Raw genomic sequence first — 57,671 nt, forward strand, 5'->3', positions numbered from 1 at the left:
GATTGTCTGGTGGTATTGTGACGCGAGAAGGCAAAGATCTAATGCGCTATTCAAATACTACAAATTCTCCCTGTACCGTACCGCCCAATTCCAGCATGCTGCTGTCGTTGAATGACATGCCCTTGCTGTTATGGAACGCGAAACGGAACCGGTCTGCGGCAAGCTGCTCGACGTCGAGCGTCCCTTGTATTACGGTATACGTGTCATTGCTGGGGCTGAAGGTTGCGCTGACATAATCGGGCTGATGCTGTTCCCTGTCAAAGTGGTAGGTCCCGGTCAGCGACTGCCCATCATCGGGCTTATTCAGCTGAATGAACAGCGATGGCAGGCCTTCACCCTGGGTGATCATAAATTCGGCGGTGTGAAGTCCCGTAATGGAAGACGTCCCATAGTACAGGTTGCCGCTGTTCATGGTGTAGGTTTCGGTGCCTAAAGTGATCGACGCGTTTAGGATGGGATCGTCGTCGGAGGTACAGGAGGCGGATAGTCCAACGAAGAGGAGCAGTAGGAGTATTTTTTTCATGATGGTAGCTGGCGGTTGGCCCACAGTATTTAGAATTTTCGGAAAAGATAAAAAAAATCCTATTTATAAAAAATACCCTTTAAAGGGTATTGTGCTGCTGATTGTGAAAAAGTACTACACAACAAAGCGCTATAAAACAAACCATTAACCAACCAACGCTATTGTGAAACGAACAGTACATTCCACGGGCGTATCTTTTTTAATCATTTTGTTCCCAGGGCTGTCGGGGGATTTTTGGTGGGAGGGGTGGTTTTTTCGTCACGCCCTACCCCTCTCTATTGCCCCGAAGTGTCGGGACGGAAGTTCGTGTGGTGTTATTGTGACGTGTTGTGAGAAGGTTTGCGGTATGGGGTTCTTGATACGGCTGAAACTTTGCTTCCGCACGCTTCATGCCACTCGAAGGGACGGCAGAATCTACCGTAGGTGTTTAAATAAGTGCAAAGCGGGACGTGTCTTCGCAACATTGGTTCTCGATACGTCGTGGCCCTTTGCTGGCGCACGGTCCACGACACTCGAACTGACGGGAGGGGGAGTTTGTCTGTTGGCGTGGTGACGCGTTGTGGCAAGGTTTGCGGTATGGGGTTCTTGATACGGCGGAAGCTTAGCTTCCGCACGCTTCATCCCGCTCGAAGGGACGAGAGGACATACTCTAGTTTTTAAACACGCTTAAAGGGGAAAGCCTTAGCGCAGCATGTTGCAAGCGTCGTAACGTTGGGTTGCATTTTAGAGCAACTCTTTGTTTTTCCTGTGTTTGCTGCGCTCGTTTTTATTGTCTGCGTGTTCGAAAGCACTTTTACGGACAAGGGCCAATTCCTTTTCCGTGGCGAGCAATTCCTTTTGGATATCGATAAACTTTTCATGGGCGCTGTTCAGCTTTTCACTGTAATGCCCTAGCTGTTCCCTGAATCTGGATTCAGCTGCGCCGATGGATTTATTGTATTTATAAATGCCAATGGTTGCAATCAACGCTACAAATATGGAGACAAACACCATAAAACGGTCGTTGCTGCTCTCTAGTGAACGCATCTTTTCTTCAAGCACTTCAATTTCCTTTTTAGAAATTGCAGCGTCTATCCGCATTTGAACTATTTCATCGTCATCTGCAGCAGGCATGCTATCCGGCTGGATTTGGACATTTGGATTTTTCTTTGCGGCTGGCGGCCGGTCTTTGGCGTGTGCTTTTCCGAAAGCCGTAAAAAGTAAAATCAGGGCACATGCCCAATGTTGAAGTTGTTTGGTAGTTGTAGTCATAAGATCGTAGTTTTAAACTTATCACTGCAACTCACCGTGAGGTATTTACGCGGGGGGATTAGGTTTCACCTTAAAGCCCAAAGAATTGCAGTATAAAAATTGTTCTAATTTGTGCATTTTAATTTTTTTGATAGCCTGCGTAATGTTTGTTAATCCGTAAACAGTCCTGAATCTGGATCCTGAATTACCTACCGTAATATACATTCTTGTTTTGGGTATTAAAAAATTATTCGATGAGTGGCGTTTTTATCCGACATGTTTCATTGTTTCTCTATGGATATTTATAGTCTGCAGCGAAAATATGCCACGTGGAGCGCATTTTTTTTCAGTGGGCGTTATGGAGCAAGGCCTGATGTCTGCAGTTCCTGAGTTAGCCTGAAACTTTGCTAAATTGATTGGCGCGATGCGCCAAATTGCCTTTACAATAGCACGCGCATAGGGGAAAGTGTTTGCGGCATGAGTTCTTTCTCTTACTTATTGATGCGATTCTATTTCAACTAAATTATTGGAGTGCGCGATTTTTCTATATATTACTTTAAGAATCGGTAGCCTGCCATTCGACAATAAGTCCAATTAATGTATTGATAAATTCGCGTTGCTCTTTTGTCACATGAGGAGATTTTCTGGGAGAGGAAAGCCAATTTTGCAAATCGTCGAACTCCCACTCTATATTATCGGGATCATTGTCCGCGATCTCCTGCAGCTTTTCAAATGTTTCCTGCACGCTCATGCTCCAATTATTATTTAACGTCGCATAAACTGCAATGATAAAGTTCGCGTTCACTAAATCATCATGGAGATTATCTTTGATATTTTCGAGATAGTTTTCACATTCCGATAATCTGTTTTCTATTATCAATGCCTCAATCAGGTTTAGATGACTTGTTACATGAGTTTTGTCAATCTTGATTGCTTCCAGATAACATTCAATTGATTTGTCATTTAATTCCTTCTTTGCATACATATTTCCTAAATTGTTCCATACCTCAACATAATCGGGACGCAGCTCCAATGCCTTATTAAAACAATTTGTAGCATCCTCATCAAGGTCCAATTCAGTATAGCTGTATCCTAGATAGTTCCAATTTTCTGCGTCATCCGGAGTTAACGAGATTGCCTTTTTATAGCACCGTACCGCTTCCGCGTAGTTTTGTAACTTTAAATATATCTCCCCTAAGTTTGTCCAGGCATAGGTATCCGTTGGATTAATTTCAATTGCCTTGTTATAGCTTGCCACTGACTCTTCATTGTTGTCCATTTTATCATATACTATCCCAAGTGTATTCCAGGCATCTGCGTATAGGGGCTTGAACTCGAGTGCCCTTTTACAGTACTTTACTGCTTCTTCATAGTTTTCCAGTTCGTCGTAGCAATAAGCCATCTTATAGTAGATGCTTACCAGATTTTCTACATTTATTTCTTTGGGATAAGTATTAATGATTTCATGAAAAGCCACTATTGCGTTAGCATAGTCCGGCTGTAAATATATTTTTAGCGCATTCGCGAGATCCTTTTCATATTCGTTAGAGTTTACATCAGTTCGAACTTCCTCAGCTTTATGTACCAGAATGCTTTTTTGCAATTCGCTCAGGTTGGGCTGTGCCGCTTCTTTGTATAAGCCTGTAATAATTTTTTTGCTTTTTTCTTCGTAGCGTTTCATATTTTCAATACGAGCTGCAGCATCCTTTTCGAGAAGTTCCATTCGCAACTTAGAATCATCAATGAACTGAGTGACTACCCTGTTTGCCTCTTCTTTTAGCTCACCGATGCGCTTGCGGTTTTTTTCGCTCACAATTATTCCGTAAATAGGAATGCCGATGCCGAAAAAAGTAATCATTACACCAAGTATGGTAAGCCATTGGTTTAAAGAATCATTCCGGTATTCCAGATTCTCTTTCCTTATTTCTAATTTTTCTTCCATCACGGCAAACCTATCGTCAAGCTTTTTGTCCGCTTCCTGCTGATAGTCTTTGATCTTATTTTCAATCAGCGCATTTTCAGCGGATGGATCGGCGGCTGAGACAGGCAAGGCGTATGTGCTGCCATAAATGAAGAGCACGCAAATGGATAGTATAATTTTTCTCATTCTTAATTGTTTTTAGGGAACTCGCTTCTTGAAACTTGTGCTGGGCAATTCCGGCTGAAATGTATTAAATCAGTTTTTTGAAAAAAATACCCGCTACAGGGTATTTTTTGGCATTCAACCGAATCGTATATTTCCCACTGATTAATTTCGCTGCTGCATTGTTTTTCCTGCCCCAATGGTTTACTTTTAGCGGTGATTTAATTAAACCAAACCCTAATAATGTCTGAAGAACAAAAAAAGCTCCTTGAAGCACAGCTGTGGAACATCGCGAATATATTGCGTGGCAAGATCAATGCGAACCAATTCCAGGATTATGTGCTCGGGTTCATATTCTACAAATACCTGTCTGAGAAGATGGAGAAATACGCGAACGAGATTCTCCGCCCTGACAATATTGAATACACTACGATTAACGAAGACACGCAAAGCGACTATATCGAGGCCGTGAAACATGCGGCGGTTGAGAAACTTGGGTTTTTCCTGAAGCCTTCGGATTTGTTCAGCAGTCTCGCGACCAAGGGCAATGCGAAGAAAACACAGGAAGAAGATGATGACGAGAGCGAGGAAACCTTTATCCTTGAAGACCTGGAGCGCATCCTGAAGAACATTGAGAAAAGCACGATGGGCTCAGAATCTGAAGAGGATTTTGACAACCTGTTCTATGATATCGATTTGAACTCGACGAAGATCGGGCGTACGGTGGCAGACCGGAACAAGGTCATTGTGAAGATCATTACGGCGCTGAATGCGATTGATTTTGATTTGGACAATACCGAAGGCGACGTGTTGGGTGATGCGTATGAATACCTGATTGGGCAGTTCGCTGCCGGTGCGGGACAAAAGGCGGGCGAGTTTTATACGCCGCAGGCAGTTTCTTCTATATTGGCGAAAATTGTGACGACGGGGAAGAGCAGGCTCAAATCTGTCTATGATCCTACGTGCGGTTCCGGGTCGTTATTGCTGCGTGTTGCCAAAGAAGTTACCGAAGTCGCGCATTTTTACGGACAGGAGCAGAACCGTACGACGTATAACCTTGCCAGGATGAATATGATTTTGCACAATGTGTCCTACCATGACTTTACAATACGGCATGAGGACACGCTGGAGCGTCCGCAGCATTTGGATTATAAGTTTGAGGCGATTGTGGCGAACCCACCATTCTCGGCACAGTGGAGTGCGAACCCGCTGTTTATGAACGACGAGCGTTTCTCACAATATGGAAAGCTTGCACCTAAGAGCAAAGCGGACTTTGCGTTTATTCAGCATATGGTGCACCAACTGGACGACAACGGTATCATGGCGTGTATTGCGCCGCATGGGGTGCTGTTTCGCGGGGCTGCCGAGGGGCATATCCGGAAATACCTGATTGAGGACCGCAACTATGTGGATGCGATCATTGGGCTGCCCGCGAATTTGTTTTATGGTACGAGCATCCCGACCTGTATATTGGTGTTGAAGAAATGCCGGGAGTTCCCGGATGACATATTGTTTATCGATGGCAGCGCGGCATTTGAGAAGGTCAAGAACCAGAACGTACTGCGGGGCGAGCATATCGACAAGATTGCGGACACGTACCGCGACCGTGCGGTGGTAGACAAGTTCTCGGCCCTCGCGACACTTGAAGCCATTAAGGCCAACGACTATAACCTGAATATCCCAAGGTATGTGAATACGTTTGAAGAGGCGGAGACGATTGACATCAATGCCGTTGCGCAGGAATTGAAGGCACTGGACCAGGCGATTGCCGAGACAGACAAAACGATTGCGGCTTTTTGTACCGAATTAGGAATCAATACCCCATTTTGAGTATGGAAAAATTAGTACCGAGGTTGCGGTTTCCGGGGTTTGAGGGGGAGTGGGACCTCAAGAAATTGGGCGATATTACAACTTGGGCTTCAGGAGGAACGCCACCTAAAGACGAAAGTCAATATTGGAATGGAAATATTCCATGGATAAGCGCATCAACTATGCGTGGTCTCGAATATTCTAATTCCCATTTAAAGTTGTCGGAGGCAGGTGTAAAGAAAGGTTCAAAGATAGCGAAAGTTGATTCGTTACTTTTACTTGTTCGAGGCAGCATGCTATTTAATAAGATTCCAATTGGAATTGTTACGAAAGATGTAGCTTTTAATCAAGATGTAAAGTCAATAGTTGTTGATATCGAATCCGCTACTTCAAAATACATTTTATCATGGTTTATTGCTAATGAACCATTGTTACTTGAAATGGTAACCGGTACAGGAATTGGTGCAGGAAAACTCGATTTAACCGAGTTAAAAAATTTAAACATTCTATTACCTTCGATAGACGAGCAAACAAAAATATCGCTATTAATAACTTCCGTTGAAAATAGACTTGAATCCCTCAAGCAAAAGAAAACCCTTTTAGAAAAATATAAAAAAGGGATGATGCAGCAAATCTTTAGTCAGGAGGTACGGTTTAAGGATGATGATGGTGGGGATTTTGGGGAGTGGGAGAACCTAGCTTTGTCGGAAATTGGTTTTACTTACGGTGGACTTTCCGGAAAAAGTGGTGAAGATTTTGGAGAAGGAAAACCTTACATACAATATAAGCAGATTTTTGATGATTCTAAAATTGATTCAAGAAGGTTTGGTTACGTTGCCATTAAAGAAAATGAAAATCAGAATTCAGTGAGGTACGGTGACACTTTCTTTACGACTTCTTCAGAAACAGCTAATGAAGTTGCATATTCGTCCGTACTTTTAGAAAACGTTGATGAACTCTACTTAAACAGCTTTTGTTTTGGCTTCAGACCTAATTCTTTAGAACAATTAAGACCAGAATTTGCGCAATTTCTTTTCAGAAGCAAATCATTTAGAGATGAGGTTATTAAACTAGCACAAGGAAGTACCCGATACAACATTTCAAAAGTGCAATTGTTAAAAACAATTGTTGCTTTGCCGACGGCAAAAGAACAAACCAAAATCGCTAATTTCCTTTCTGCAATTGATGATAAGATTGCGTTGGTTGGGAAGGAGATTGCGGGGGTGGAGATGTGGAAGAAGGGGTTGTTGGGGGAGATGTTTGTGTGAGGGAACGTAAGAAGTTGTAAAAAGCCGTAACAGTATTTAAAAGAATCGCGAAATCTAATTTTATCCAAAGTATGAGCAACATTGATTCATCCATTGTAAATTTTCAAAATTTTAGAGAAAATATCGATCTCTATAAAGGTGAGGACCTAAATGAAAGTGATACTCGTTCCAAACTAATAGATAGTTTGTTAATTAAAGTCCTCGGCTGGGAAGAGTCTAATATAAGGAGAGAGGGAAAGGTCGACTCAGGTTATTTCGATTACCACGTATCAGCCCCAGGTATCAATTTGATTATCGAAGCAAAAAGAACATTTAGTGATATTTTAATTCCGACCAGTCATCACCAAGCGAAGATAAATTCTTTATATAAGAGTAATCAGGAACTTTTCGATCAAATTCGTGGATATTCGGTAGATAAAGGGATTCAATATGGTCTTTTGACTAATGGCAGGCAATTTATTCTTTGCAAGTTATTTAATGTGGATGGAAGCTCTTGGAAGGAAAATCGATGTCTCATTTTTGATGGTCACGATGACATTGAAAGACGGTTCGTAGAATTTTACGAAAACTTATCCCAACACTCTATCTTGTCAAATGGAGGTTTTAAGTACGACTTTCCGAAATCTACTTTGTCATCTCGTACCGTAGTATCTACCCTTATTGACCGTGACAAAGAATTGGTGAGAAATGACCTTAGCGCAGCATTGACACCCTTGATTGAAAGAATATTTGGCGAAATATTTTCCGAAGAAAGTGAAAATGATATGGAATTAATTGAGCGCTGTTTTGTGGAAAATCAGGAGACAAAAAAAAATAGATTAGAAATAGAGAGGCTTTTTGCAGATAAAGCTCCTCAACTTTCTAATGTTGTTCCGGCCGTAAATTATCATAGTATTCGCAAACAGATAAATCATGAAATTAATAGTGATGAAATTAACATCAAAAACCTGATTCCTCCAAAACCAATCGTGATTGTAGGATCTAAAGGTGCAGGAAAATCCACCTTTATAAACCACTTATTTATATCTGATGATTATACAGATAGTGATCACCTTCCAATCTATTTAGATTTGCGAAAATTTTTTAATTCCGGCAATTCCTTAGAGCCTGAAAATGTTTCTAAAGAAATTCTCATTCTTATCAATGATAAATTTCCCGAATTAGAACTATATTCTGCAACAATCTTAAAAAGAGTGTATTTTCGAGAGATAAGGGAAAACGACATGGGGATTTGGCAACATTTCAAAGAGCATAATAATGAAACGTATCAAGAAAAACTCTCTGATTATCTAACCCAAGTCACGGCAAACAAATTAGAACACCTGGTCGCATTGAATAGATACTTCATCAGAGAAAGAAGAAAGCGATTAGTTGTTATAATTGACAATGCAGATCAGTACAATAATCAAATACAAGAAAATGCTTTTCTGTTTGCACATTCTCTCTCTCGGAAATCCTACTGTGGAACTATAATTTCTTTAAGAGAGGGTTACTACTATAAATGGCGTTCATCCCCTCCGTTTGACGCTTATGAAAGTAATGTTTATCACATTACCGCACCGAAATATTCTGAAGTTCTTCAAAGACGAATTGATTATACACTGGAAAAAATTAAAATAACTGGTAACACAATTGCTTATAATGAACAGGGAATGAATGTTACTATTCCTAACCAAGCAGTTATAGAATTTTTATCAGGACTTAAAAATTCATTATTTTCTGAATCTAACTCAACTCTTATTGATTATCTAAATTATACAACTTATCCTAATATAAGAGAAGGTTTAAAAGTTTTTAAGCAATTTTTGATATCAGGCCATACCAATGTTTCTGATCAAATTGTTCGCGAACGATTTCGACTTGTAGGTCAGACCACACAAACTATCCCAATTCACGAGTTTGTAAAAGCGATTGGATTAAATAACAAATTATACTATGATTCTGAGACGAGTTTAGTCAATAACGTTTTTATTCCCTCAACGGATAGCGATGATCATTTTCTATCTCTCTATATATTGAGCGACCTAGTGAATCGGCTAGAAGCTGGAGGTGTAATAAATAAATATCTTTCCTTAAACGAACTTCACGAAAAATTTAAATCCTTTGGTTATAGAAATAATATTATTAATGAATGTATTCACAGGCTTCTGAAGTCTAATCTTATTGATACTGATGAGCAGTTAAGCGATATTGAATGGGATAGCCTTCCCTTTGATTGCAACATCGCCATCACCTCAAAAGGCTACTATTATTACAGAGAACTTTGTGGAAGATTTCATTATCTTGACCTTGTTCTTCAAGACACTCCCGTTTTTGATGTTACATCCTTTGAGAATATAAAGGAAAGTTTTCCCCTCTCTGACACTAACGGGAAGCGCAACTTGCAACACCGTGTTCAAACTGTAAAAAATTTCATTGAATATTTAAAAATGAAAGATACCAGTCAACCAGCTCAAATCACTTTTAATTATGGGAAAATATCAGACTATATACAAAGCATTTTAGCATCAGATCTCGTCAGGATTGAGAGTAGAATTTAATATTGATAACCTTAGGTCTAGAATGGCTTTATAAATATCCTCTTAATGAAAAATATATTCAATGGCAAATAATTTTGTTGACCATAAAGATAGATGGTTACTTATAGCGAACGGCGAGTTTGAATACCCAATACTGTTTATAAAATCTTGGCTGCCGTTTAATGCATGGTATTGCAACAATTATCCTCAACATAGGAATAAAGACCGTCCGATTTTGGAAGAGATGAAAGTTGATAACAATCTTTTCACGACCCGCATTATTTCCTTGTTACAGAATTCGGACGAGGACTCGACAATCTTTCAAAATAACCTAGTTAAACTTTATAGTTTTCTTGAAAGCTACAAAGTGCCAAATGCTATTGATAACATCAGTTTTAGGTCGTTAAACTTCCGAACTAATCCCACCACTTCCTACATAAAGTCTTACCGAGGACATAATTATAAGGTGGAAATTATTAGTCCTGTTCAACCATACAATTATCGCATCAGAGTAGACATTTTAAATCCAAGCGGTGGAAATATATTCTTATACAATCATACTAAGTATGATAAGTCACACCTTATTGCAGATGCTGATTTTATGCAGTTATCACTTACGAACAAAAATATAATCCTTGAGGGATTGGAAAAGGTTAATCCGAAGCTAAAAGAATCGCTACTTGTTGTTAGGAGGAATGAATCTTTGCAAACAATTTCAAATATTCTTTTTACAAATGATACACCCTTGTTGGCCAAGGCAATTATCGAAGTACTCTATAATATTCGCTGTATCCTCTTTCACGGTGAAATACAGCCTAGTAAAGATAACCTCAAAATTTACGAACCCGCTTTTTACATGTTAAAACAACTAATCAAATCCCTTGACTAATGAGCTTAAGCAATAATATCCAAGCAAACGCACGGAAGCTATTTGAAATGCTTCAAAATAAATATATTGTAGATTATTTCCAGCGCGAATATAAATGGGAGTATAAGCACATTGAGCAACTTTTGATTGATTTAGAAGCTTCGTTTCTTTCGAATTATGAAAGCGGTGACTTGATTTCGGATGTCGCCGCAAGATACAATTCGTATTACTTAGGACCAGTTGTAATTTGTGAAAAGGGCAATAACCGTTCTATTGTAGATGGTCAACAAAGATTAACTTCCATCACTCTTTTGCTAATTTATTTAAATAACTTACAGAAGAATTCTATAGACCCTGAGGATATTACTTCATTAATATATTCGAGAAAAAGTGGGCGCCGAAGTTATAATATCGAAGTTCCTGACAGAACAAAAATTTTAGATGCACTATTTAACAATCAAATCTATGATTTAACGGAAGAGTCAGACGAGTCAATAAGAAATATGTATGATCGATATTCCGATATTGAAAACATTTTTTCCGATGAATTAAAATCTGACAAACTCCCATTATTTATAGAATGGTTAAAAGAAAAAGTCGTGTTTGTCGAGATACTTGCATTCACCGACGAGAATGCTTACACTATCTTTGAGACAATGAATGACCGCGGTTTAAATCTTACTCCAACTGAAATGCTTAAAGGTTATTTATTAACACACTTAAAAGAGGCTGATAAAATTGAGGAACTAAATAATATATGGAAGGAGAAAATTTCCAACCTTCATAAGTACTCACCACAGGAAGATTTGGAGTTTATTAGAGCCTGGTTTAGAAGTCAATACGCCGATTCGATAAGAAGTGCTTCTAGAGGGGCGGAGAACGAAGATTTTGAAAAAATAGGAACAAGATTTCATACATGGGTTAAGGACAATCATAAAAGAATAGGACTAACAAATTCAAATGCGTACTATTATTTTATTAAAGGTGATTTTGAATTTTATTCAACAATATATGAGCGTATCAAATATTATGAAAATAATTATACGGACGAACTCGAAACTCTATACCTTACGTCTTACTATGGCATAGCGTCTTCTTTAAGTTATCCTCTACTGATGTCCGCCATTAATAAATTGGATGATGAAGAAACCATCGTATCCAAATTAAAAGCCGTCTCTAAATTTATTGATATTCTTATAATAACAAGAGCCGTCAACTACAAGAGTAACGCGCAGTCATTTTTACGCTACATCATTTACACCCTTGTAAAAGATATTAGGAATAAAAGTCTATCAGAATTGAAAACTATACTTAAAGAAAGAATTCAATCTAGTAAAGAAACTTTTCTAGAATTAGAAGATTTCACATACAACAATGGTAATCGAAAATTTATTCATTACTTATTAGCCAGATGCCATCTATTTATTGAGCGGCAAGTATTTGAGAATAAAGATTTGGAAATGAGTGACCTAATGGCTGCAAGGAAATATAATAGATATGTTCTTACACCGGTAATTTGGGAATATTATAAATATTCAAAACATTTCGAAAATGAAGAGTCGTTTTATTTAACTGAGAAAAAAATAGGGAACTTCGTGCTTATTCCAAACCCTGTTTCAATAGAATTTATGGGTGTGACCTCGACTTCCAAAATTAACAAATTACGAAAAGAAGACAACCTGAATAAAATTATCATCCCAAAAGTTTACGAAGCGGTTGATCCAGATAATTTTTTACGAACCCTTGGCTTTTTACCATTTTTAGATTTTAAGCAAGGAATTGAGGAAAGAACAATCGCATTGCATAATTTAATTAGAGAAATTTGGAGTGTTGAGAGAATCTAAATATTCAGATATAACAATAACATTCTACATATGACCTCCCAATCCGAACAAATTCTTGAACAAAACCTTATTGCCCAACTCGTAGCCAACGGTTATGACAAGGCGTATATCCGCGATGAGAAGGATTTGCTCGCGAACCTGAAGGCGCAGTTGGAAAAACACAATAACAAACGTTTTTCTGATTCGGATTTCCAGCAAATCCTGAACCACCTGACCAAGACAAACAATGTGTTTGAAAAGGCGAAACTGCTGCGCGATAAGTTTGCGTTCCGCAACGACAGCAACGAAGTCGTGTATGTCGAGTTCCTGAACATGGAGCACTGGTGCCAGAACCAATACCAGGTTACAAACCAGGTCACGATGGAAGGCAGTTATAAGAACCGCTATGATGTGACGCTGCTGATTAACGGGATTCCGTTGGTGCAGGTAGAACTCAAGCGCCGCGGGCTGGAAATGAAAGAGGCGTATAACCAGATCAGCCGGTACAGCAAGCACTCGTTTGGTGCGTCGCTGGGGCTGTTTAACTTTATACAATTGTTCGTCATCAGCAATGGCGTGAACACGAAATACTTCAGCAATTTTACGGGGCAAAAGCCCGACTTTAAGCAGACTTTTTACTGGACCGATGAAAACAACAAGCGCGTCTCGCAACTCGCTGATTTTACGAATGTCTTTTTAGAGAAGTGCCACCTGTCCAAGATGATCACGAAGTACATCGTGCTGCATGAAACCGACAAGGCGCTCATGGTGCTGCGCCCATACCAGTATTTTGCCGTCGAGAAGATTATCGAACGGGTAAAGACCACGAATAAGAATGGGTATATCTGGCATACGACCGGATCGGGCAAGACGTTGACTTCGTTTAAAGCCAGCCAGATCTTGTCCAAACTGCCTAAGGTGGATAAAGTCGTGTTTTGTGTGGACCGCCGTGACCTCGATTACCAGACTTCGAAAGAGTTTAATGAGTTTTCGCCGGGCAGTGTGGATGGGACGCACAATACCAAATCGCTCGTCAGCCAGTTTGCTGATGACAATACCCGCCTTATCGTTACCACGATACAGAAATTGTATACGGCAGTGACTAAGGAGCACCATCTGAAAACGATGGACCAACTCAAAGACAAGAAGATTGTGTTTATTTTCGATGAGTGCCACCGTTCCCAGTTTGGCGATACCCATAAAAAGATCAAGGCCTATTTTAATAATTACCAGATGTTTGGATTTACGGGTACGCCGATCTTTGTGGACAATGCCGTTTCCAAAGCCGGGAAGAAGCATACGACGGCGGCACTGTTTGACGAAAAACTGCACCAGTATGTGATTACGGATGCGATTAAGGATGAGAACGTGTTGCGGTTCTCGGTGGAGTATGTTGGAAAATACCGCGAGAAGGAAGGTTCCCGTAACGAAATAGACATTGAGGTCGAGGCTATCGACACGCAGGAACTCATGGAGAGTCCGCAGCGGTTGGAAAAGATTGCCGACTACATTATCCAGCAGCATCCGGTCAAGACGCACCGCAGGGAATTTACGGCGATGTTCTGCGTCAGCAGTGTGGACCTGCTGATTAAATACTATGATATTTTCCGGCGTTGGAAGGAACAAGGGCGGCATGACCTGAACATTGCGACGATCTTCAGCTATGGCGCTAATGAAGAGGAGAAAGACGACCTGGGTGCCATTGATTTCCAGGACTTTGATATGGTTGCCGACCCGGGGGAACAACCTTATGTTTCTTACCATACGCGCGATAAACTGGAAGCATATATCGGGGAATACAACAGGGATTACCAAACCAATTATACGACGAAGGACAGCGATTCCTTTTACAATTACTATAAAGACGTTTCGGATAAAGTCAGGAAGCGGAAGATTGACCTGCTTTTTGTGGTGAACATGTTCCTGACCGGATTTGACAGCAAGAGCCTGAATACGCTGTTTGTGGACAAGAACCTGCGGTACCACGGACTCATACAGGCGTATTCAAGGACCAACCGAATTTATGGGCAGAAGAAGTCGCAAGGGAACGTGGTGGTGTTCCGCAACCTTAAGAAGGCTACTGACGATGCGATTGCGCTGTTCTCGAACAAGGAAGCGAAGGAGATCATTATCATGAAGCCGTATGTGAACTATGTGGATGACTTTAATACCGCGTATGAAAAGCTGTTGGCTATTGCGCCGACGGTGGATTCGGTAGACGATTTGCTGAGCGAAGATCAGGAACTGGAATTTATTAAGGCGTTCCGGGAATTGCTCAGGCTGCGGAACGTAATTGCCTCGTATGCCGACTTTACGTTTGACGACCTCGACATCGAGGAACAGCAGTTTGAGGATTACAAGAGCAAGTACCTGGATTTGTATGATAAGGTCAGGACTTCCAAGGAAAAAGTATCGGTACTGGATGAGGTGGATTTTGAATTGGAATTGATCCATCGCGATGATATTACGGTGGCGTATATCCTGAACCTGCTGGCGAAACTTAAAGCGATGTCGCTCGAGGAAAAAGAACGCAAACAGAAAGAGATACTGGATTTGGTGGCCGGCGATGTCAGATTAAGGAGCAAGCGGGAGCTTATCGAGAAGTTCATTATCGAGAATTTGCCGTTGATTGTGGACGACAGTATCGAGGAGCAGTTTGAAAGCTTTATGAATGTCGAGAGGCAGAAGGCCTTCGACCAGTTTGTGACACAGGAGCACCTCGATGGCGAAAAGCTCAAAGCGTTGGTTGAGAATTACCTGTTTTCAAAGCGTACGCCGACCTCACAGGAAGTGATTGAGACGCTGGACAGCCAGCCTTCGGTGTTGCACAGGAAAACGATTGGCGAAACGCTGCTTTTGAAATTTAAGGGATTTATAGATACTTTTTTTGGGGAGTAGTGCTATCCGTTACAAATACCCAAACCCATTATTCCCCGCAATTACCAATAACGGGGCAATGTTGTCCCTGAACCTTCCGTATTCAAAATCGTGGACGGCGTCCCGCGTTGGGTAGATCGTCAGGTATTCTTGCAGCAGCTTGTTTTTGGGCTGGTGGTGGCTGGTGATTTCGCAGGCGGTTTTCTGCAGGTTGTAGAACGGCAAAAAAAACCCGGAAAATTCCGGGTTATCCACTATTTCAAGTTACCTGCACTAACCTTACTGTCCATCGCCTGGAGCTTTTGATCCAATGCGTTAAGGCGTTTTTCGAGCTTTTCATTTTCAGCCCGCAATGCATCAATAAGCAATTGTTGTTCCTGTACCGCCTTTACCGATATGGCAATAAGGTCATTATACCTGACGCCGTACATTCCTGCATCGTCTTTTGATATGATGCCATTCGATGAAGCTCCTGAGTCCAGAAGTGCCTTCTCAAGTTCCTGTGCGATAAACCCATACTCTGTTTTTTTACTGCTGTCATTAAGCCGTGCATAGGAAACCGGGTTGAGCGTTTGCAGAAAAGCCAGTCCAAGATCTGATTTTTTAACATCATATTTCCATCTTTTATCTGAAGTGACAGTCCAGGCTACCTGAATACCTGCGTAGGTGATGGATGCATTTCCCATACGCACCTGATTGCTGCCTGTATTGGAAGGGACCTGCGCAGCGCATCCAATCGCTATGTTATTTGATCCTGACGCCAGGCTGTTTAAAGCATGGTCCCCCATAGCGGTATTGCAGTCGCCTGAGCTGGCAGCATTCATTGCAAAGCTTCCTACAACAGTGTTTGAATCGCCGGTGCTGGAATGACCTGCTTTGTATCCAACAGCTGTATTTTCATCACCTGAAACATTGTTGGCAATGGCGTAAACCCCAATCCCTGTGTTGTCGATACCATCAACATTCTCACTAAGGGAAGCGTAGCCTTCCCCTGTATTCCTTACGCCATCTATATTCTTAAGTAATGCGGTATTTCCTGTTGCAGTATTTTGATTTCCAGTGGTATTTGCTTTAAGAGCAGACCTCCCCACTGCGGTATTATTACTTCCTGACGAATTTAACGAAAGGGCATCGGTGCCAAGCGCAGCATTTGACGAGCCTGTACTCGTCCTTGGCAGTGAACCCACACCAAAGCCGACAGACGTTAGAGCAATAAAACCCGCATGTGTACTGTTTCGGTTGATTTCAAGATCCACGTTATCTGTAGTCCCTAAAAAGTTTGTACCAGCAGTAGTCCCTGCATTTCCGGTCAATAACCATCCCGTCCCCAGTGATTTCCATGATACATTGGGATTATCCCAGTAATAGAATCCAGGTGATTTGCCGCTTACTGTCGTTGTCAGGTAAATAAGCATCGCGTTCTGGTCACTGCCAGGACTTGTTGGAAAAGCGCTGACCCTCGGAATAATAATCCCGTCTGTGCTGACAGGAGCAGTGCTGCTACTTGGTGCAATTTCAAGCATGGCGTGTGGTGTTGTGGTATTAATACCTGTTTGTGCCTCGGTGTACGAGTAAGTTAATAATAACAAAACAAGAAGTAAAGATAGTTTTTTCATAACATATCGTGTTAATTGGTTATACTATCGCAATTTAAAATTTATTTTTAATATATTGTTAATTTAAGTTAATTTTTATATTTTTACGCAAACTAAATCACTATCCATCATGAAAAATTTAACCATTTTCTTATTTATATTCTTTTCATTGGCACCTAAAGTCACGTTTAGCCAGCTTTATGTTGGTCAAAATTCTTATCTATGCGTAACTGGCAGATTCGTTTATGAAACAAAAAACATTACCATCGAAGACAATACACTAAACGCACTTTACGGAAAAATCTACCTTCGTTACGACGGACAACTTTTACAAGGAAATTCAGGCGCGTCGGCAAATAGTGGAACCGGAAACCTGTCGGTATTTCAGGAGGGAACAGCGGACAAGTTTCAGTACAATTACTGGTGCTCGCCTGTGGGGAGCACAACACCTTCATCGGGGAATGGAAACTTTTGGATAGATCACCTTTATGCGCCGTCAACATTCACGGCCAGCAGCATTTCAACAGAGACAAGTGGCGAAGACGGTACAGCAACCCCTTTGACGATTTCAAACGCATGGATATTCAGGTTTCTACAAACTTTTTTTTACGAAGGATGGTCTGCAACAAACAGTACCGAAAGAATAGAAGCTGGTGAAGGATTCACTATGAAAGGAAGCGGCAGCTCCGGAGACGTCAACCATACTACCGTAGCGGGAGTGGAAAATAATCCCGATGGCAGCCACCAAAGGTATGATTTCCGAGGGCGTCCAAACAGTGGGAACACTCCTGTATTTGTAAAAAGTGGTATGCTAACGCTCACAGGAAATCCATATCCAAGTGCAATTGACCTGGCAGACTTTCTAACCAATGAATCAAACTGCACCGGTATTGCCTACTTTTGGGAACAGAATAAAACAGTCAGCGGCACGCATCATTTGGCAGATTATGTGGGTGGATATGGCACCTTTTCACCGGCTACTGGGTATGTACAGGCGCAATATTTTCATCTTGATCCTGAATTTCCCAATGTGATGATTTACTACAGTCCTGCACAATATGGCGAGAATTTCCGAAGGAGTTTTACACCGATTGGCCAGGGATTTTTTATAGAAGGAACGACAAACGGAAGCGTTACGATGAAAGACGAATACAGAAGGTATGTTCCTGAAGGTTATACAAACTATTCTCAATTTGACCGAATGGCTGGTGGCTCAAATCCAAGTTACAAAAAACAGTTTCTGACAGCCATCGCATCCCCGAAAGAAATCAATTACATCGAACGCTTTGAAAAACAGGTACCCGAAATACGTTTAAACATACTTCAGGACAAAAAGTTGATGAGAGAGCTTTCACTTGCGTTCAACAACCAGGCTACTGCAAAAATTGACAGGGCAATGGACGCAAGATTAGTTAGTAATACTGATACCGACAATTATTTTGTTTTGGAAAACAATAAGGAATTTGCAATTAATGTATTACCATTTGAAATGGATGCAAAAATACCACTCGGATTCAGGAACAAAAAAGCGGCAAATTATAAATTAGGAATTAAGTTCCTGCAGGACTTTGATCTTTCAGAACACATTTATCTTCATGACAAATTATCTGACAAGTTTTATGACCTTAAAAACGAAGCTTGTGAATTAAACCTCCCTGCAGGAGTTAACAACAACCAATTTGAAATCACATTCAGCAGGGACATCCTGAGCACAAACCCCATAAACGGGCAAAACATTTGCATTCTACAGGATAACACCATAAAAAGTGTATTGATTGCCAATCCTAATTTATTGCCGCTGAGCAGCATCGTGATCTACGATATGGGAGGAAAGATAATCTACACACAAGATAGCCCGGAACCCCGAATACAATATGAAATAAACACAGCGAATCTTTCCAGTGGCGTTTACATCGTAAAACTTAAGTCAACGGTAGGTTCTGATTTCAACACTAAAATTAATGTGACAAATTAAGTTATCGTGTGGGATACACAAATAGTCAATAGCGCTGGAAAAGTACTACAGTCAAATTCCAGATAACAATAGTCTCAAAAAAATCCCATTGAAAGGGATTTTTTTTATTTAAACGGTGTTCAATGGCTACAGTGGGTCGCCATAAAATACTGCGATCGAGCTAAAGCGCTTAAAAGCAGCATCACTTAAAAAACGACTACAACATCCCCTATTTCGGCTACAACCATCAGCTTTTGTTTCAGGAACTTTGCGCTATCAATTTAAAATCATTTACACATGTCAACTAAAAGTACCATTGCATTGGTGACCGGCGGAAGCCGCGGACTGGGCAGGGATATGGTCATCAACCTGGCCAGGAACGGGAACAACATCATCTTCACCTACCACAGCAACAAAGTGGAAGCCGACAAGGTCGTCGCGGAAGTATTGGCCATGGGGCAAAAGGCGATTGCCTACCCGTTGGATATGGGTTCTACAAAAGGGTTTGATGGGTTTGTTGCGCAGGTCAGCCAGCATTTGCAGGAACATGAGGGGTCGCCGCATTTCGATTTCCTGATCAACAACGCCGGCGCCGGAGTGTATGGATCGGTAGCTGAAACGACGGAAGACGCTTTTGACAGCATGATGAACATTCACCTGAAAGGGGTGTACTTTCTCACCCAAAAACTGTTGCCGTTGATCAAGGACGGTGGTAGGATTGTCAACATCTCCTCCGGATTGACGCGGGTGACTTTTCCCAATGTGTCGGCGTATGCGATCATGAAAGGTGCCATTGAAACGTACACCAAATGTTTGGCGAAAGAACTGGGCAGCCGGAATATTACGGTCAATGTGGTCGCGCCCGGCGCCATTGCGACTGATTTTGGCGGCGGTTCCAACAAATCGGATGCAAACAAGCGCAATGCGATTGCGTCCATCACTGCCTTGGGGCGTGTGGGCGAACCGGAAGACATCGGCGGCGTGGTGGCTTTCCTGTGTACGCCTGCCGCGGGATGGATGAATGGGCAGCGGCTGGAACTTTCCGGAGGGATGATGGTATAATTATTTGTAATTTTGCGACATGAGCCAACATCCGGTACATAGGGTTAAATCGATTGCCGAATTCCACAAGATGAAGGAATTGCCTGCGCCTGCCCATCCTTTGATCAGTTTATTCGATTACGGCGCTTTTGAGTGTTCGACAGCCATTTACCACAAGCATTTTGTGTTTGATTTCTATCACATTTCGATCAAGCGCAGTATTGGCGCCACGTTCCGGTATGGGCAAAACCACTATGACTTTGATGATGGCGTGATGTTCTTTATTGCGCCGAACCAGGTTTTTGGCATCGAGACGATTGAGGAGATTGCGGCTGCCAAAAGCGGTTGGGTACTGATGATCCATCCTGACTTTTTATGGGGTACTGCGTTGGCGGCAGGCATCAAGCAATATGAATTCTTTGACTATGCGGTACATGAGGCCTTGTTTCTTTCTGAAAAGGAAGAAACGGTGCTGAATGCCATCGTCAGGAATATTGAGCAGGAGTACCACGGCAATCCGGATTCCTTCAGTCAGGGCATTATCATTTCCCAGATTGAGACTTTACTCAATTATTCGAACCGGTTCTACCAAAGGCAATTTTTAACCCGCAAAGCCAGCAACCACAAGATTTTAGCGCAGGTAGAAAAAATCATCGAGGATTATTTTGACGATGAGGGGACTACGGGGCTGCCGACCGTACAGTATGTAGCCGAATCCCTGCACCTGTCACCGGTATACCTGAGCAGTTTGCTGAAATCGGTCACGGGGCAGACCACGCAGCAGCACATCCACGAAAAACTAATTGAGAAAGCGAAAGAGAAACTGTCTACCACGGAATTGACGGTGTCAGAAATCGCGTTTGCGTTAGGGTTTGAACACAGCCAGAGCTTTTCCAAATTGTTTAAGGTAAAAACCAGTTTGTCGCCGTTGGCATTCCGTAGCTCGTTCAACTGATTTGATACAAATACTTCGCCCACCATTGCTCCAATTCAGCGGTTCCCTGGAGTGTACGATTGTAACGGGTACTGGGCCATGTGCCTCATCATAGGCAGCAACTGAAGGCGGCGATTCCTTCACAATTATGATTTTGTTGGGATTTTGTTAACGGTAATACTGCTAATTTTACTAACTTAATTTAAAAAAAAAGCACATGAAAAAAATTACACTTTCACTTTTCGCCTGTGTTTTCTCTGCTGCCGGCTTCGCGCAGTTCAGTGAAGACTTTGATGCAGGGACGGATCTTCCGGTCGGATGGTCTGTAATCCAGGGTGGCGATGCCAACAACTGGGAAATACTTGATATTACAAACGAGTTTGGCCTTGACGCACACTCCGGTTCCAATGCCGCGGCCATCCAGTATGATTCAGACAGCCCGCATGACGACTACCTCGTTACGCCTGCTATTACTGTTGCTGCCGGCGTGAATGATTATTTCTCATTCTGGGGTAGGAGCCTTGATCCTGACTATCCGGAAATGATTGATGTACGACTGTCTACTGCGGGCGCCACCAATCCTGCAGATTTCAACGTGACGCTACAGGCCAATGTTACGCCTTTCAGCAGTGAGGACTATTACAAGTTTTCGTATGACCTTAGCGCGTATGTTGGCCAAACAGTATATATCGCTTTTTATTCGTCTACATTTGATAAGTTTGTTTTTGAAGTGGATGATGTGTTGAGCGGTGCATTGCCAAACTGCCTCGAGCCTATGGCCGGGGTTGTGACCAATATCACTGACTCTGGAGCAACAGTAGGATGGACTTCTGCAGGAAACGCGTTCGAGTTGGAATACGGCCCGGATGGCTTTATACAGGGAACAGGAACGACTCTTGCTGCTTTAGGCGCCACCTCCATAAATTTATCCGGACTTGATTCGTCAACAGTATATGATGTATACATCAGACAAAACTGTAGCGTAAATAGTGCTAGCGAATATACAGCGCTTTCATTCGAGACGCTGGAAACATTAGCGGCTAATGATGAGTGTATTGGCGCAGTTGCGATTGTACCTGGTGGGGATTTTGAAGCCAGTGCAGTGACGTCTACGAGTGTGGGCGCTACTGATTCGGCTGATTTGCCAAGCTGCCAGGAGTCTGCCATCCGTGATGTATGGTTTAGTGTGGTTGTTCCAGCAGACGGTAACGTGACACTTGAAACACAACTGGTTACAGATTCTGCTAACGATGATACGATTATGGTTGCGTATTCAGGAGATTGTACCAATCTTTCTGAAATTGACTGTAATGACGATAATCCCGATGGCAATGATCTTTTCTCTAAACTCAATCTTACCGGATTGACACCGGGCGAAACGATTTATGTTGCGGTATGGCAGTATGACGGTTTGTTTGGGTCGACACCCGATGCTTTCAGGTTTTCAGCTTACAACGCAACCCTTGCTGTACCAAATCAGGAAGCTTCAAAACTTACCTATTTCCCAAACCCGGTCAGCAATGTGCTAAACCTGTCTTATGACCAGGAAATTGTTGATGTGAGCGTGACCAATATGGTGGGACAACAGGTATTGTCCAAAACGATTAATGCGACTTCGACTGCCTTGGATCTTTCTGCTTTGGCACAGGGTACATACGCTGTGAAGGTAAACACCGGAAACGCTACAAAGGTGGTGAAAGTGGTGAAACAATAGTCTGACGATTGTTATATATAAAGGCTGCCGCGAGGCGGCCTTTTTTTTTGAGGTGGGTTGTCGAATTAATTTCCGTTGGACTGGCAATCCGCTCCTACGGTTGGGCGCCCTCCGCTACATACCTGTTTTCGAGTAACATGGGAATAACACGGTAATTATATAGATGTTAGGCGGATGTTATCTTTCATGGATCTCTGTATCAATTACGGGCAGGTCTTTGTTTTTTGCGGCCGCTGCGACATCAGCAAGGTACTTTTTTCCAAATGCATTGGCGCGTTCCAATTCCTTTTGGCCTGCTGCAGAGGCGTTGCGAAACTTCTTAACAATAGTATCGTGTTGGTACACCGGCACCCACTCATAACTGTTTGCTGCACGGGCGAGTACCGTGGTGGCTACCTCGTGTGATGCTTTGTTGTAATAGGGACGTATTGCCTGTTGGGTTTTAATCTCTGCGTATCTGGGCTGCGCAAAACCTGCCGCCGAAACGAACAACAGGATCAGGTATATTTTATTCATTTTTTCTGCTTTAGCGGACGGTAGCAGGTTAGGTGGGGCATTGCAAGTTATGCCAAAATCGGTGGTTTGTCAAGGCTTTTAAAGTTACTTTAACAGGCTTGTCAGTGATTGACGAGTTCCCGCAACGATAATTCGTTACAGTCCAAATCTCTGCGTTGCATTGATTGTAAAATTAAACGCATGCAGGCCTGCCTGAAACCTGGTGCTATTAAATCCCGTAAAATTCAGCAGGAAACGCCCATCGGTATGGATTGGCTTTTTAAAACGCCGAATCAGACGATTACTCATTGTGATTGAAAATAATTCACTACGCCGTCAGCCGTACGTTTATTTTTGTATTTTCGTTTTGTAGGAAAAAAATATTCGCTGCCTTCAATGTCCGCTGCAGGCTCCCGCTTTTTTCTGCATAATCTTCCTTCTGAAACCCTAGCCAGTATGACAAACTGTAAAAAATGTGCCAGCGAGATTGATCATAATTTTTGTGGCCAATGCGGGCATCCCGCGCAATTAAAAAGCATTGACCACCACTATGTTTCCCACGAGCTGTTGCACCTGCTTCATTTTGAAAAAGGATTCCTGTTTAACGCAAAAGAGTTGTTCCTTAGGCCCGGCAACAGCATCCGGATGTTTATTAAAGAAGACAGGACCAAACACATGAAACCCATCGCGTTCCTGATCTTCTGCGCCCTTTTATACACGTTTGTGTACAATTACTTTAAGCCGGCCGGCAGCGCTCATGCTGCTGAAACAACTGAAACACAATCTACTGTCGCTGTGATGCAGCATTGGGTAACAACCCATTTTGGTTACGCTTATGTGCTGATTAGTGTTTTCCTTGCTTTTTGGACCAAGGTGTTTTTCCGGAAGCAGGGTTATAATTTTTACGAAATCATAACGCTTTTGTGCTTCATCCTCGGCCAGGGGTTGTTGCTGACTATGGTCGTGTTGCCTTTTGTCGGTATACTAAACAATTATGTTTTCGCCGCAATTGCGATTTCGACTACGATGATTTATCCTACCTTCGCCATAGGGCAGTTTTTCGGAAGCCGTAAAGCCATCAATTATGTCAAGGCAGCCGTCGTGTTTTTACTCGGAAACCTATCGTTCTATTTGACTGTGCTGCTGATTGGTACGGCCATAGACTATGCGAAATCAATTTTATAAAAATTTAAAATTACTACAGTGAAAGAAAAACAATTTAGTGAGATGAGTGATGCAGAATTACTCAAAAACAAAAAAATGATGACCATAATGATTGCTGTATTGATTGGCGCAATCGTCCTGGGACTGGCTTCCGGAACCTATCTTGCTTTTCAGGGCGAGTTTACATTCTCAAACGTGATCCCAATCGTGATGATTCCGATGGCCATTCTACAAAACCGCAACCTGAAAGAAATCAAAAAGGAAATGGAGCGGCGAAATTTGCAGTAAAAAAAATACTTCATACCATTGGTGTCCTCCAATGCGCTTTACGATGAAGATTAACGTATTGTTCTTTTTGTTTGCTCCCATTTTTTTCAAACATATCGATGAATAAAATCCGCATTGGCGATGCAGACTGGATGCGGTGATTATTGCGGATCGGGATTACCTGGATGCGATTTGGGGACCAGAGAAAAAAATTGATCTCACTACAAAAAGATCAAATAGCCGGGGATATTGTACAGCGAAGCGCTGCCCCGTTAAAAAGTGTTTGCATACCTGCCTTTTTTGGCTTACATTAGCTCATATGCCACAAAGCACTCCGATTATTACGTGGCCTAAAATCCAAAATATATGCAATTAGGCGCTTTTTCCATCAGCCTGTCCGTCAGTGACATTCAGGCATCAAAAGAATTTTATGAGAACCTGGGATTTTCGGTCTTCGCCGGAGGCATGGATCAGAATTATCTCATCATGAAAAATGGCAATGCGCTGATTGGCTTGTTCGAGGGCATGTTCGAAGGCAATATCCTGACCTTTAATCCGGGTTGGGATGAGAATGCCCAAAATATTGAGACTTTTGACGACGTACGCGAAATCCAGAAACAACTCAAAACGAAAGGGATTGGACTGGAGAATGAAGCCGACGAAAATACATCCGGCCCATCCAGTTTTATGATTACCGACCCCGATGGAAACATTATCCTGATTGACCAACACCGCTAATTGCCGGTACCGTCCTGAATCCAAATCTTTAAACGCTGCCCGTCTTTAGAATAACGATGAACACTGCTTAAAAATTCCGACATGAAAAAATTGATATGCTTCGTAGCCTTCATGCTGCCTTTCTTAGTGGGTTTTAAGGGTGAAGTTACGCGCGCAAAGGGCATTGAATTTTACAAGGGCTCGTTCGCTGAGGCCCTAAAAGCATCTAAAGAAACAGGAAAGCCCATATTTATCGATGTATTCGCCACGTGGTGCGGCCCCTGCAGGCAACTTAAGAAAAGCTTCCGTGACGACGCAGTAGGAACGTATTACAACAAGAACTTTATCTGCTTCAGCGTGGATGGCGAAACGGCGGAAGGGCGCGTGATCCGTGGTGCTTACAATATCAGCTCCTACCCCACCTTACTCATTGTTAATCAGGATGGAAAACAACTGGCGCGTACCGAGGGATATATGAAACCATACATCTTAATCAACTTCGGAAGGCGCGTAATTCCCTAAACCAAACCCTTTGATTCAATAAACATCAAAAAATATAACGCTGTACATCTGCCATGTCATGCGATTTTACATTTTTAAACATTTCCTAAAGTATCTATAAATTACGCCAGGGCCGGCCACTTTAAAGAATCTTTCCCGCTATATTTACCGTAATTACTAATATAAAACCCCAAATTAGATGAAGTCATTTCTATTATCGCTCGTATTGTGCTGCAGTTGTTTCTGCTTTGGACAGACAGCAAAAGATTCGATTAAACTGGCTAAAAACACCCAAAAGGCTCAGGAATTGACCGCAAAACTTGTAGAACAACGAACCGAACTTGCCGAACTTGAAGCCAAACTCATTCCGATTCAGGAAGAAGCCAGGGAGAAGATTGAAAAGGCCAAAGCTTCAAGTTCCGATAACAAACGGGCAGCGTCCAAGCTGGAAAGCGATCTTGACAGCCGTAAGAAGGCACGGCGGGCGCGGAATGCAGGCGACCAGGCCGCAGATGATGCGAAACAGGCGCGTAAAGCTTCTGACCGTTTGGAAGATACCGAAAAGGACATTAAAAAACTGAAGTCGCGAATCAAGTCCAATGAGAAAAAACTGGAGAAGCTCGTGCAATAATCAGTTGAAGCCCCTAGACGTGCGCAAAGTTTATCGCGGCGATGGCGGCACAGCTTAGTAATCCGACGATCAAAAGATTGAATATGGTTTTGTGCTTTTGCACGGAAATAACCGCGCCGTTGAAAGCCAGGCATACGATAACAACCAGAAACAACTGAATCATCTGGATCAGTCCATTTCCATTTTCAAGAATGGCCATCGCGGCGATACCTCCTGCACAGCTTTGCACCAAAATACCAAGTGCACAACTTCCTAAAAATCCCTGTTCAAATTTGCTAAAAACATTTTCATATGTGCTCATAACCTGCTGATTTAAAATTTATACCGCAAAGCTACTGAGACAGTTTCAGGCTAAAAATGACCATAATCATTTTCGCCTCAGGTAAAAATGCATAATCGTTATTTAGGCTTTCTGTAAAAAGGGAGTAAGGCCTGCAGTTTCGCCTGGAGTCTTAGCAACGCCGGATTATCAGATGAGTCGAGGCTGTCGCCTACAAAAAACATATTGTCATTGTAAACAAATTCCTGTTCCGTGCTGTTATCCGGCGACTTGTAATGTCCCACGTCTTCGCCTTTGAAAAAAACAATGATATATATATCCTGCATGACAACATCCACCTGTTTCATTGGGGCGCGCATGCACACATCGTAAAAGGTAGAATCGGTGGTGTACCGCACCGTTACCGACAACATGCTGTCCTGGCTAATTTCAAAAGGCTTCTCGACGGTCATCCTGTCCGAAAATGCCCAGTGAATCGTAGTCGCATCTTTTAAAATGGCGTTCAATTCCTCGACAAAGTCTTTCTTCGCTCTCTCAAACGTCTGTGCTTCGGCCAGTAACGGAAGCAACAGCATAATCAGTAAGATTTTTTTGATCATTGGTTGTTGGTTCTAAACAGAACGGCTGAACCAGGAGTTAATTGCCCTGGGCCCAATTCGCCAATGGATTTAGGATCGTTCGGCTTCAGAGTCATTTTTTTGCAGTGCCTCAGGCAATACATTGTCATGAATTTTTGTAATCTTGCTGTCGCTGATGTAATACAGGATCAGAATGATGGAACTTATAATCGACGAAATACCATTCGCAGCAATCAACGGCCAGTCACCTCTGAAAAGCCCATAGGCCGTCCAAAGCAGCGTTCCTGCCAACAGCACGAAATAAGTTGCAGGCGAGACGCCTTTGGTGGTTTTATCCCTGATGATCTTGTATGTCTGTGGTACATTGGCCACCGTAGTGAGTGTTGCAGCAATAATTCCGATATAGTCTGATAATTCCATGTTTGTGAAAGTCTGTTCCGGCAGCATGTCGTGCCCATCAAGTTATTTTTTCAGGTAGGCAGCAATTGCAGTAACAAGATTCGTATCTGTATTGGCAACCGCTTCTTTCAATTCAGCTTCTGTGATATTCCAATGTTCAAGCCAATGCGCCACCTCTGCCCTATTATCCAGATTCACCGCGATGACGTCACGGAATCCTGTTTTTTGATTTTTTTCGTCGCTGTCCATTTCCTTTTAATTTAGTTTTTTAAAGGTACAGCGACTCAGACAACTTTTATTACAAGATTACGATCATTTATTTATAAAATGATCACATTTGCGCATAGTAAAATGGACTTTTCTGATCTTAAAATACTGACCATTAGACAAATAAATTTCTGATACTTCCAGCCAACTGTGTACCGTCCGACCCATACCCTATTGCCAAAAGTCCAAAAATCCATACCTTGTTTTAAAAAATGATTACATTAACTGTTATTGACTGGAAACAGGTTTTATTGGGCGAAGAACCGCTGGATTTCCTTATTGAAGTCGCGCTTCGTACCACAATCATGTACATCGGCATACTGCTGGCTCTGAAAGCACTGGGCAAAAGGGGCGTGAAGCAGTTGTCGATTTTTGAATTGGTGATTATCATCGGTTTTGGATCTGCCGCAGGCGATCCGATGTTCTATAAGGATGTTGGCATACTGAATGCGATTGTGGTGTTCCTTGTTGTAATCCTGCTCTACAAAGCAACGACCTACCTCGTCACCCGGAGCGAAAGAATCGACAGGATCATTGAAGGGGAACCAATTTGCCTCGTATGGCAAGGGACTTTCTCCATTGCCAATTTCGACAAGGAAACATTAGGCTATGACGAGTTCTTTTCAGAAATGCGGCAGCAGAGTGTATCCCATCTTGGACAAATTGAGCAGGCGATCATAGAAGTCTCGGGGAATATCAGCCTATTTTATTATGAAGATAAAGACGTGAAATACGGGCTACCGATTTTACCAAAATTGTATGCTGAACGCTATGTTCAAATCCTGACTCAAGGCATTTACTCCTGCAGTTTTTGCGGGCATACGCAGGAAATCCAACCCACGGACAAGCACCTTTGTCCTACCTGTAACAAACAGGAATGGGTGACATCCATCAACAGGCCGCGCATCACATAGTGTCGTGCGGACCGGACGCCACGTAGGCATTGTGATCAATCCATACATTCTCGAATGTATGTAGAGAGGCTACAACATATAAATGTAATCCTGTAAAATCCCACATGATATACGCCATAGATTTGCACCCGTAGACTACTACCGCTCCATGCGCAGCGAAAGACAATGTATTTGGGCATTGGCTATCTCCAGGATGTGCGTAAGAACAGTATTGGACTACATAAAAAAAAAATCTACTATGAAAATTAAATTACTACACAAAAGCCTTTGGGGCTTTATGGCTTTCTCATGCCTTTATGCGACGGCTTCGGAGACGAACATGACTCCCACTTACCTGAATCACAAAATCGTTAATGAGGCGCCTGTTGCGGTAGAAGCGACAAACGTCATGAACACTACCTTCGGGGCACAGTGGACCGCAGTCGCCGGAGCAACGGCTTACCGACTGGACGTAAGCGCAACACCTTTCGGTCAGTCTCCAAATGAGACCTACCTGTTTGAAAACCTGCCCGTCGGCAATGTTACTTATTATACCGTAACAGGGCTAGCGCCAGCGACACCGTATTATTATCGGGTACGGGCTGTTGATGACGAGGGCGTGTCGGCCAACTCAAACATTGTGGGGGTAATCACCACCGATTTTACCATTTGGAATGGTTCAGAGTGGTCTGACCGTGTACCGACAGCCGGCATTAACGCCATCATTAACGGACTGTATGACAATGGCTCGCAAGGTTCTTTTACAGCGAAAAACCTGACTGTCAACAACGGTGGCAGCGTCGTTGTGCGTACTGGCACCAATATGACCGTAGTGAATTCGGTAATAAATAATAGTACGCCCAACGCATTCATTGTGGAGAACAACGCAAACCTGTTGCAACTGGCTGCTGTGAATACGAACTCCGGCGAGATTATCGTGAAGCGCAATGCAGCGATGCGCAGACTTGATTATGTGTACTGGTCGTCTCCTGTTGTTGGACAGAATCTTGGATTATTTTCACCGGAAACCCTGTCAAACCGTTTCTTTGTCATCGATGAAGCCGCGAACAACTTTGCAGCGGTTAATCCCGCCCTGAACGATTTTACGCCAGCCAAAGGGTTTATGATTCGTGCTCCCAATAACTTCCCGGATATGCCACAAACGTTTTACGGCTCTTTCGAAGGTTCGCCGAACAATGGCACGGTTACCATTCCGCTGACATTTAACGGACAAGGCTATAACCTCATTGGAAATCCGTATCCTTCCACCATAAATGCGTCAGCATTCCTGCGCCAAAATCCTGAGATCAATACGTTATACTTCTGGACGCACACCGCACAGGGCTCTGAACGGGGAGCCAATTATGCCACGGTGAATGCGACCGGCGGTACCTCATCGTCGATGACAAACCCAGTCAGCGAAACACCAAATGGCACCATCCAGGTCGGGCAGGGATTTGTAGCGAAAGTGAGTGCACCCGTAACGGCGGTTTTCGCAAACACCATAAGGATAGCCAACAACCAAAACCAGTTCTTCAGGACCGAAACTGCCGAGCAAAACAGGGTATGGCTTAACCTATTGGACGAGAATAACATGTACAGCCAGGCACTTATCGGTTATGTGAGTGATGCGACGGATGGCGAAGACAGTCAATTTGACGGCACTGTGATCGACGCGTCAGGCACACAGCTGTATACCACAATTGGTAATGAAACACCTTATGCCATTCAGGGTAAAGCGTTGCCCTTTCATCAAACCGATATGGTAGCCGTAGGGCTTATGACGGATCAGGTCGGCAGTTACACCATTGCATTGGATCACTTTGACGGTATTTTCGCTGAAGGCCAGGACATTTTCCTGAAAGACAACGAAACAAACGTCGTTACGAATATGAAAACGGACAGCTATACCTTCATTTCGGCGATTGGAAATTTCCCCAGCCGATTTTCTATACAATATATGAACAGCACGTTAGGCACAACAATTACCGAAGAAGTTAGCAATGATGTCATTGTATTTGCCAAAGATTCCGCAATCGAAATCTTATCAGCGGTACAGCCTATCGTGAAATTGGCAGTATTCGACCTGAGCGGACGATTGCTGTACAGCGATAACGACGTCAATAGCAAAACACTTGCTTTGAAAATACTGTCTCCATCTCAAAGCTTGTTACTGTTTCAAATTACAGATGCCAACGGTACCACAGTAACCAAAAAGCTGTTGTTCTGATGCCGGTAGGCTTGATAACTTCACCAAACTGCAGTCGGACGGCTGCAGTTTTTTTTTAATCCCGCCGCGCCTAAAATGAAGCATCACGCTCTAATCGACTGAAAATCAAATAAAAATTCGCTAACCTTTTTCAAATAACCGCACCCACGATGATGATTATCCGCAAAAATATCCTAAATTGCTTCATCTACCAGTTCTTGACCTGCTTTTCCCCTAAAAAGCAGACTATGAAGACAACATTCCTTATATTATGGCTGGCTTCGGCAACGGGCTTTGCACAGCACCGCTATAGCGAAACGAAAATTTCGCAATTGATCCGCCCGGAATACAATACCTCTTCACACCTGATTGTGACCGTCGTGTTGGCGAAAGAACCTGAAAACGATCAATGGACGCCGATCTTTGAGCACAAGGTGCTCGTCAAACGTTTTAAGGATTCCTCTGAAAAAAAGTTGCAGGAATATGCCCTGGCCGAAGCGGCAGGAAAGAAAATCGTTGAAGAGGAAGAACAGGAATTCCGAAACCGGCAAATGCCGGTACCTGTTACGGAGATTAACGAGCGTTGAACACCAAAGGGCTTACTGCAAGCCGGTTCTTCCCAACATCTGACCAGTAAATACCGATAAACAATCGTTAATTTTTTTTTCAAAATTAGATTTTTATCAATTACTTTTGGAAACGTTATAAATGTTTTCAAACAAACCCTCCCATGAGCAATTCCCCGATTCTCTTTTACATTGATGATGATGCGGACGATCTGTTTTTATTTGCTGAAGCCGCTGCAGAGTTGGGCATCGCAGCCCACGTGTTCAGCGATCCTGCGGCGTTATTCCAAACGCTGAACAACCCGCCGCCGGTACCGTCAATCGTTTTTGCTGACCTGAATATGCCTTTGAAATCAGGGCATGCTATCATTTCAGACATGAGGTCGTCGTCTTCGTTGAGCAGGATTCCTGTTGTGGTACTTTCTACGGCCAACGATTCGCACAATCGTGAGAAAAGCCGCGACCTGGGCGCCAATTATTACATCTGTAAACCGACGAGTTATGATAAGCTCAAGGATGCCATTGCATTTTCAGTGGGGATTGACTGGAACACATTTAATGCTTCGGGACAGGCATTCGTGCACAAAAGCTGATTATTCCAAAGGAAGCAGGATGTCAAATGACGTTCCTTTGCCAGGTTCACTAATAGCGGTGATCTTACCACGGTGATTCTCGACGATTCTTTTGCATAAAGCGAGACCAATCCCTGTGCCATGCTTTTTGTCATGTAACCTGTGAAACATCCTGAAAATCTTATCGGCGTGCTCCTGCTTAAACCCGGTTCCATTGTCAGTGACTCTGATGTGCACCAGTTTAGCGGAGTCGATGTCATCAATTTGCTGTACCCTAATGTCAATTTGTGGCGTCCCATCGCAAAATTTTATCGCGTTACTGATCAGGTTTGTGAAAAGCTGGTGCATTTGTATTGGTATCGCGAAAATCACAGGCAGGCGATCACGTAATATACGACCATTGCGTTCTTCGAGCAATAATTCGAAATCCACTTCAATGTTACGGATGACGTCATTCAGGTCCACGAAAGCCTTTAGATTGTCTGATACGGGCGTTTGTGAGTATTCCAACACTGCCTTGATCAGGTGAGACATCCTTTCCGTGGAATTATTTATCTTCTGCAGGTAGGTTTCAGCGGCGGCCCTGTTGCCCATATTGCGCTGCAACAAGTCACTGAACAACAGTATTTTTCGCAAGGGTTCCTGCAGGTCATGGGACGCGGCGTGTGCATAGTCCTCAAGTTGTTTATTCTTCTGCAGGATCAGGTCTTCTGCTTCTTTTTTGTGGGTGAGGTCACGCGTTACTTTTGAAAACCCAACGACGCTTCCGGCATCATCGTGCAGCGCGGTAATGACGACACTGCCCCAAAACCGCGTACCATTTTTCCGAAGACGCCAGCCTTCATGGTTCGCTTTGTTGTGCAGCCGTGCCTGTTCCAGCAAATGTTCCGGCAGTTGTTTCTCGCGGTCTTCAGGCAGATAGAACGCCCGGAAACTCTTCCCTATAATTTCATTCTCAGCGTAACCTTTGATGTTTTCGGCACCTTTATTCCAGTTTTGTATCAATCCGTTGCTGTCCAGCAGTATGATGGCATAATCTTCCACTTCGGCAATCATGCGGTGGTAGCGCTGTTCGCTGTGGTACAATCTTTCATTCTGCAGCTGCAACTCGGCGGCATATCGCTGCAGGTTTTCTTCTGCGTTGCGCCTTTCGGTCAAATCCCGTGTGATTTTCGAAAAACCGATGATGGCATTGTCTGTGTCATGGAGTGCCGTGATTACGATCGATCCCCAGAATTTGGTCCCGTCCCGCTTTACGCGCCATCCTTCATGGCTTGCCTTACCCGCCCGGGCCGCTTCAGAAATCAATCGTTGTGGCAGTCCGTCAGCGATGTCCGACGCCTGATAAAAGATGCTGAAATTGCGTCCCATTATCTCCTCTTCTGCATATCCCTTGATCTTTGCAGCACCGGGATTCCAGTTCAGGATATTGCCATCGACGTCAAGAAGCAACAGTGCATAATCAGTAGCCTCTTCAACCATCCGCTGGTAGTAAACCCGCATGGCCGCTTCGCTTTTCTGCACGACCACGGCAGGGGCTTGAGGTAGTCTGTCATCGCCTGTTTCGGCTTTGTCTGGATGGTGTTGCATTTGATGGGTATCGTTAAAGGTAAAGTTAGCCTTTTACCATGAATAATTCCGGATTACCGCCGATTGTTTTCCGGTGCTGTTGACCGAGCCTGAAAAAGCGGAAAAATCCCGCAGGATAACATCTAAGATAAAGGCATAAAAAAACCGGGGAATTCCCCGGTTTCTATATGTTGCAAAAGCAACTATGCTAAGCAAAAATTCGCTTTATTCCTTAATGACTTTCTTATTGACTACGCCGTAATCAGTAGTAATCGTGAAAAGGTAGATTCCTGCCTGCACATTGGAAAGGTCAATCTGTGCTTCGCCGGTTTGCGATGCTGCGGAGTGGATTAACCTGCCATTAATATCCGATACGGTAATCTTTGCCGCTACACCATTGGTGCTTACATTGACCAGGTTGCGGGTAGGGTTTGGATAAATGCTAAGGTTGTTCAAAGCGGCTGTGTTTGTACCAAGAGTAACCGAAAGCACAGCGCTATTTGTAAACGCGGTACTGCAGGTTCCGTTGGTCATAAACGCCCTGACCATCAGTCCGCTAATGCCTGTCGTTACGACTGTCCCGTCAATCGTAAGTGTATTGGTATCGGTACCGCTGATGCCATCTCCTTCCGGAATGTCGATCCAATTTGCACCACCGTCAATACTGCCCTGCCATTGGTAAGTCGCTGCATTGTCTGCTATCACTGAAAAGGATGCTGTTGTGCCTTCCACCAGGTTTTGGTCGGCAGGCTGATCCAGAATGTTCACCGGAAGCAATATCGTTAACTCCAATATTTCTGTATGGCAACCGTTGGTTACGTCATACGATCCTGATTCAGTATAGGTGAAACCATTTACAGCCCACGTATAACTGTCACACGCTTCCACTACAGCGGTATTGCTGGTTGAAGGGGTAATGGTCAATTCCAATATTTCAGTATGGCAACCATTGGTTACATCATATGATCCTGATTCGGTGTAAGTGAAACCATTCACAGGCCACGTATAACTGTCACAGGCTTCCACTACAGCCGTATTGCTGGTTGAAGGTGTAACTGTTAAATTTAATGTTTCGGTATGGCAGCCGTTTACGACATTGTACGTTCCGGACGCGGTGTATGTGGTCGCATTTTCATCCCAGGTGTAGGAGTCGCAGGCTGATATCGTGGTTACATTTGAGGTAATTGGCGTAACGGTAACCGATACCGGCACCCTGTCGCTGGAACAAAGTCCCTGAGATTGGGATACATAATACGTCTGGGTTACCAGGACTGTGTCTGGCGTCAAGGCTGCTGCGCTTGCTATGGCATCAAACCATTCGATATTGGTTCCTGTCCCGTCAAGATCGGCCACTGTAGCACCTTCACAAAACGATTGTGTAGCAGCTGCTATAGGATCCGGTAGCGAACACGAAAAGCTCGGCCTGATCATATAGGGCTTAGCGAAAGCAGCGCCGAACTGCTCGTTGGGCGCCCAAGTCCCAAACGGATTTGATGGCCAGTTCACGTACGTTGAACCAGCAGTAAAAATGGTATTGGTGAGACCAACCTGTATGGTTTGTCCATATTCCTGAGCACAGACAACGATGACGTCGCCCGCGTTAAATTCCAATGGTGTAGCCAATGCAAAATCATGCCATCCCGCCGGGTCCAGGCTCGGGATCATGATTGAAGGCAATGTCTGCAGCAGTTGCGGTACACCACCAACCAGCTTGAAAACAGCACATCCCATCTCCACCGCTACGCCCTGGTTGTTGGCAACGGTAAAAATACTTACGGAGGACAGCGTAGTGTCGCTGCTCAGCGCAAAAGACTGTCCAAGATAACCTCCATCTCCGGCACCAATACCAAGCGCTCCGCCGACTACATCATTGTCCCTGGCCATCTCTGACGCAGTGAATTGTACGGTGTACGTGACGTCAGCCGTGCTGGCTACATCTGAAGTACCATCTACCAGGATGTCATACGTATAGGTGTAAACCCCGGGAGCGGCTGGTGTATATGAAGGCGTAACAGCCAATACTGCTGAAGTAGTTCCTGCAGTCACCAATGTTGGCGCACTGCTAGCCGTAGCGACTACTGCCATGGTAGGATCCATCACACGAAGGCGAACCACCCCGGTAAAATCGTCGCCGCCGGTGTTCACAATCGCAGCACCATATCCGGCCTGAGCCGCTTGCCCTAGCGGCACACGAGTATATTCAGATTTCACCGCCTGCCCTACTGTGGCTGCGATGGAAGCACTTACGCGCGCGAAGGACGGTGTGGCGGTGGGCGTTTGTTGCAGTGCCGCACTGTGCCGCGTCGCGTGAACGCCGGAAAGCGTGTTTATTGGCGCCTGCTGTCCGTGGACCGCCGCCGCCAAAAGAAAAGAAAACAGAAGTAATGATTTCCGCATTGTATAATTGTTTAATGGTTACGTTTCGTACGAAATAACCTTCCATGGCGCGTTGGGAGATACGTGTGACGAACACAGGCTGCGTCAATCCAGTGAAAGAAATTTCGCAACGAATTTAGCACATTAAGAACAAATTACACAATATAAAACCGATTGTTTTTAATATAGATTACCGGGTTAAAAAACGGTATAATGAAAGCGTTTTGCCCGTACGATACGAAGAAACTATCGCCCCGCCTGCGTGCACATGATGATAAAATCCCAAAGGAAATGACAGCATATCAGCACCTTAAGGTTTCGAAACTTCGAGTAATATACCGCGAATACCAACCCGATAAGGAATGGCCCCGCCACGTTTAAAAATGTCCCATAACCAATGTGCAATACACCAAATACCGCAGACGATACCACAATCGCCGCAACAGGGCTCTTAAAAAGCACTTCCATCCTGGGCTGCATGTAACCGCGAAAGATGAATTCCTCGACGACGCCTGCGGTTAGCGCAATGAATACCAGCAAGAACTGATGGTTGCCCAGCATTTTCATCAGCATCAACATCTTTTCACTTCGGGTATTCACGCCCGACAGCTTCGCGACCAATCCGAGCATGATAATCAAGACAAGCAAAATGAACAGGACTACGGCAATCGACCCCACGTATCCCAAAAACGATAGCCGACGCTCTTTCCAAAACAGCAACGGTTGCCGTTCGATCTTTACAGCATACCACCACAATAAAGCCAATGCCCCCCAGATCAATCCCCGCGAAAGCCAAAGTACCGGCGGGCCCATCTTATCGAAGCCTAACCATTGCAGTACGGGCGTTGTACCCAGCAGCGAAATTAGTATCAGCAAAAAAACGATGCCGAACATCCCAAAAAGCGTGTGGCGTGTCTTAATCTCCATGTGTTTTATATTATTGGTTACAGTCACCAAAGCCAGATATCGGTGTACCGATTTACTCCGCTTTGCGAAGATACTGAAAATGTCAGTAACGCTTGCGCAACCCAGCCTAGCTACAACTTGTCGATGTTCGTCAGGTAAAATGTAGCCTGTTCAAGCAGTGCCGCCTTATCCTCCTGCTTCATCCTGTCCCAGAGCTTGTATACCATCCCAATCCTCGGGCTGCGTTCCAGCTTGTCGCGGTGCCTGTCATAAAAGTTCCAGTACAGGCTGTTAAATGGGCACGCCTTATCGCCTGTTTTTTTTGCCTTATTGTAATAGCAAGTCCCGCAGTAGTGGCTCATCCGGTCGATATATGCTGCGGAACTCACATAGGGCTTGGTCCCGACGATGCCGCCATCGGCAAACTGGCTCATCCCGCGCGTGTTCGTGATTTCCACCCATTCCAGCGCATCGATATAAATCCCGAGGTACCAGCCGTCGACTGCATCAGGGGCTACGCCCGCCAGCAATGCAAAGTTCCCGGTAACCATCAACCGCTGGATGTGGTGCGCATACGCCCACTGCAACGACTGACCGATGCTGTCGCGCAGGCAGTGCATCTTCGTTTTGCCCGTCCAGTACCATTCCGGTAAGGGTGCCTGGTGGTCCAGGAAATTCAAGGTGCCGAATTCCGGCATCTTCATCCAGTAAATGCCGCGCATGTATTCGCGCCACCCGATAATCTGCCGGACAAATCCTTCGAGCTGGTGGTAGGCGATTGCATCTGGGTTTGCCTGCCAGGCGGCCACCGCGGCGTCAATGACTTCAGCAGGCGCCAGCATCTTCGTATTCATCGAAAACGACAACCGCGAATGGTACAGCGACCATTGTTGCGGCACCATCGCGTCCTGGTACGAACCAAACAGCGGCAGGCACGCTTCAACGAAAAAATCCAACAGTTGCAGCGACTGTTCCCTATTGACCGGCCACACAAAATGCCGGGCGTCGATGGTACCAATGGTGTTGATGTCTGTTGCGTTCACAGCCGATAAAATAGGAGAAACGTCATTATCAAACACCAGCGGCGGCGTCACGCGGTGTTCGCGGGGCAGTTTCTTGCGGTTGTCCTCGTCATAGTTCCATTGGCCTGTAAGCAGTTGGCCACAGTCCATCAGCACCCCGTGTTTCCGGCGCATCTCACGGTAGAACGACTCCATCAGCAGCGTTTTCTTTCCCGCGAAGAAATCGGCGAGCGTTTCACGTCTGGTATAGAAATGCTCCGTCTCCACGGCCTGCCAGGCGATCGGCAGTGCCGCGCAAAAATCCTTCAGTATCACATCGACACGGTATTCATCAGGATATTGGTATTCAAATTGGGTATACGTTTCTGCGTCGAGCAATTGCTGCAGATTTGCAGGTATGGATTGCCGGTTTGCCGGATCATCGAGTGAAAAATACACGACGTGATGTCCTGCTGCGGACAACGATTCCGAAAACCCGCGCATCGCGACAAAGAAACCCACGACTTTCTGGATGTGGTGCAGGGCATAATCGGTTTCGGTGCGGACTTCCATCATCACATAGGTGACGGAATCGTCCACAGCATCAAACCAGGAATGGCGGCTGTTGAGCTGATCGCCCAGGACCAGGCGCAGGGTACGGCTAACTTTCATGTTTTCGGTTGCGGCAGCGGTCGCTGCAGTATTTGACTTCGTCCCAGACCTTCTCCCATTTCTTACGCCATGAGAACGGACGTCCGCAAACGGGACAGGTTTTGGTGGGCAGGTTTTGTTTCTTGACGTGGCGCATGAAGTGATGGTCGGGGTTGGCATTCAAAGTGAGTCATCACCCGCGTCACAAATATAACTAAAAACATAGGATTGCAGTAGCGTCTTACACTATAGCTACCCTATAATACGCAGCGTACTGTAATTGTATGCCGGCAGTTCGCCAGGCCCCTCGCGACGCAGGTTGTCCGGCTGCGCAAACCCGGCATAGGGCAGCAAGGCCAGCGCGATCTCCAGCACACCCATCACATTCAGGTTTGGCGAGGCACTCAATGACGTCGGACCCTGTGCATATTCTGAGTCGAGTGCCATGATCGATACTTTGAGCAGGTCGACCACCTGGTAACCAATCTCGTTGTGCCCGCGTGTACCGGCAACTGCGGTGTACAGCGTCTCCTTCGGGTCCGCCGGTTTTAGCGTGGACAGCTGCTGTTCGAGTGGTAGCTGCAGCGCGTGGTTTTGCAAATCGTCGATCGTGTTTTCGTCTGGTTTCTTATTGTCATTCATGTTGTCGTGGCTTGAAAATTGTCCTTAATCCATAATTCTGTGTATATTCGCGGGTGGCACCCTATACCACAGACACAAATATAGTACAAAAATGTAGATTAATTGTTAAAGTGTAGATTTTAAATAACCATGGAGACACCGAATGAACGCCTTAGGCAGCGCATCGAGAAAGACGGGGGTACCTTAAAGGAATGGTGCCAAAAATACCACGTCGATTACAAGACCATCCAGCTCATGACATCGGGTGTCAGGCCCGTCACACAAAAGAAATTGATGCCGCTCGAAGAAAGTGTGCCGGACTTTGATGCGTTCCACATCCTGCACGGCGTCAAAAGGTACAAAACCGACGACCAGGCCGAAGAAAATGTAGTCCTGGAGCCCGGCAGGCTGCACGATCCGTTCGAGGGCATGCTGCTGCAATACCTGCAGAGCGAACCAGTTAAAAGGGAAATCACTAAAATCGTCGCAGCGCAGTTGCAGGCCAAACCGGCCCGTGGCGCACAAAGTGATGCATTGCTCAACAGGATCCGGCAACTCATAAGGGAGGAACTGGACCGCAACGGGCGCTAAGTGGCTCAACACAACACACTACTCCCCTGACCGCACCTCGTTATAAAACGACGACATCAAGCCGCATACCGACTCAAATTCCTTAAAAACGGCATCGAATGCCGCACCGTCTACGGCGCCATCGGCATTCGGGACGAGCATACTGAGTTTCGCCTCTACTAATTCCAGCTTGCTGATCGACACGCCATACATAATCCAGAACGGTTTGTAATCAAAGAATTTATCGAGGGCGGTAAGCGCCGTCGCGAGGGTACTCAGCACCAGCGCGATGTTTATCAGCCCATCCTTGATGTTTTCGTCCTTGGTTCCGATCTTCCAGCCAATCAGCACCGTGGTTCCAAACGAGAACAGGATCAGCAGTACCTGTACGATGATGGCTCCGATTTTGTTCTTCCTGCGCTTGCGGCGGAATTTTTTGATCTTTTCTGAAATGAGGGTTTTGAAGGCGTCGAGCTGCGCTTTGGGGATCAACGCAGGTGTGGTGTTCTTTTCTGTGTCGGCCATAATAATCCGTTTTTAAAGGGTTTTGTATTGTTTTTGGTAGGAAGGAAATGCGTTTGCAACAACTGCACCTACTTATATCCGCATCCACGCGTCATAAGCCTCCTGGTACGTCTGATGCCCTATCGTCGATATGATTTCATTCTGCCGCGTCACCATGAATTCAATCGTCTGGTTCTTGATCTGCCCGGCCTTCCATTGGGCGTAGCACTCCCCTACCTTTGCAATCTCCGCGTCCAGCGTCAGGTTCATATCCATCTTATACAGCGTCGAAACCAGATTTGCGGTGGCTTCCGGTGCGGCCGCATCCACATGCAACAGCGGCGACAGGCGGATGAACCGGCTCGTGTGTGCTTCGTGGTCGCCCGTGGTGTACGCTTCACCATACAGGAACATGTAGGCGACATAATTCGACCAATCCGGCGGTTCATACAAAATCGTCTTCGCCTGGTTCAGGATCGAAGCCTTGAAGAACTTCAGCGGGTATTTCAGCCGCCACACCAGGTATTTTTTGTGCCGTTCCTTGATCGCGATCTGCTTGACCTTGTAAAATTCGTCTTTGTCCTCCATCGACATCAATTTGTTTGACGTGCCCAGCGATACGACAACGATATCCTTTTTGGGTACGCCGCATTTAACCGCTTCGATAATCCCCGCGGCAATCGGGTTGTTGAACCCGCCGAGTGCGCCGTCCCAGAGCTCGAAGTAAACACCCGAATTTTTCGCCTTGAACCGTGCCGGGAAGTCAAAGTACTGTATCGGTGCATTCGACGAGCCGTGTATCGCCTGCGTGAGCCGCACACTATCATAATGTGCGCCGGAGCCAAACGACTTGAAAAACTTGGCGCGGTTGTTCAACGCGTCATATGTGGCGACGATGATCTTGAGGTCTTTTTTGCCGATGAATTCGGGCAGGTCCGTCATTTGCCGCTTGTCTGACTGTTTAAACAGTTCTCGGAACGCTTCGCCCTTACGCTTGGCGCTGTACTTTGGGCCGAACGACGTAAACAACCCCAGGATGTCGGTTGGAAAAAACCGTTCGCGGTACGAATTCCGCGAGAAGATCCTTTCGCGGGTTTCCCGTTTGTGGAACAGTTCGAGCGCTTTATCGATGGTCCAGTCTTCGACGAGGGCGGCAAGCACGATACTGCCGCCGGAATTCGCGATGACCATGTCAAAGTCCTGGAGAATCTCATGACCGCGTTTTCCCGGGTAGCGGTCCTGCAGTGTGAGCAGCTGGATCAGTGACCAGCTCCCGCCGCCGTCTAACGATAATATTTTGTACATAAAACGGGATTTGTGGTTGTGTGTTCCAAACTTAAGGAATCGGTATCACATACAAAATACCCTGCGTAGGGTATTTATGGGCGGTGTTGGCACCCCAGTCGCGGGTACAATTCACAACAATTTCTTAATGGATATCGTCCGATATGAAAAATCATTAAATTTAACCGTACAATTTTTTTGCTAATCTTAAAACACCGGCAATGGAAGACAATACCAACAGCGGCGACAACATGGGCCGTTACACTGAACGCTACGAAAAAGGCATTACGGAACTGCTCGAGGAGAAAGAACTCAAAACCAAATGGCACAAGGAAATCCTTGAAAACGAATCGATACAGGAATATTTTAAGGACTACAACCCGCATTCTATCGATACCTTCATCTTATTTTACCTGACTGAAAAATACCTTGCTTACAAATACGCCGACTCCTACGAGCGTCGCGTCGAAGAAAAGCGTACGCGGTGGATTGATGCCGCCTACGACCACCTCAAAATGATACAGCACAAAAAGCTGTTTGACCTGCAATGCCTGTGGCGTGCCGAGCAGGTACAGGTCGAGGAACTCGAGATCTGCCACGACTTCCTGCTGTGGAAAGACAACATCCTGGACTGCCCGTTCCTCGAGCCGGTAACCAAGGACGACATCGCCATGTACCAGGAATACCTGCTGACGGCTGACATTGACTACCGCTACATCACCGACTTTTATGACGTGCAGCGTTACGAGGAATTCCGGGAAAACTACAATGGCGATGAGGACGACGGTATGCAATTGCCCGACTGGTATGACTTCCACAACATGCGGACCGGCAACGGCTCGCTGATGATCCTGCCCGACATCCGGGGCGAAAAGGAGGAGTTTTACAAAAAGCTTTCCCGCCAGGAAAAGGTCAAAAACCTGCCACCGTCGAAACCTTATGTCCCGGAACGCAGGCCGTACCTAAACCCGGACAGCATTGAGAAAGTGACGTTTTTCGTGAATACGTTCGAAGACGAGGAAACCCGCAGGAAATACGCCAACTACCTCGAGATCAACAAAAACGGTTTCAAGGACGACGAGTTTGACCTCGACGTGCTGCTGATGCAAATGCAGGAAGAAGACGAGTACATTCCGGTAGAGGCGCACTACGACTTCCGGGAGGCGCTGTTCCGCGGATACAATGCGTTCCAGTTGAAGAACACCGCCGAGCACCTGCCGATGGCGCACCAGCAATACCTGTTCAACCGGAAGATGGGGCTGACCACCGAAGAAGACCGCGAGGACGTTTACAAAAGCATCCGCGAAAGAAGCCTCGAGATGATCCTGGACGGCCGGGAGCTCAACGGCGAGCCGCGCAATTTGGAGTTTTAGCAGCGGTTAGCTGATCGCTCATGGCTGATCCCTTGCCCAAAGCGAAACCACAAGCCTAAGGCAGTTTAAAATTCGGGCAATCGCCATCAGATAAGTCATTGGGGTAAAGCCCTACATCCTGCCCCTTTGTCTTCCGCGGCCAATATTGATTCCACGACGAAGTTACAGGAATAAAGAACTCGAGTTCCGCATACTTGTGGCCGGGACCGTAATCAAAAAACGCATTGAAGTAACACCCGTCCATTTTGGAAGTGAATGTTACCTTACGGAAATCTTTTGGTTTTATGACATAAAGCGTGTCTCCTTCAATTCCATCCTTCAACTCCAGTTCCTGCATGCTCCTTTGCATTCCGTTGATACGCTTCATCCGGATTTCCCGGTGCTCATCAAATGATTTTAACTCCTGTTTGGAATAGCGTGTTAAAAGCAACCTGGAAAATGATGGCAAAATAAATGTGGAATCTGAATCATTAAAAATATAAAACGACATTGTTGCCGTTCCTTTATTGCCAACGCTGTCTTTCTTATAGATCACATTGATAAAGTCATCGGGATTGACCGACCGAAACGACAGTGAGCCGCTATCGGGTTTAGAAAAGTAGTTATACAGCAGCTGGATTGACTGGAAAGAAAAGCTCAGGCTCATGATGGCGACAAACGGAATAATAAGGGGTTTCAACGCCCACTTATAATGCTTTACGACTGGATAAGTACTGCAAAACAATACGACAGTACACAGCACGATATTCCGGCCATACTTCACAAAAATTCGCAGCGACTCAAGAGATTCAAGCGTCGGATTGTCACCAAATATCCATTCGGGATGTTCCTTGATGAACATCGCGAGCATATCCAGGACGGCATTCAGCAGGATCGCCGATGCAGACCAGATACAAATGTAACGCATGTAATATTGCGCTTCAATCCGCGGTACCCTGACTAATTTAATCAACAGCTTTACAAGCAGGTAAAAAAGCATTACAACAGGCAGTACATAAAGGAATGCCTTAAAGTTGAAATTCATTGAGGCGTCCGTAGCCGCAATTTCAATGACCTTGTTGTTCTTGAGCGCCGTTGGCACAATGTAGTGCACATTATGCATCCGCGCCGTGATGTAAAACACATAGAGCAGCAAGGCTATAAAAAAATATACCGATGCCCTGATCAATTTAGGCTGGTCACTCCGAATGTCCCGCAACAGCTTCAATGGCCAAAAAATCGAACCGGCAAACATGCCGAAAAAACGCTTTACAAACTGCAGGATTTCATTAATTGTATTTTCTATCCACATGACCGTAATGTCTTCATTTGTATTTTACCACATCCACAAAAAACCGATTGTCTTAATATTGAGCAAGATATACAAAATTAGCATTCCGTTGACCAATAGCGACGATAACACGTTCGCTGAAAGCCGTTAGCTGTTCGCTGAAAGCTGTTCGCTGAAAGCTGAAAGCTGTTAGCTGTTAGCTTATCGCTGTTAGCTTATCGCTGTTTCCCATAAATTTCGCACGGCGGCAGTACATTTCTTTTGCATTACTGTTTTAATTGACTACTTTTCAGGCCTTTATTCCATTCCCCATGAAAAGAGCCTTCCCCGCCTTAATGATCTTTTTAATTGCGTTCGGGCTACACGCCCAAAACATCAATATCCCCGACGCGAATTTCAGCACGGTTTTATTCAATGCACAGGTCGATACCAATAACGATGGCGTGTTTCAGGTTTCTGAAGCCGAGGCCGTTACGGAGTTGTCGCTAATTTCAGCGGCAAGCCAGATTACGGACCTGACCGGAATTTCGTATTTCACAAACCTGCAATCGCTCGATTGTTCCTTTTGCCACATCAGCTCCTTAAACCTGGCTGGCCTGGTGCATTTGCAGACGCTGAATTGCTCCAACTGCACGTCCCTGTCCACACTCAATGTAAGCGGCTTAAACAGCCTGGCTTTAATCAACGCCTCCTACTGCACGGCACTGCCGACGCTGGACCTGAGCAACCTCACCGCGCTGTACGATGCCAATTGTTCCAACTGCACCAGCCTGACCGCAATTAACCTGTCCGGCCTGCCGAACCTCCAATACCTGAACTGTGCTTCGTGCGCCAATTTGGCAACCCTGAATTTATCGGGCTTAAGCAGCCTGCTGCAATTGAACTGCAGCGCCTGCCAACTCACTGCGCTGTACGTGAGCGGCCCCATAAACCTACAGAACCTCGATTGCTCCGACAACCCCCTGACCACGTTAAACCTCAGCAATTTACCATTGCTGCACAGCCTGCGCTGCTCGTATTGTGCTTTGACGACGCTGGACACCTCGGGCGCCAGCAACCTATCGACCCTGTTCTGCAACGGCAATATGCTTTCCAGCCTCATGGTTTCAAACCTGTTGGGACTGTTCTACCTTGATTGCAGCGAAAACGCGCTGGCCGTGCTGGACCTGTCAAACCAGTCCCAGCTTGGCTATTTATATTGTGGGCAAAACCAACTCACCAGCCTCAATACGCAGGGTTGGCCAAACCTGAAGGAAATAGACTGCTCGAACAACCAGCTGACAGCACTCGATGTGAGCAACCACGGATGGCTCACCTCGGTGTCGGTGAACAACAACCAATTGACCACACTCGACCTGAGTACCATCGGGCAGCAGTTTCTGTCCAATGGAGAAGCGTATTCCCTGAATTACCAGTTTGCATACAATCCGGGACTGACCTATGTAAACCTGAAAAATGGCCTGACCAATGCCGCTCCCAATACGTTTGCCGATGGTTGCGTCAACCTGCACTACCTGTGTGCCGATGAACACAACATCCCATCGCTTCACGAAACGCTGGAACTGGTTGGCCTGAATGTACAGGTAAATTCGTATTGCAGCTTTGTCCCAGGCGGCGTGCACAATACGCTAAGCGGAACGGCCACCTTAGACACCAACAATGATGGCTGCGATGCCAATGACCTCCATCCCGACGGCATAAAAATGACATTGAACGATGGCACCACCGTGGGCGCGACGTTTTCAAACGCAGCAGGAGGCTACGCGTTTTACACGCAGGATGGCAATTTCAGCCTGACACCGGCTTTCGAGAATGCGTTCTTCACCGTGACGCCGGCGACTGCGGCCATTAATTTCCCCGCATTGGACGGCACCACACAAACACAGGACTTTTGCATTGTGCCAAATGGCGTGCACCCTGATGTAGAAATTACAATTGTCCCGCTTGGCAATGCCAATCCGGGATTTGATGCCCAATACCGATTGGTCTATAAGAACAAAGGAAACCAAACGCTGTCCGGGATGATCCACTTTCTATTTGACGATGCCATTTTGGAACTGCTTGCGGCGTCGCCGGCCGCTTCGAATGCCACATTAGGGGATTTGACGTGGAATTACAGCAACCTGCTGCCTTTTGAAACCAGGACCATCGCCCTCGTGCTGCATGTGAATGCGCCAACAGACAACCCGCCAGCCAACATTGGCGACACGCTGCATTTCACTGCCGCAATCGATCCAGTCTCCGGTGACGAAACCGCCATAGACAATACCTTTCTGCTGGACCAGACCGTGATCGGCTCTTTTGACCCAAACGATAAGGTTTGCCTTGAAGGCGACAACATTGCGCCTGAAGCCGTAGGCGGCTTTTTGCATTATGTAATCCATTTCCAGAATTCCGGGACCGCCGCAGCACAAAATGTAGTGCTCGAAGACCAGATCGATACCGCGAAATTCGACATCAGTTCGTTACAACTCACCGCGACCTCACACCCTCAGCGGACACGGATTACAGACGGCAAAGCTGAATTTATCTTCGAAGGGATCAACCTGCCTGCCGAGCAGGACAATGAACCCGCGAGCCATGGTTTTGTGGCATTTAAGATCAGGACAAAGGACAACCTCATCGCAGGCAATACCGTTAGCAATGCGGCGAACATTTATTTCGATTACAATTTTCCGGTGCTGACAAATACGGCGGTTACCGAAATCAGTACGTTGGGCATCAACACGCGCGAAGACCAGTCCGTGGCCGTGTACCCGAATCCCACGAGCACCAGCGTCCGCATCAGTGCGAAATCGGCCATTACGGCAATCCAACTGTACGATGTGCAGGGCAGGTTAATCGAAACCCGCTTAAGTTCTATATCCGAGGCGCAACTGGACCTGTCCAAACAGGCAGTGGGGATTTATTTCGTGAAAGTGTATACCGAAACCGGCGTAAAGGCCGTCAGGATCGTAAGGAAATAGTTTTGGGGAGCGGTTAGTTGATAGCTGTTAGCTGTCAGCTGTTAGCTGTCAGCTTTTAGCTTTTAGACGTGAGATACGAGCTTACGCTGTTAGCTGTTGGCTGTTAGCTGTTAGCTGATAGCTGATAGCTGATAGCTGATAGCTGATAGCTAAAAAAAACATCTGCGCCACATGCGTCCAATTCTATCGCAAAAAAATACATATTTATTGTTTATCAATAATTATTTATTATATTTGGACACATTATAAACGCAACCGTCATGACAAATACCAACAACATCGTCTTCAAATGCCTGCAGATTGTGGCATGGATCATCTTTGTAGGCCTGAGCATAGAAGCCGGCGCCCTACTTGTCAATTTTATCATCAGCATCTACAACCCTGCTTTTGTGGGAAACCTGTACGAGAAGCTTGATTTAAGCCGGATGTACCTCAGCAACAAATGGATATTCTTTGGCGTCTACAGTTTTATCCTGTGCATTGCCATCCTGAAAGCCCACTTATTTTATGTGGTTATCGTACTGCTCACCAAACTCGATTTGGCGAAACCCTTCAACGCGTTTGTCTCAGGCCAAATCACAAAAATCAGTTACTACACCTTTTCAATCGGACTCATCAGCCTGATTGGCCGGCAGAACGCCCGCAGCATGACCCATTACGACTTTGATGCGTCCCCGCTGGACCGATTTTGGGGCGACGGCCAGGCATTCATGATCATGGCCGCCATCATCTACGTGATCGCGACGATCTTCAAAAAAGGCGTGGCGCTGCAGGAAGAAAACGACCTCACCGTTTAAGCTATGGCAATCATTGTAAACTTAGACGTGATGATGGCGAAACGCAAGATGTCACTGAATGAACTCTCCGAAAAGGTCGACCTGACCTTATCCAACCTCTCAATCCTAAAGACCGGGAAAGCCAAGGCCATCCGGTTCAGCACGCTCGAAGCGATCTGTAAGGCACTGGACTGCCAGCCGGGGGATATTTTGGAGTATGCGGAGGGTGGTAAGGGGAGTACGGGTTAAAGTATAATAATCGTTAATCCGCTGCCACATTGTACTTCCCAGCGGCTTAGAATTAAGGGTGACGCGCAAAGAGGGAAGTCTTCGCAATTTATTTTACGTCAGGTAACGCAAATTTCCTTTTACCCATGATTTGAACAATCTGGGCTTGACTGGCTTTTGCAACCAGATCGAAAAATTCCTTGTTTTCGAGGACCAATTGCTTCGTGAGGCGTAAATTCTCAGCACGCAATGCATCGGCTTCAGCGACACTTTTGAATTTGGTCGAGAACAGGTTTTTCGCGACCCAGTCATGCCATTCCTGTTCGTTGATTAACGCTGTGGGGACATCCTTGCGGTTGAGCCTGGTCAATAACTCCATACCGGCCTTATCCTTTTCCTGGGAAGTCCTGCTTGACAGTAATTCGGAATACAATTGCGTCGCCCTGTCCACTTCCGCAGTCGTTAGCGCTTGCGCTTCCTGTGGTGTGGGCTGGGCGTTAGTTACGATTCCATTAAAAAGCAAAAAAAACAAAATAAATCTCCTCATGGGTCCTATTTTCAAATTGTTACGCAGCTGTGGTTTGCATGCTGTTTCATTTCGCCGGGAAGTTTTTAGCACTTGTCAGCGGTGAACTGTTGGCTCAAAACGGATCACTGACAGCGGACAGCTGACACCCATTACTTCACCGCCTCTTTCAACGCCCGCATTGCTGCAAAGCCCGAAAAAGTATCGACCGTAAAAAACTCATATTCCAATGCCCGCATGACCTCAATATCGTCGAACTTTTCTGTTGCAATCGCTTGTTTCAACACCGCAGGCAATGCGAAACCCATGTAACGGTTGACCCGCTTTTCCTTACTGAAATCGTACAACCTGCTTTCAAAAGTCTGGTAAAAAAAGGCAATTTCATTGTCTTTGGGCCTGTAGCCCCTTTGCAGCGCCTGGAGTTTTGCCACGTTGCGCGACGCGAATACCGTATAGTTGATTTTGCTGATGATGCGTTTGCAGCGGTAGAGCCCATTGTCTTTGTCGTCAACACTACAGTGGTTTTTCTCGCGAAAGGCCGCATCGTCGGCGGGTTCGTGATAGTCTACAATGTCGCTGTCCGTCGCCGTGGGTTTGGGCTTCACATCGTCCTTCATATAGTAGAATGGGTGTTTCGCATTATATTCATCAGACAAATTCACGGCCACAAATTCGCATTCTCCCTTGAGCACCTCATCATCATAGTGGAATCGCGGTGACAGTTTCAGGAATGGGTCAAACTTTTCGCGGCTGCCCTGCAGGTACTGTTCCGCACACGTGGCATGGGTGTAGTCGTGCGTCCGCAGGAGTTGCTGGCCGTCATAGGAATAAATTTTCCAGATTCCGGTCTTCCTGCCTTCCCTGTAAAACGATTCGAGCACAAGCTGTTTGTCACGGTACACCTTCCAGTGTTCGATACCATCTTTCAGCACCATCTTGGCGCCGAAGATGCTGTTATTGGTCACGCGGATATCCGTAGCCCTAAAGTCGAGCGCCACGCCTTTCTTAAAATGGGCGACCGTGGCCGTATCGCCTTTAATACCGAGCATGATGTAAGTGCCTTCGAGCAGTTTGTCTTTGATCGTATAAATATTCCTGAGTTCGCCGCTGTAATAGTAATCGTAACAAGTACCCTCCTGGAAATCATGAGCAACAGTGCCTTTGTTGAACAGCTTACCGCTGGAGTTGTAGAATTCATAATCCCCGCTGAGCACGCCTTTCTTGTAGCCCATGCGGAATTCAATTCGGTCCTCAGCCGAAAATTTTTCATGGATCCCATCGATCACATCGTCAATAAAGTTGGCACGGTTGGACACACCTCCTGTAGAAAAGTACTCGGCGTATTCGCCGTTGAGTTTGTTGTTGGCATAATGGCCTTTAGACATCAGTTGGCCATCCCCATAATATTCGGTCATTTCGCCCTCACGCACACCGTTTTTAAACTGCCCGATGCGCACTGCCACCCCTTTTTCGTTGTACCAGCTCGCCTTGCCTTCCAGGATTAAAGGCTCTTTATCGGTCGAAGACACCCCTTCAAACTGTTTTGTCCCGGAGCGGTAAAAATCGGTCACGGCAAACAGTTGGTCTTGTTTAGCGACCGTCCGGTAATACACCGCCTGTTCCTGCGTCGTCTCTTTCCAGTCTTTGTCAAAGTAAATGCGCTGTTGTGCGATCAGGCACAGCGGCAGCAACAACAGTAGGGGCAGCAATACTATGTTAAGGTGTTTCATAAGGCGCGATGTAAGTTAGCAGGCGAAAAGTAATATAAATTGGGGCGAAATGCAATACGTCTGGTTCACGATACCAGTCATTACAATACTTCACCTCATCCCAAACTTTCTCCCATTTCTTACGCCACGAGAACGGCCGCCCGCAGACGGGACAGGTTTTGGTGGGGAGGTTGGATTTTTTGTGGGGCATTGGTAAAATTGAGGAGCATTTTCATCTGTCTTAATCCTGTCAACCGATATCAAACCATTGTAGAAGTCTTGCTCCAACCATTTCATCTAACACATTATCTTTTGAAAAAATGTTAATTTGTCCAATCCCACAGAAATGATGTGATGTTTTCCCAGGCAAAGAACTGAATGCTATAAAATCAGGAGGCACACTGTCAATTCCAGGATAAAGCAGTACAGCACGGTTTGAATTCCAGTAATCATTATATACATACATTTGTCTCAAATCATCCATAGAAGCATTTCCTCTACCAACGTGCTTCCATTTAGCATCGATAATAAATTGCTGGGAAAGTTTTTCAATACTTACCACTATATCAGGCCTGATTGAAATCCCATTCCAGAAACTTTTAGAACTTTGGCCCTGTACCGTAACACCACTAAAATTAATAGCTGCTTGTTTTAACCTTATTGTAACGTATTCTTCCCATAACGAATTCATATCGAACAGTAAGGCAAACATCCGCTCAGAGCCACTCGACACATTGGGAGCATAATTTAAAATAATCAGTCGCGCTATAGCAAGCGCAGTATCATACGGCATCGTTTTTCTGTACTTTGGTATGTTGAGAAATGTATGCTCAGTAGCACTGATTTTTTTGACTTCAGGGAAATCAAACCATGCGGTCTTACATCGACTGTGCAAGTAAGTCCCTTTTGAGAGCATTTCGATAATGAACATTGCCTGTGAAAGTACCTGATGGATTAAATGGTCTTTGTCATAAATTTGATGCGTTGTCCAAAATCGTTCCTTGTGAACCAAATTTTTCTTTATTTGACCTGCAAACTCCAGCCTGCCTTTAAGAGATTTGACATTCCCTGTTTGCTTATAATATTGCTTTATAAGCCCCTGCCGTATTAGTAACTGGACCTCATTCAAAAACCATTCAAAATAAATATCTAATAGGTGGATTTGCTGCTTTTTGACATCAGCTTCACCTACTTTTTGGACCTTCAGCTTTTTTGTCACGCGCAGCATTTCAATCAGTACATTTTGCCACTGATTTTTAGTGCCTTTTGCGTTGTCAATTTTTGGAAGTATCTCTATAATTAGTTCATCGATCTGAATAACACCAACAAATTGTTTAAAACCAATACCGTTATGCAGGATATTAAAATACTTTCCTTTGTGAAACTCATTTAACTTGATTAATGCCTTGTAATGTTGTTTTTGAAACATTACACCTTTATAATCATTATCAATAAACAATGACGTATACTCGAATACCTGAATTCTATTCGCCTTCATTTGGAACATTAATTTGAACTTGCTTCTTAGCGCCTAATAAAATTTGAATCGCTTCATAAATGTCCAATGTCTCAAAATCCTTAAATCGATATTGCGCAATGACTTCTGGTTTTGCGGTATTGAAGAATTTCGTAAAAACCGCAATTTCCTTGTTGTGCTTTACTTCTTCAAAAAAACCTTCCCCTAAAACCCATCCTATTTTTTCATAATCATTATAAAAATATTCCTGAAGCAATGGAACAATACAGTTTTTAAATGTCGCTTTAAGAGCGGTTTCAGTAGTAATATTTATAAAATAGGAATGCCCGATTGTATGATCCCTATCTGATAGAACTTCAATTCTTTTGTTTATTGTAGAAAGAATCGCTTCTAAATTATATCCCGTAAATTCATACTTGTCAAAATAGGTAAGGTCACTTATTATTTTATCCTTTTTCATTGTTTCCCATATACCTTCTTTCTCAGCTTCCATGGTATCCGATACGCCTAAAAAACTAAATAATTCAGTCTCTTTCGGCTTATATTTCTTGGATCCCCAGTCATCATCCTTGTGTTCCCAAAATAGCCTGCATACCATGGCTGAAGGAGAAATCAATTTTGGTTCCGGCAAAAGTTCCGTAAAAGAAAAGCGTCTCCTTAATGCAGTATCCAACGCTTCAATACTTCTGTCAGCAGTATTCATTGTGCCAATGATATACAGATTCGGAGGTACTCCAAATACATCTTTACTATACGGAAGAGTTACTTCTAATGCCTCGTCTTGACCAAGGCGTTTGCTTTCTTCTATCAACGTAATCAACTCGCCGAATATTTGAGAAACATTCCCTCTATTGATTTCATCAATTATAAGCACATAGTTCTTTTGTCTCTTGTCAGACTGCTCAGATACTTTATATCCTTTTAATTTCTCCAATATAGGAGGATAATAAATCCCAACACCTGTTAGGTTTAATACCCTATTGTCATAAAAATAATCCCGTAGCGAGTTGATACTTAAAGTATGTCCGGTACTTCCATTTGATTTTCTGAATTGGATTGATGATTTAGTAAAACCAATAATAGTAAAATCTTTTCCCTCAGTTTTCATTTTGAATGACATGTTCTTATTGTCTTCCCATTCTTCCACAAACTCACTAAAAGCGGCATCAAAGGATACGACATTCTTTGCAGCTTTTGCATCAAGCCAGTTGCTTTTGGCAACGGAGCAAATACTTTTAAATATTCCTTCTGCAATGTCATAGTTCAATTCTTTTCCTTTCATTTCCGGTTTTATGCCCTCTATAAAATCTTCATAAGACATGCTTTGATGAAAAGTGATGAAAGCGATTTGGCCCTTTGGCGACTCCCAATCCGTAATTAAATAATCATCGAATTTCTTTTTGAGGTCTTTTCTGTGCATATTTGCCAGTTCCTTTTCATCACTGCTTTCGACAATGGCAATGGCTTTATTAATCGTATTAAAAGTCTTTCCTGTTCCGGGAGGTCCGTAAAGAATTTGGTTGAGTATCATAGGAGCAAGCGTATTTTCTTTTTTCTCTGGTTCAGTTTTTGCTGTAGTTTTTATATTCTTAAGTGATAATATTTTTTTTAAATCTTTTTGAAAAGCTACTTCAGTTATTATGTACTTATTTTTAAAGTCGTATTCTTCCAGTATATCCAATGCATAACTCCTGAAAACAGTTATATAATCATTAAGGTTTTCAAAAATGGTGTTTTGATCTGGATAAAATTTAATGCCATGATCTTTAGATGACAAGCTAACGTTAAAGTAAGAAGCCAATCTTTTATGAAACTCTTTTTCCTTGGGATCATCGACGCCGCCCTTAAATGAAATCTCTAAAAAGTTAATTAGTTTTCCTCCTCTTTCATATTTCAAAACAAACCCAATAGTTTTTATTTGCGAGCGCTATCCCCACGGCTGAAAAGTGGCACATAGATATAGTTAGAACCTTGAAACCATTGGCCGTTTTCCAACCTCTTATCCTTTGATTGAACACTGTCCCGCTTTCTGAGAGAAAAGGTAAAGTCAGAATTCTGCTTTTTATAATTCAGCAAATAGTCTAATACATCATTGCTGAGTTTAATAAGCTTTTCTTGTGTTGCACTCATACTTATATTAATAACTTTATAACATTGTTTGTCAATACGATTAACCTAATTCCCTACGAAAACTCCTCCAACTTACTTTTCCGCTTCTCCCAGTCCGGACACATCGCGTCCTGCAATTCAAAAAATGCCTTCGCATGGTTGTGGTGGACTAAATGACATAATTCATGAATAATCACATACTCTATACATCGTCTTGGCGCACGAACCAGTTTTGGATTCAGGATGATTTTGCCTTTTGGTGTGCAGCTTCCCCAGCGGGTTGCCATTTCCTGCACATAAATTCCCGAAGGAACTGCGCCCAGCTTTTTGAATTTTTCGATTAGCGGGTTGGCAATCTCTACAAATTTTACTTTTGCTTTTTCCCTATACCAGTCTTCTAAAAGCACTTTAGCCTTGCTCTTCTTTTTAGCATTAACCTGCAGAAACCGTCCTTTGTACTGCACTTCCTCTTTAGAGGACTCGATCACTTCAAGCCTCAATTGCCTTCCGAGATAATAAAGGGATTCTCCTGAAACGAATTGTTGTTGAACCGGATTTGGCAAAAAGCGCAGGAAATAGCTTTGTTGTTTAATGATCCACAATGCCCTTTTCTTTATTTTCTCTTCCACATTCTCAATTGGCGTGTCTAACGGGGCCTTTATGCTGATTCCTGTATCAGGATGCACAGTAATCCCCAAACTCTTCCTTTTTGAAAATTGCAGTTTATAGACAAGCTGCTTTGAGCCAAATTGCAGTGTCTTCTCTATAGCTTCCATTACTTATAATTCGCTATTGCGATTTTCAGGCAGTCTTCAGCTACTTCTTCAGCCTTGTCAATATCCATATTCAGTTCATCAATCAGGTACTCGCCAATATAAAAAGTCATCTTACGCAGGATGTCCCCTTTATTCTGCCAGTCTACAATTTTATATTGGTTGATGATGGTATCGACCTCCTCCGCAAAAGCGACTGCATGGTCGCCAAGCGAGCCGCCATAAGATACCGCCAGCCTGTAGATCGGAATGGCCCTGCTTTTCTCTTCGAGTTCAGTCGGTGTATCATCTGCTTTTTTTGTAATCGCCTGATTGCGCAGGATATTCAACTTCTTAAACGCTTCTGCCTCGGAAATTCGGTTGGCGCGAAGGTCTGAGATGGTCTGACGTATTAATTCGGAAAGTTTTTTATAGAAAACAGGATCCTCATCCATTCTTTCAGTAATATGTTTCGAGGTTCTGCTGGCAATGGTTTCCGCTCTTGCCCTACTGCCAACAATTTTTTCAAGCTCTTTTTCAAATGCTTCGGTATCCATGATACTGACCTGTTCCGTCAGCCTGATGATTTCCTCAGTAGTGACATGCTGATCAAGCAACTTCTGCAACTGTTTTTCGTACTTCTTAAAGTCAATGGCGTCTGAATAGGTATTGACACTTGCATTCCTTAATGCCGCATAAAACTTTAAATGACGGGCATACAATTCCTTTGTATTTTCAGGCGTATTGTTCTCGAAGTCCAATGATGAGAAAGCCATTTTTAAAGTTTTGGCAAAGACTGAAAATTTGACATAAAATTCTGCTCTCTTATATTCGTCAGCGAGGGCATTGCTGTAAGCAACAATATCAAGCTTATTCTTAACTTCCTTAAAAATAGCATTGAGCTCTGCATGCTGCTGTGGCAGTTTGTCAATCTCTTTTTTAATATCCGTAAACGTGCCTTCAAGATCTTCGCCTTCAAATTCAGCAAGGTTCGAATACGTATTCATCGCCTCGTCCAACTCCCCTATAATCCCCTCATAATCGATGATAAAGCCGAAATCCTTACCCGGATAGACCCTGTTCACACGTGCAATGGCTTGTAGCAATGTATGCTCCCGCAATTTGCGGCACACATACATCACAATCACCTGAGGCACATCAAATCCCGTCAGCAGTTTATCCACCACAATCAATAGCTCCGGATAACCTGTCTTTTTAAACTGATTGATAATGGTCTTATCAAAGTCCTTTCCGTATTTGGCTTCCATTTGTTTCCAATACAGGACTACTTCGCTTGCCGGCTCATCATGCGGATCCTCATTTCCCTCCCTGTTATCCGGAGAAGAGATAATGACTTCAGTAGACACTTTTCCGATCAAGTCGAAAGCTCTTTTATACTTGATTGCAGTCTTCTTATCGGGCGTGACCACCATACCTTTAAAACCGCTGCGCTCTCCCGTTTTATCTTCACCCCAATTTTGCGTAAAGTGATCGGAGATATCCCTTGCTATCTCATCAATACGCTGTTCGGTTTTCGAAATCAGGTTAGCCTGGCTGAATTTCTTTTTTAAGTCGTTTTTTTGGTAGTCAGAAAGCGATTCTGATACACTATCAAATCCCCGGTCTAATGCTTTTTGATTCACATCCTGCATTGCATGGCGCCCTTCATACAGTATCGGTACAATGGCCTTATCTTCCACCGCCTGCAGGATGGTGTAGGCATCGATTATACCGCCAAACTTCTGGGCTGTACTCTTTTCCTTTTTCATTAGCGGCGTTCCGGTAAAGGCTAGAAAACAGGCATTCGGCAATACCTTCTGCATCTTGACGTTGAAGGTACCATACTGGGTGCGGTGTCCTTCATCAATCAGAACAAATATATTTTGGCTCTCCAGCGGGCTGCTTCCAAGCTTTTTCACTGCAGCTTCAAACTTATTGATGACAGTCGTGATTACAGCATCTCCATTGCTGTTTAGTAAATCAACGAGCTGCTGCCCGGTTTTGGCGTTATGCACTGGTACTTCAGCGTTTTTAAACGTTTCTGTAATCTGGGTATCGAGGTCGATACGGTCTGTAACCAACACGATCTTAGGATTGCGGATGGTACCGTATATTTTTTTAGCCAGCATCGCCATGGTCAGTGATTTACCGCTGCCCTGGGTATGCCAAATGACCCCTCCTTCTCTTCGTCCATCATGAGGGTTTTGTATCCGGTCCATGATTTTATTGATCGCAAAATATTGCTGGTACCGTGCAATCTTTTTAAAAACGCCACCTTCAAACAATATAAAATCCTGAACCAATTGCAGCAAACGCTCCGGACGGCAAAGCCAATACAGGTACTCATCCTGAAGGCTGGTTTCGAGCTGCTCTTTTTCCTTTTGTTCGATTACAAAACGCTCGAGTGAAGTACGGCAGATGAAAAGCTTTTGCTTTTGCGCTTCTGTTAAGGGCTGGTTGACCAATGCATTTAAAACAGCCGGATCGTAACTTTCCGTTTCTTTCCACGCCGCCCAGAATTCTTCTTTGGTATCCGTCGTCGCATATTTAGCCTGCGAAACGGCCAGGCCCATCAGCAACTGGCTGTATACATACAAGTTGCGAACGCCGTCTTCATACTGGTTGCGGATGTGCTGTGAAATCGCTTCCCCTATCGGCTCTTTAATATCTGGCCGCTTGCATTCAATGATGCAAAGCGGTATCCCGTTTACAAATAAAACAATATCCGGGCGGTAGCAGTCTGTAGTACCAGTACGCATGACCTGGTATTCTTCGGTAACATGGAATACATTGTTCTCAAAGTTATACCAGTCGATATATTGAAGGGTAAAACTCTTCTTATCGCCATCAATACTTTGCTCAAGGGCCTTCCCATAAATAAGCAGTTCAAAAGCCTTTTTGCTCGCGGCAATATAACCTTCATTCATCGGCATATCTTTCAGCACCAGTATCCCGTTTTCGATATTGGCATCGCTGAAGATGGCTGTCTTTGTGGTACTGACCTGAATGCTGTTAATTGCCTTGAGTTGTTTCCTTAGTATGGGCTCCAGAATCACATTACTGGTCCGGTCGGCGCGCAGACTTAAGGCCTCCTCTGGTGTGAGATAAATATATCCAAGCTTCTGCAGTAATTGCAGCGCCGGGATTTGTGAGGAATGGTCTTCTTTGAAGGAGGGGGTTTGCATTTCTTAATTAATTTAAATTGGAAATGTGCGACGCAATCGTC

General features: G+C 44.5%; 51 protein-coding genes (1 of these 51 running past the window's edge). 24 read left to right on the forward strand and 27 right to left on the reverse strand.

Features of this window, described 5'->3' with window-relative positions:
* Positions 1 to 46: 46 nt before the first annotated feature.
* From CFE23_RS11530 to CFE23_RS11540, 3 genes are all read right to left on the reverse strand, one after another.
* Positions 47 to 523: a hypothetical protein gene (locus CFE23_RS11530; RefSeq protein WP_291088147.1), complete on the reverse strand. Its 477-nt coding sequence runs from the start codon at positions 521 to 523 to the stop codon at positions 47 to 49.
* Between the two features lie 723 nt (positions 524 to 1,246).
* Positions 1,247 to 1,774, reverse strand: a complete 528-nt coding sequence (locus CFE23_RS11535) for a hypothetical protein (RefSeq protein ID WP_291088150.1) — start codon at positions 1,772 to 1,774, stop codon at positions 1,247 to 1,249.
* Positions 1,775 to 2,309: 535 nt separating this feature from the next.
* Positions 2,310 to 3,860, reverse strand: coding sequence for a tetratricopeptide repeat protein (locus tag CFE23_RS11540; protein ID WP_291088153.1), 1,551 nt, complete (start codon positions 3,858 to 3,860; stop codon positions 2,310 to 2,312).
* A gap of 219 nt (positions 3,861 to 4,079) precedes the next feature.
* Here CFE23_RS11540 and CFE23_RS11545 point away from each other — a divergent pair, with 219 nt between their 5' ends.
* The 6 genes from CFE23_RS11545 to CFE23_RS11570 all read left to right on the forward strand — a co-directional run bounded on the left by CFE23_RS11545 (position 4,080) and on the right by CFE23_RS11570 (position 15,021).
* Positions 4,080 to 5,666: a type I restriction-modification system subunit M gene (locus tag CFE23_RS11545; RefSeq protein ID WP_291088156.1), complete on the forward strand. Its 1,587-nt coding sequence runs from the start codon at positions 4,080 to 4,082 to the stop codon at positions 5,664 to 5,666.
* 2 nt (positions 5,667 to 5,668) lie between these two features.
* Positions 5,669 to 6,913, forward strand: a complete 1,245-nt coding sequence (locus tag CFE23_RS11550) for a restriction endonuclease subunit S (protein WP_291088158.1) — start codon at positions 5,669 to 5,671, stop codon at positions 6,911 to 6,913.
* A gap of 71 nt (positions 6,914 to 6,984) precedes the next feature.
* On the forward strand, positions 6,985 to 9,453 hold the full coding sequence (locus CFE23_RS11555) for a hypothetical protein (RefSeq protein ID WP_291088160.1): 2,469 nt from the start codon (positions 6,985 to 6,987) through the stop codon (positions 9,451 to 9,453).
* Between the two features lie 61 nt (positions 9,454 to 9,514).
* A complete protein-coding gene (locus tag CFE23_RS11560) occupies positions 9,515 to 10,321 on the forward strand; it encodes a hypothetical protein (RefSeq protein WP_291088163.1) in 807 nt (268 codons plus the stop codon).
* Positions 10,321 to 12,144 carry a DUF262 domain-containing protein gene (locus tag CFE23_RS11565; RefSeq protein ID WP_291088166.1) on the forward strand — a complete coding sequence of 608 codons (1,824 nt, stop codon included), beginning with the start codon at positions 10,321 to 10,323 and terminating at the stop codon, positions 12,142 to 12,144. The genes CFE23_RS11560 and CFE23_RS11565 overlap by 1 nt, the downstream gene beginning before the upstream one ends.
* A 30-nt stretch (positions 12,145 to 12,174) precedes the next feature.
* Positions 12,175 to 15,021 carry a type I restriction endonuclease subunit R gene (locus CFE23_RS11570; protein WP_291088168.1) on the forward strand — a complete coding sequence of 949 codons (2,847 nt, stop codon included), beginning with the start codon at positions 12,175 to 12,177 and terminating at the stop codon, positions 15,019 to 15,021.
* Between the two features lie 9 nt (positions 15,022 to 15,030).
* Here the strand turns inward: CFE23_RS11570 and CFE23_RS11575 are convergent, their stop codons facing one another.
* On the reverse strand, positions 15,031 to 15,255 hold the full coding sequence (locus CFE23_RS11575) for a hypothetical protein (protein WP_291088171.1): 225 nt from the start codon (positions 15,253 to 15,255) through the stop codon (positions 15,031 to 15,033).
* Positions 15,255 to 16,616 (reverse strand): tail fiber domain-containing protein, encoded by a 1,362-nt coding sequence (locus tag CFE23_RS11580; protein ID WP_291088174.1) that lies wholly within the window; start codon positions 16,614 to 16,616, stop codon positions 15,255 to 15,257. The genes CFE23_RS11575 and CFE23_RS11580 overlap by 1 nt, the downstream gene beginning before the upstream one ends.
* Positions 16,617 to 16,725: 109 nt before the next feature.
* Between CFE23_RS11580 and CFE23_RS11585 the strand changes: the two genes are divergently transcribed.
* From CFE23_RS11585 to CFE23_RS11600, 4 genes are all read left to right on the forward strand, one after another.
* Complete coding sequence (locus CFE23_RS11585; RefSeq protein ID WP_291088177.1) at positions 16,726 to 18,570, forward strand: T9SS type A sorting domain-containing protein; 1,845 nt, start codon at positions 16,726 to 16,728, stop codon at positions 18,568 to 18,570.
* A gap of 276 nt (positions 18,571 to 18,846) precedes the next feature.
* The gene (locus CFE23_RS11590) at positions 18,847 to 19,611 is read left to right on the forward strand and encodes an SDR family oxidoreductase (RefSeq protein WP_291088179.1); all 765 of its coding nucleotides are present in this window, start codon (positions 18,847 to 18,849) and stop codon (positions 19,609 to 19,611) included.
* Positions 19,612 to 19,630: 19 nt separating this feature from the next.
* Positions 19,631 to 20,545: a helix-turn-helix transcriptional regulator gene (locus CFE23_RS11595; RefSeq protein ID WP_291088182.1), complete on the forward strand. Its 915-nt coding sequence runs from the start codon at positions 19,631 to 19,633 to the stop codon at positions 20,543 to 20,545.
* 196 nt (positions 20,546 to 20,741) lie between these two features.
* A complete protein-coding gene (locus tag CFE23_RS11600; RefSeq protein ID WP_291088184.1) occupies positions 20,742 to 22,238 on the forward strand; it encodes a choice-of-anchor J domain-containing protein in 1,497 nt (498 codons plus the stop codon).
* Between the two features lie 177 nt (positions 22,239 to 22,415).
* Here CFE23_RS11600 and CFE23_RS11605 read toward each other — a convergent pair whose 3' ends face one another.
* Positions 22,416 to 22,754, reverse strand: coding sequence for a hypothetical protein (locus tag CFE23_RS11605; protein WP_291088187.1), 339 nt, complete (start codon positions 22,752 to 22,754; stop codon positions 22,416 to 22,418).
* Positions 22,755 to 23,189: 435 nt separating this feature from the next.
* Here CFE23_RS11605 and CFE23_RS11610 point away from each other — a divergent pair, with 435 nt between their 5' ends.
* From CFE23_RS11610 to CFE23_RS11630, 5 genes are all read left to right on the forward strand, one after another.
* Entirely contained in the window at positions 23,190 to 23,918 is a 729-nt protein-coding gene (locus tag CFE23_RS11610) for a DUF3667 domain-containing protein (RefSeq protein ID WP_291088190.1), read from the forward strand.
* 18 nt (positions 23,919 to 23,936) lie between these two features.
* Positions 23,937 to 24,185 carry a hypothetical protein gene (locus tag CFE23_RS11615; protein WP_291088193.1) on the forward strand — a complete coding sequence of 83 codons (249 nt, stop codon included), beginning with the start codon at positions 23,937 to 23,939 and terminating at the stop codon, positions 24,183 to 24,185.
* A 345-nt stretch (positions 24,186 to 24,530) separates the two neighbouring features.
* Positions 24,531 to 24,902 carry a VOC family protein gene (locus tag CFE23_RS11620; RefSeq protein WP_291088195.1) on the forward strand — a complete coding sequence of 124 codons (372 nt, stop codon included), beginning with the start codon at positions 24,531 to 24,533 and terminating at the stop codon, positions 24,900 to 24,902.
* An 81-nt stretch (positions 24,903 to 24,983) separates the two neighbouring features.
* Positions 24,984 to 25,403, forward strand: coding sequence for a thioredoxin family protein (locus tag CFE23_RS11625; RefSeq protein ID WP_291088197.1), 420 nt, complete (start codon positions 24,984 to 24,986; stop codon positions 25,401 to 25,403).
* A gap of 178 nt (positions 25,404 to 25,581) precedes the next feature.
* Positions 25,582 to 26,013, forward strand: coding sequence for a hypothetical protein (locus CFE23_RS11630; protein ID WP_291088198.1), 432 nt, complete (start codon positions 25,582 to 25,584; stop codon positions 26,011 to 26,013).
* A 13-nt stretch (positions 26,014 to 26,026) separates the two neighbouring features.
* Here the strand turns inward: CFE23_RS11630 and CFE23_RS11635 are convergent, their stop codons facing one another.
* The 4 genes from CFE23_RS11635 to CFE23_RS11650 all read right to left on the reverse strand — a co-directional run bounded on the left by CFE23_RS11635 (position 26,027) and on the right by CFE23_RS11650 (position 27,519).
* Positions 26,027 to 26,314: a hypothetical protein gene (locus CFE23_RS11635; protein ID WP_291088199.1), complete on the reverse strand. Its 288-nt coding sequence runs from the start codon at positions 26,312 to 26,314 to the stop codon at positions 26,027 to 26,029.
* Positions 26,315 to 26,412: 98 nt separating this feature from the next.
* Positions 26,413 to 26,892: a hypothetical protein gene (locus tag CFE23_RS11640; protein ID WP_291088200.1), complete on the reverse strand. Its 480-nt coding sequence runs from the start codon at positions 26,890 to 26,892 to the stop codon at positions 26,413 to 26,415.
* A 69-nt stretch (positions 26,893 to 26,961) separates the two neighbouring features.
* Positions 26,962 to 27,291 (reverse strand): SemiSWEET transporter, encoded by a 330-nt coding sequence (locus CFE23_RS11645; protein ID WP_291088201.1) that lies wholly within the window; start codon positions 27,289 to 27,291, stop codon positions 26,962 to 26,964.
* Positions 27,292 to 27,333: 42 nt separating this feature from the next.
* The gene (locus CFE23_RS11650) at positions 27,334 to 27,519 is read right to left on the reverse strand and encodes a DUF3606 domain-containing protein (RefSeq protein ID WP_291088202.1); all 186 of its coding nucleotides are present in this window, start codon (positions 27,517 to 27,519) and stop codon (positions 27,334 to 27,336) included.
* Positions 27,520 to 27,749: 230 nt separating this feature from the next.
* Between CFE23_RS11650 and CFE23_RS11655 the strand changes: the two genes are divergently transcribed.
* The 4 genes from CFE23_RS11655 (at position 27,750) to CFE23_RS11670 (ending at position 31,798) form a co-directional block, all read left to right on the forward strand.
* Entirely contained in the window at positions 27,750 to 28,451 is a 702-nt protein-coding gene (locus CFE23_RS11655) for a YetF domain-containing protein (protein WP_291088204.1), read from the forward strand.
* A 238-nt stretch (positions 28,452 to 28,689) separates the two neighbouring features.
* On the forward strand, positions 28,690 to 30,660 hold the full coding sequence (locus CFE23_RS11660; protein WP_291088206.1) for a fibronectin type III domain-containing protein: 1,971 nt from the start codon (positions 28,690 to 28,692) through the stop codon (positions 30,658 to 30,660).
* A 227-nt stretch (positions 30,661 to 30,887) separates the two neighbouring features.
* Entirely contained in the window at positions 30,888 to 31,226 is a 339-nt protein-coding gene (locus CFE23_RS11665; protein ID WP_291088209.1) for a hypothetical protein, read from the forward strand.
* A 143-nt stretch (positions 31,227 to 31,369) separates the two neighbouring features.
* Positions 31,370 to 31,798, forward strand: a complete 429-nt coding sequence (locus CFE23_RS11670) for a response regulator (RefSeq protein WP_291088211.1) — start codon at positions 31,370 to 31,372, stop codon at positions 31,796 to 31,798.
* On the opposite strand, the gene CFE23_RS11675 is transcribed toward CFE23_RS11670, so the two are convergent.
* The 6 genes from CFE23_RS11675 to CFE23_RS11700 all read right to left on the reverse strand — a co-directional run bounded on the left by CFE23_RS11675 (position 31,799) and on the right by CFE23_RS11700 (position 38,922).
* A complete protein-coding gene (locus CFE23_RS11675; protein WP_291088213.1) occupies positions 31,799 to 33,367 on the reverse strand; it encodes a PAS domain-containing sensor histidine kinase in 1,569 nt (522 codons plus the stop codon).
* A gap of 204 nt (positions 33,368 to 33,571) precedes the next feature.
* Positions 33,572 to 35,743 carry a T9SS type A sorting domain-containing protein gene (locus tag CFE23_RS11680; RefSeq protein WP_291088215.1) on the reverse strand — a complete coding sequence of 724 codons (2,172 nt, stop codon included), beginning with the start codon at positions 35,741 to 35,743 and terminating at the stop codon, positions 33,572 to 33,574.
* A gap of 225 nt (positions 35,744 to 35,968) precedes the next feature.
* Positions 35,969 to 36,649 carry a type II CAAX endopeptidase family protein gene (locus tag CFE23_RS11685; RefSeq protein ID WP_291088217.1) on the reverse strand — a complete coding sequence of 227 codons (681 nt, stop codon included), beginning with the start codon at positions 36,647 to 36,649 and terminating at the stop codon, positions 35,969 to 35,971.
* Between the two features lie 110 nt (positions 36,650 to 36,759).
* Entirely contained in the window at positions 36,760 to 38,301 is a 1,542-nt protein-coding gene (locus tag CFE23_RS11690) for a cryptochrome/photolyase family protein (RefSeq protein ID WP_291088284.1), read from the reverse strand.
* On the reverse strand, positions 38,291 to 38,437 hold the full coding sequence (locus CFE23_RS11695; protein ID WP_291088286.1) for a DUF2256 domain-containing protein: 147 nt from the start codon (positions 38,435 to 38,437) through the stop codon (positions 38,291 to 38,293). The genes CFE23_RS11690 and CFE23_RS11695 overlap by 11 nt, the downstream gene beginning before the upstream one ends.
* 95 nt (positions 38,438 to 38,532) lie before the next feature.
* The gene (locus CFE23_RS11700; RefSeq protein WP_291088219.1) at positions 38,533 to 38,922 is read right to left on the reverse strand and encodes a hypothetical protein; all 390 of its coding nucleotides are present in this window, start codon (positions 38,920 to 38,922) and stop codon (positions 38,533 to 38,535) included.
* Between the two features lie 129 nt (positions 38,923 to 39,051).
* Here CFE23_RS11700 and CFE23_RS11705 point away from each other — a divergent pair, with 129 nt between their 5' ends.
* Positions 39,052 to 39,492, forward strand: coding sequence for a hypothetical protein (locus CFE23_RS11705; RefSeq protein WP_291088221.1), 441 nt, complete (start codon positions 39,052 to 39,054; stop codon positions 39,490 to 39,492).
* 18 nt (positions 39,493 to 39,510) lie between these two features.
* Here CFE23_RS11705 and CFE23_RS11710 read toward each other — a convergent pair whose 3' ends face one another.
* Positions 39,511 to 39,996, reverse strand: a complete 486-nt coding sequence (locus CFE23_RS11710) for an SLATT domain-containing protein (RefSeq protein ID WP_291088223.1) — start codon at positions 39,994 to 39,996, stop codon at positions 39,511 to 39,513.
* A 72-nt stretch (positions 39,997 to 40,068) separates the two neighbouring features.
* The gene (locus tag CFE23_RS11715; RefSeq protein WP_291088225.1) at positions 40,069 to 41,280 is read right to left on the reverse strand and encodes a patatin-like phospholipase family protein; all 1,212 of its coding nucleotides are present in this window, start codon (positions 41,278 to 41,280) and stop codon (positions 40,069 to 40,071) included.
* A gap of 200 nt (positions 41,281 to 41,480) precedes the next feature.
* Here CFE23_RS11715 and CFE23_RS11720 point away from each other — a divergent pair, with 200 nt between their 5' ends.
* Complete coding sequence (locus tag CFE23_RS11720; RefSeq protein ID WP_291088227.1) at positions 41,481 to 42,632, forward strand: hypothetical protein; 1,152 nt, start codon at positions 41,481 to 41,483, stop codon at positions 42,630 to 42,632.
* Positions 42,633 to 42,687: 55 nt separating this feature from the next.
* On the opposite strand, the gene CFE23_RS11725 is transcribed toward CFE23_RS11720, so the two are convergent.
* On the reverse strand, positions 42,688 to 43,923 hold the full coding sequence (locus CFE23_RS11725) for a hypothetical protein (RefSeq protein ID WP_291088229.1): 1,236 nt from the start codon (positions 43,921 to 43,923) through the stop codon (positions 42,688 to 42,690).
* A gap of 290 nt (positions 43,924 to 44,213) precedes the next feature.
* Between CFE23_RS11725 and CFE23_RS11730 the strand changes: the two genes are divergently transcribed.
* From CFE23_RS11730 to CFE23_RS11740, 3 genes are all read left to right on the forward strand, one after another.
* The gene (locus CFE23_RS11730) at positions 44,214 to 46,868 is read left to right on the forward strand and encodes a T9SS type A sorting domain-containing protein (RefSeq protein ID WP_291088231.1); all 2,655 of its coding nucleotides are present in this window, start codon (positions 44,214 to 44,216) and stop codon (positions 46,866 to 46,868) included.
* Between the two features lie 260 nt (positions 46,869 to 47,128).
* On the forward strand, positions 47,129 to 47,665 hold the full coding sequence (locus CFE23_RS11735) for a DUF2975 domain-containing protein (RefSeq protein ID WP_291088233.1): 537 nt from the start codon (positions 47,129 to 47,131) through the stop codon (positions 47,663 to 47,665).
* Positions 47,666 to 47,668: 3 nt separating this feature from the next.
* Positions 47,669 to 47,893 carry a helix-turn-helix transcriptional regulator gene (locus tag CFE23_RS11740; protein WP_291088235.1) on the forward strand — a complete coding sequence of 75 codons (225 nt, stop codon included), beginning with the start codon at positions 47,669 to 47,671 and terminating at the stop codon, positions 47,891 to 47,893.
* An 88-nt stretch (positions 47,894 to 47,981) separates the two neighbouring features.
* Here CFE23_RS11740 and CFE23_RS11745 read toward each other — a convergent pair whose 3' ends face one another.
* From CFE23_RS11745 to CFE23_RS11780, 8 genes are all read right to left on the reverse strand, one after another.
* Positions 47,982 to 48,419, reverse strand: a complete 438-nt coding sequence (locus CFE23_RS11745) for a hypothetical protein (protein WP_291088237.1) — start codon at positions 48,417 to 48,419, stop codon at positions 47,982 to 47,984.
* 131 nt (positions 48,420 to 48,550) lie between these two features.
* Positions 48,551 to 50,128, reverse strand: a complete 1,578-nt coding sequence (locus tag CFE23_RS11750) for a hypothetical protein (RefSeq protein WP_291088239.1) — start codon at positions 50,126 to 50,128, stop codon at positions 48,551 to 48,553.
* Positions 50,115 to 50,318, reverse strand: coding sequence for a DUF2256 domain-containing protein (locus tag CFE23_RS16590; protein WP_363331592.1), 204 nt, complete (start codon positions 50,316 to 50,318; stop codon positions 50,115 to 50,117). The genes CFE23_RS11750 and CFE23_RS16590 overlap by 14 nt, the downstream gene beginning before the upstream one ends.
* A gap of 39 nt (positions 50,319 to 50,357) precedes the next feature.
* The gene (locus CFE23_RS11760) at positions 50,358 to 51,605 is read right to left on the reverse strand and encodes a restriction endonuclease (protein ID WP_291088241.1); all 1,248 of its coding nucleotides are present in this window, start codon (positions 51,603 to 51,605) and stop codon (positions 50,358 to 50,360) included.
* On the reverse strand, positions 51,592 to 53,481 hold the full coding sequence (locus CFE23_RS11765) for an AAA family ATPase (RefSeq protein WP_291088243.1): 1,890 nt from the start codon (positions 53,479 to 53,481) through the stop codon (positions 51,592 to 51,594). The genes CFE23_RS11760 and CFE23_RS11765 overlap by 14 nt, the downstream gene beginning before the upstream one ends.
* 286 nt (positions 53,482 to 53,767) lie before the next feature.
* Entirely contained in the window at positions 53,768 to 54,469 is a 702-nt protein-coding gene (locus CFE23_RS11770) for a SprT family zinc-dependent metalloprotease (protein WP_291088245.1), read from the reverse strand.
* Positions 54,469 to 57,630, reverse strand: coding sequence for a type I restriction endonuclease subunit R (locus tag CFE23_RS11775; protein ID WP_291088247.1), 3,162 nt, complete (start codon positions 57,628 to 57,630; stop codon positions 54,469 to 54,471). The genes CFE23_RS11770 and CFE23_RS11775 overlap by 1 nt, the downstream gene beginning before the upstream one ends.
* A 7-nt stretch (positions 57,631 to 57,637) precedes the next feature.
* Positions 57,638 to 57,671, reverse strand: the end of a protein-coding gene (locus CFE23_RS11780; protein WP_291088249.1) for a serine/threonine-protein kinase. Its footprint extends 1,052 nt past the window's final position; 34 of the gene's 1,086 nt are visible here — the last part of the coding sequence; its start codon lies off the right edge, out of view; it ends in the stop codon at positions 57,638 to 57,640.

This window comes from Flavobacterium sp. BFFFF1 (assembly GCF_002256285.1).
Classification (GTDB): Bacteria; Bacteroidota; Bacteroidia; order Flavobacteriales; family Flavobacteriaceae; genus Flavobacterium.

Bases quoted from the DNA above. Each gene is read 5' to 3' on its own strand.
- CFE23_RS11530 (WP_291088147.1), bottom strand. From the start codon at position 523: ATGAAAAAAATACTCCTACTGCTCCTCTTCGTTGGACTATCCGCCTCC.
- CFE23_RS11535 (WP_291088150.1), bottom strand. From the start codon at position 1,774: ATGACTACAACTACCAAACAACTTCAACATTGGGCATGTGCCCTGATT.
- CFE23_RS11540 (WP_291088153.1), bottom strand. From the start codon at position 3,860: ATGAGAAAAATTATACTATCCATTTGCGTGCTCTTCATTTATGGCAGC.
- CFE23_RS11545 (WP_291088156.1), top strand. From the start codon at position 4,080: ATGTCTGAAGAACAAAAAAAGCTCCTTGAAGCACAGCTGTGGAACATC.
- CFE23_RS11550 (WP_291088158.1), top strand. From the start codon at position 5,669: ATGGAAAAATTAGTACCGAGGTTGCGGTTTCCGGGGTTTGAGGGGGAG.
- CFE23_RS11555 (WP_291088160.1), top strand. From the start codon at position 6,985: ATGAGCAACATTGATTCATCCATTGTAAATTTTCAAAATTTTAGAGAA.
- CFE23_RS11560 (WP_291088163.1), top strand. From the start codon at position 9,515: ATGGCAAATAATTTTGTTGACCATAAAGATAGATGGTTACTTATAGCG.
- CFE23_RS11565 (WP_291088166.1), top strand. From the start codon at position 10,321: ATGAGCTTAAGCAATAATATCCAAGCAAACGCACGGAAGCTATTTGAA.
- CFE23_RS11570 (WP_291088168.1), top strand. From the start codon at position 12,175: ATGACCTCCCAATCCGAACAAATTCTTGAACAAAACCTTATTGCCCAA.
- CFE23_RS11580 (WP_291088174.1), bottom strand. From the start codon at position 16,616: ATGAAAAAACTATCTTTACTTCTTGTTTTGTTATTATTAACTTACTCG.
- CFE23_RS11585 (WP_291088177.1), top strand. From the start codon at position 16,726: ATGAAAAATTTAACCATTTTCTTATTTATATTCTTTTCATTGGCACCT.
- CFE23_RS11590 (WP_291088179.1), top strand. From the start codon at position 18,847: ATGTCAACTAAAAGTACCATTGCATTGGTGACCGGCGGAAGCCGCGGA.
- CFE23_RS11595 (WP_291088182.1), top strand. From the start codon at position 19,631: ATGAGCCAACATCCGGTACATAGGGTTAAATCGATTGCCGAATTCCAC.
- CFE23_RS11600 (WP_291088184.1), top strand. From the start codon at position 20,742: ATGAAAAAAATTACACTTTCACTTTTCGCCTGTGTTTTCTCTGCTGCC.
- CFE23_RS11605 (WP_291088187.1), bottom strand. From the start codon at position 22,754: ATGAATAAAATATACCTGATCCTGTTGTTCGTTTCGGCGGCAGGTTTT.
- CFE23_RS11610 (WP_291088190.1), top strand. From the start codon at position 23,190: ATGACAAACTGTAAAAAATGTGCCAGCGAGATTGATCATAATTTTTGT.
- CFE23_RS11620 (WP_291088195.1), top strand. From the start codon at position 24,531: ATGCAATTAGGCGCTTTTTCCATCAGCCTGTCCGTCAGTGACATTCAG.
- CFE23_RS11625 (WP_291088197.1), top strand. From the start codon at position 24,984: ATGAAAAAATTGATATGCTTCGTAGCCTTCATGCTGCCTTTCTTAGTG.
- CFE23_RS11630 (WP_291088198.1), top strand. From the start codon at position 25,582: ATGAAGTCATTTCTATTATCGCTCGTATTGTGCTGCAGTTGTTTCTGC.
- CFE23_RS11635 (WP_291088199.1), bottom strand. From the start codon at position 26,314: ATGAGCACATATGAAAATGTTTTTAGCAAATTTGAACAGGGATTTTTA.
- CFE23_RS11640 (WP_291088200.1), bottom strand. From the start codon at position 26,892: ATGATCAAAAAAATCTTACTGATTATGCTGTTGCTTCCGTTACTGGCC.
- CFE23_RS11645 (WP_291088201.1), bottom strand. From the start codon at position 27,291: ATGGAATTATCAGACTATATCGGAATTATTGCTGCAACACTCACTACG.
- CFE23_RS11650 (WP_291088202.1), bottom strand. From the start codon at position 27,519: ATGGACAGCGACGAAAAAAATCAAAAAACAGGATTCCGTGACGTCATC.
- CFE23_RS11655 (WP_291088204.1), top strand. From the start codon at position 27,750: ATGATTACATTAACTGTTATTGACTGGAAACAGGTTTTATTGGGCGAA.
- CFE23_RS11660 (WP_291088206.1), top strand. From the start codon at position 28,690: ATGAAAATTAAATTACTACACAAAAGCCTTTGGGGCTTTATGGCTTTC.
- CFE23_RS11665 (WP_291088209.1), top strand. From the start codon at position 30,888: ATGAAGACAACATTCCTTATATTATGGCTGGCTTCGGCAACGGGCTTT.
- CFE23_RS11670 (WP_291088211.1), top strand. From the start codon at position 31,370: ATGAGCAATTCCCCGATTCTCTTTTACATTGATGATGATGCGGACGAT.
- CFE23_RS11675 (WP_291088213.1), bottom strand. From the start codon at position 33,367: ATGCAACACCATCCAGACAAAGCCGAAACAGGCGATGACAGACTACCT.
- CFE23_RS11680 (WP_291088215.1), bottom strand. From the start codon at position 35,743: ATGCGGAAATCATTACTTCTGTTTTCTTTTCTTTTGGCGGCGGCGGTC.
- CFE23_RS11685 (WP_291088217.1), bottom strand. From the start codon at position 36,649: ATGGAGATTAAGACACGCCACACGCTTTTTGGGATGTTCGGCATCGTT.
- CFE23_RS11690 (WP_291088284.1), bottom strand. From the start codon at position 38,301: ATGAAAGTTAGCCGTACCCTGCGCCTGGTCCTGGGCGATCAGCTCAAC.
- CFE23_RS11695 (WP_291088286.1), bottom strand. From the start codon at position 38,437: ATGCGCCACGTCAAGAAACAAAACCTGCCCACCAAAACCTGTCCCGTT.
- CFE23_RS11700 (WP_291088219.1), bottom strand. From the start codon at position 38,922: ATGAATGACAATAAGAAACCAGACGAAAACACGATCGACGATTTGCAA.
- CFE23_RS11705 (WP_291088221.1), top strand. From the start codon at position 39,052: ATGGAGACACCGAATGAACGCCTTAGGCAGCGCATCGAGAAAGACGGG.
- CFE23_RS11710 (WP_291088223.1), bottom strand. From the start codon at position 39,996: ATGGCCGACACAGAAAAGAACACCACACCTGCGTTGATCCCCAAAGCG.
- CFE23_RS11715 (WP_291088225.1), bottom strand. From the start codon at position 41,280: ATGTACAAAATATTATCGTTAGACGGCGGCGGGAGCTGGTCACTGATC.
- CFE23_RS11720 (WP_291088227.1), top strand. From the start codon at position 41,481: ATGGAAGACAATACCAACAGCGGCGACAACATGGGCCGTTACACTGAA.
- CFE23_RS11725 (WP_291088229.1), bottom strand. From the start codon at position 43,923: ATGTGGATAGAAAATACAATTAATGAAATCCTGCAGTTTGTAAAGCGT.
- CFE23_RS11730 (WP_291088231.1), top strand. From the start codon at position 44,214: ATGAAAAGAGCCTTCCCCGCCTTAATGATCTTTTTAATTGCGTTCGGG.
- CFE23_RS11735 (WP_291088233.1), top strand. From the start codon at position 47,129: ATGACAAATACCAACAACATCGTCTTCAAATGCCTGCAGATTGTGGCA.
- CFE23_RS11740 (WP_291088235.1), top strand. From the start codon at position 47,669: ATGGCAATCATTGTAAACTTAGACGTGATGATGGCGAAACGCAAGATG.
- CFE23_RS11745 (WP_291088237.1), bottom strand. From the start codon at position 48,419: ATGAGGAGATTTATTTTGTTTTTTTTGCTTTTTAATGGAATCGTAACT.
- CFE23_RS11750 (WP_291088239.1), bottom strand. From the start codon at position 50,128: ATGAAACACCTTAACATAGTATTGCTGCCCCTACTGTTGTTGCTGCCG.
- CFE23_RS16590 (WP_363331592.1), bottom strand. From the start codon at position 50,318: ATGCCCCACAAAAAATCCAACCTCCCCACCAAAACCTGTCCCGTCTGC.
- CFE23_RS11760 (WP_291088241.1), bottom strand. From the start codon at position 51,605: ATGAAGGCGAATAGAATTCAGGTATTCGAGTATACGTCATTGTTTATT.
- CFE23_RS11770 (WP_291088245.1), bottom strand. From the start codon at position 54,469: ATGGAAGCTATAGAGAAGACACTGCAATTTGGCTCAAAGCAGCTTGTC.
- CFE23_RS11775 (WP_291088247.1), bottom strand. From the start codon at position 57,630: ATGCAAACCCCCTCCTTCAAAGAAGACCATTCCTCACAAATCCCGGCG.